The 57671-nt window shown below is 60.4% G+C and carries 45 protein-coding genes and 1 pseudogene (2 of these 46 running past the window's edge); 25 read left to right on the top strand and 21 right to left on the bottom strand.

What is annotated here, in order from left to right:
* Positions 1-200 carry the 3' end of an ABC transporter ATP-binding protein gene (locus tag AB4N84_RS17445; protein ID WP_074753087.1) on the top strand. 1660 nt of this gene lie to the left of the window's left edge, so the window shows 200 of its 1860 coding nt (coding positions 1661-1860); its start codon lies beyond the left edge, outside the window; it ends in the stop codon at positions 198-200.
* A gap of 173 nt (positions 201-373) precedes the next feature.
* On the opposite strand, the gene AB4N84_RS17440 is transcribed toward AB4N84_RS17445, so the two are convergent.
* A complete protein-coding gene (locus AB4N84_RS17440) occupies positions 374-1501 on the bottom strand; it encodes a GNAT family N-acetyltransferase (RefSeq protein WP_460042392.1) in 1128 nt (375 codons plus the stop codon).
* A 280-nt stretch (positions 1502-1781) separates the two neighbouring features.
* Here AB4N84_RS17440 and AB4N84_RS17435 point away from each other — a divergent pair, with 280 nt between their 5' ends.
* The gene (locus tag AB4N84_RS17435; RefSeq protein WP_074753089.1) at positions 1782-3101 is read left to right on the top strand and encodes a putative porin; all 1320 of its coding nucleotides are present in this window, start codon (positions 1782-1784) and stop codon (positions 3099-3101) included.
* Positions 3102-3401: 300 nt separating this feature from the next.
* Here the strand turns inward: AB4N84_RS17435 and AB4N84_RS17430 are convergent, their stop codons facing one another.
* The 4 genes from AB4N84_RS17430 to fadD2 form a co-directional block, all read right to left on the bottom strand.
* Entirely contained in the window at positions 3402-4523 is a 1122-nt protein-coding gene (locus tag AB4N84_RS17430) for a beta-ketoacyl-ACP synthase III (RefSeq protein ID WP_460042391.1), read from the bottom strand.
* Between the two features lie 313 nt (positions 4524-4836).
* Positions 4837-8748 carry an ATP-dependent RNA helicase HrpA gene (gene hrpA / locus AB4N84_RS17425; RefSeq protein ID WP_460042389.1) on the bottom strand — a complete coding sequence of 1304 codons (3912 nt, stop codon included), beginning with the start codon at positions 8746-8748 and terminating at the stop codon, positions 4837-4839.
* A 251-nt stretch (positions 8749-8999) separates the two neighbouring features.
* A complete protein-coding gene (gene fadD1, locus AB4N84_RS17420; RefSeq protein WP_460042387.1) occupies positions 9000-10697 on the bottom strand; it encodes a long-chain-fatty-acid--CoA ligase FadD1 in 1698 nt (565 codons plus the stop codon).
* 413 nt (positions 10698-11110) lie between these two features.
* On the bottom strand, positions 11111-12799 hold the full coding sequence (gene fadD2, locus AB4N84_RS17415; protein ID WP_074753093.1) for a long-chain-fatty-acid--CoA ligase FadD2: 1689 nt from the start codon (positions 12797-12799) through the stop codon (positions 11111-11113).
* Between the two features lie 212 nt (positions 12800-13011).
* Between fadD2 and AB4N84_RS17410 the strand changes: the two genes are divergently transcribed.
* Both AB4N84_RS17410 and AB4N84_RS17405 read left to right on the top strand, forming a co-directional pair.
* Positions 13012-13956: an alpha/beta hydrolase gene (locus AB4N84_RS17410; RefSeq protein ID WP_460042386.1), complete on the top strand. Its 945-nt coding sequence runs from the start codon at positions 13012-13014 to the stop codon at positions 13954-13956.
* 58 nt (positions 13957-14014) lie between these two features.
* On the top strand, positions 14015-14485 hold the full coding sequence (locus AB4N84_RS17405; RefSeq protein ID WP_460042385.1) for a MaoC family dehydratase: 471 nt from the start codon (positions 14015-14017) through the stop codon (positions 14483-14485).
* 864 nt (positions 14486-15349) lie between these two features.
* Here the strand turns inward: AB4N84_RS17405 and ccoM are convergent.
* The 3 genes from ccoM to AB4N84_RS17390 form a co-directional block, all read right to left on the bottom strand.
* Positions 15350-15469 (bottom strand): cytochrome c oxidase subunit CcoM, encoded by a 120-nt coding sequence (ccoM, locus tag AB4N84_RS17400; RefSeq protein ID WP_279616213.1) that lies wholly within the window; start codon positions 15467-15469, stop codon positions 15350-15352.
* 133 nt (positions 15470-15602) lie between these two features.
* Entirely contained in the window at positions 15603-15764 is a 162-nt protein-coding gene (locus tag AB4N84_RS17395) for a hypothetical protein (RefSeq protein WP_165869860.1), read from the bottom strand.
* A 66-nt stretch (positions 15765-15830) separates the two neighbouring features.
* Complete coding sequence (locus tag AB4N84_RS17390) at positions 15831-16205, bottom strand: aspartate-semialdehyde dehydrogenase (protein ID WP_460042383.1); 375 nt, start codon at positions 16203-16205, stop codon at positions 15831-15833.
* Positions 16206-16411: 206 nt separating this feature from the next.
* Here AB4N84_RS17390 and rapA point away from each other — a divergent pair, with 206 nt between their 5' ends.
* A complete protein-coding gene (rapA, locus tag AB4N84_RS17385) occupies positions 16412-19258 on the top strand; it encodes an RNA polymerase-associated protein RapA (RefSeq protein WP_460042382.1) in 2847 nt (948 codons plus the stop codon).
* Positions 19259-19451: 193 nt separating this feature from the next.
* Here the strand turns inward: rapA and AB4N84_RS17380 are convergent, their stop codons facing one another.
* Complete coding sequence (locus AB4N84_RS17380) at positions 19452-20807, bottom strand: spinster family MFS transporter (protein ID WP_460042381.1); 1356 nt, start codon at positions 20805-20807, stop codon at positions 19452-19454.
* A 282-nt stretch (positions 20808-21089) separates the two neighbouring features.
* On the opposite strand from AB4N84_RS17380, the pseudogene AB4N84_RS17375 reads away from it, so the two are divergent.
* The 3 genes and pseudogenes from AB4N84_RS17375 (at position 21090) to AB4N84_RS17365 (ending at position 26320) form a co-directional block, all read left to right on the top strand.
* Positions 21090-21478, top strand: a pseudogene (locus tag AB4N84_RS17375) (YkgJ family cysteine cluster protein).
* A 147-nt stretch (positions 21479-21625) separates the two neighbouring features.
* Positions 21626-23929: a putative bifunctional diguanylate cyclase/phosphodiesterase gene (locus tag AB4N84_RS17370; protein ID WP_460042380.1), complete on the top strand. Its 2304-nt coding sequence runs from the start codon at positions 21626-21628 to the stop codon at positions 23927-23929.
* Positions 23930-24133: 204 nt separating this feature from the next.
* Positions 24134-26320 carry a hypothetical protein gene (locus AB4N84_RS17365; protein WP_074753101.1) on the top strand — a complete coding sequence of 729 codons (2187 nt, stop codon included), beginning with the start codon at positions 24134-24136 and terminating at the stop codon, positions 26318-26320.
* A gap of 507 nt (positions 26321-26827) precedes the next feature.
* Here the strand turns inward: AB4N84_RS17365 and AB4N84_RS17360 are convergent.
* Entirely contained in the window at positions 26828-27127 is a 300-nt protein-coding gene (locus AB4N84_RS17360) for a DUF2288 domain-containing protein (RefSeq protein ID WP_074753102.1), read from the bottom strand.
* A 328-nt stretch (positions 27128-27455) separates the two neighbouring features.
* On the opposite strand from AB4N84_RS17360, the gene AB4N84_RS17355 reads away from it, so the two are divergent.
* The 5 genes from AB4N84_RS17355 to AB4N84_RS17335 all read left to right on the top strand — a co-directional run bounded on the left by AB4N84_RS17355 (position 27456) and on the right by AB4N84_RS17335 (position 32455).
* On the top strand, positions 27456-28583 hold the full coding sequence (locus AB4N84_RS17355; protein WP_460042379.1) for a branched-chain amino acid ABC transporter substrate-binding protein: 1128 nt from the start codon (positions 27456-27458) through the stop codon (positions 28581-28583).
* 217 nt (positions 28584-28800) lie between these two features.
* Entirely contained in the window at positions 28801-29727 is a 927-nt protein-coding gene (livH, locus tag AB4N84_RS17350) for a high-affinity branched-chain amino acid ABC transporter permease LivH (protein ID WP_074753104.1), read from the top strand.
* Positions 29724-30986: a high-affinity branched-chain amino acid ABC transporter permease LivM gene (locus AB4N84_RS17345; protein ID WP_460042377.1), complete on the top strand. Its 1263-nt coding sequence runs from the start codon at positions 29724-29726 to the stop codon at positions 30984-30986. The genes livH and AB4N84_RS17345 overlap by 4 nt, the downstream gene beginning before the upstream one ends.
* Positions 30986-31753, top strand: a complete 768-nt coding sequence (gene livG / locus AB4N84_RS17340) for a high-affinity branched-chain amino acid ABC transporter ATP-binding protein LivG (RefSeq protein ID WP_074753106.1) — start codon at positions 30986-30988, stop codon at positions 31751-31753. The genes AB4N84_RS17345 and livG overlap by 1 nt, the downstream gene beginning before the upstream one ends.
* On the top strand, positions 31754-32455 hold the full coding sequence (locus AB4N84_RS17335; RefSeq protein WP_062387842.1) for an ABC transporter ATP-binding protein: 702 nt from the start codon (positions 31754-31756) through the stop codon (positions 32453-32455).
* A 1004-nt stretch (positions 32456-33459) separates the two neighbouring features.
* On the opposite strand, the gene AB4N84_RS17330 is transcribed toward AB4N84_RS17335, so the two are convergent.
* Positions 33460-34368, bottom strand: coding sequence for a LysR family transcriptional regulator (locus AB4N84_RS17330; protein WP_460042376.1), 909 nt, complete (start codon positions 34366-34368; stop codon positions 33460-33462).
* A gap of 105 nt (positions 34369-34473) precedes the next feature.
* Here AB4N84_RS17330 and AB4N84_RS17325 point away from each other — a divergent pair, with 105 nt between their 5' ends.
* From AB4N84_RS17325 to nhaA, 4 genes are all read left to right on the top strand, one after another.
* Entirely contained in the window at positions 34474-35073 is a 600-nt protein-coding gene (locus AB4N84_RS17325; protein ID WP_460042374.1) for a short chain dehydrogenase, read from the top strand.
* Between the two features lie 63 nt (positions 35074-35136).
* The gene (locus AB4N84_RS17320) at positions 35137-35817 is read left to right on the top strand and encodes a COG3650 family protein (protein WP_074753109.1); all 681 of its coding nucleotides are present in this window, start codon (positions 35137-35139) and stop codon (positions 35815-35817) included.
* A gap of 243 nt (positions 35818-36060) precedes the next feature.
* The gene (locus tag AB4N84_RS17315; protein ID WP_074753110.1) at positions 36061-37674 is read left to right on the top strand and encodes an NAD(P)/FAD-dependent oxidoreductase; all 1614 of its coding nucleotides are present in this window, start codon (positions 36061-36063) and stop codon (positions 37672-37674) included.
* Positions 37675-37986: 312 nt separating this feature from the next.
* Positions 37987-39174: a Na+/H+ antiporter NhaA gene (gene nhaA / locus AB4N84_RS17310; protein ID WP_460042372.1), complete on the top strand. Its 1188-nt coding sequence runs from the start codon at positions 37987-37989 to the stop codon at positions 39172-39174.
* A 102-nt stretch (positions 39175-39276) separates the two neighbouring features.
* On the opposite strand, the gene AB4N84_RS17305 is transcribed toward nhaA, so the two are convergent.
* The 6 genes from AB4N84_RS17305 to dinG all read right to left on the bottom strand — a co-directional run bounded on the left by AB4N84_RS17305 (position 39277) and on the right by dinG (position 47567).
* Entirely contained in the window at positions 39277-39741 is a 465-nt protein-coding gene (locus AB4N84_RS17305; protein ID WP_074753112.1) for an outer membrane lipoprotein, read from the bottom strand.
* Positions 39742-39920: 179 nt separating this feature from the next.
* Positions 39921-40568, bottom strand: a complete 648-nt coding sequence (gene pdxH / locus AB4N84_RS17300; protein WP_074753113.1) for a pyridoxamine 5'-phosphate oxidase — start codon at positions 40566-40568, stop codon at positions 39921-39923.
* A 48-nt stretch (positions 40569-40616) separates the two neighbouring features.
* Positions 40617-41711, bottom strand: a complete 1095-nt coding sequence (locus tag AB4N84_RS17295) for an OmpA family protein (RefSeq protein ID WP_460042371.1) — start codon at positions 41709-41711, stop codon at positions 40617-40619.
* A 151-nt stretch (positions 41712-41862) separates the two neighbouring features.
* Complete coding sequence (locus AB4N84_RS17290) at positions 41863-43011, bottom strand: serine hydrolase domain-containing protein (RefSeq protein WP_460042369.1); 1149 nt, start codon at positions 43009-43011, stop codon at positions 41863-41865.
* 117 nt (positions 43012-43128) lie between these two features.
* Positions 43129-45315, bottom strand: a complete 2187-nt coding sequence (locus tag AB4N84_RS17285) for a beta-agarase (protein ID WP_460042368.1) — start codon at positions 45313-45315, stop codon at positions 43129-43131.
* Positions 45316-45422: 107 nt separating this feature from the next.
* Entirely contained in the window at positions 45423-47567 is a 2145-nt protein-coding gene (dinG, locus tag AB4N84_RS17280; protein ID WP_460042367.1) for an ATP-dependent DNA helicase DinG, read from the bottom strand.
* Positions 47568-47695: 128 nt separating this feature from the next.
* Between dinG and AB4N84_RS17275 the strand changes: the two genes are divergently transcribed.
* A complete protein-coding gene (locus tag AB4N84_RS17275; RefSeq protein WP_460042366.1) occupies positions 47696-48160 on the top strand; it encodes a DUF2269 family protein in 465 nt (154 codons plus the stop codon).
* A gap of 108 nt (positions 48161-48268) precedes the next feature.
* Here the strand turns inward: AB4N84_RS17275 and AB4N84_RS17270 are convergent, their stop codons facing one another.
* The 3 genes from AB4N84_RS17270 to AB4N84_RS17260 form a co-directional block, all read right to left on the bottom strand.
* On the bottom strand, positions 48269-49042 hold the full coding sequence (locus tag AB4N84_RS17270) for a collagen-like protein (protein ID WP_460042365.1): 774 nt from the start codon (positions 49040-49042) through the stop codon (positions 48269-48271).
* Positions 49035-49310: a DUF1145 domain-containing protein gene (locus AB4N84_RS17265; protein ID WP_074753120.1), complete on the bottom strand. Its 276-nt coding sequence runs from the start codon at positions 49308-49310 to the stop codon at positions 49035-49037. The genes AB4N84_RS17270 and AB4N84_RS17265 overlap by 8 nt, the downstream gene beginning before the upstream one ends.
* Before the next feature lie 231 nt (positions 49311-49541).
* Positions 49542-50243, bottom strand: a complete 702-nt coding sequence (locus AB4N84_RS17260) for an OmpA family protein (protein WP_460042364.1) — start codon at positions 50241-50243, stop codon at positions 49542-49544.
* A 244-nt stretch (positions 50244-50487) separates the two neighbouring features.
* On the opposite strand from AB4N84_RS17260, the gene AB4N84_RS17255 reads away from it, so the two are divergent.
* Positions 50488-50985 (top strand): DUF6231 family protein, encoded by a 498-nt coding sequence (locus tag AB4N84_RS17255; RefSeq protein WP_074753122.1) that lies wholly within the window; start codon positions 50488-50490, stop codon positions 50983-50985.
* Positions 50986-50995: 10 nt separating this feature from the next.
* Entirely contained in the window at positions 50996-51469 is a 474-nt protein-coding gene (locus AB4N84_RS17250) for a YchJ family protein (protein ID WP_460042363.1), read from the top strand.
* 26 nt (positions 51470-51495) lie between these two features.
* On the opposite strand, the gene AB4N84_RS17245 is transcribed toward AB4N84_RS17250, so the two are convergent.
* A complete protein-coding gene (locus tag AB4N84_RS17245; RefSeq protein WP_460042361.1) occupies positions 51496-52095 on the bottom strand; it encodes a hypothetical protein in 600 nt (199 codons plus the stop codon).
* 135 nt (positions 52096-52230) lie between these two features.
* Here AB4N84_RS17245 and AB4N84_RS17240 point away from each other — a divergent pair, with 135 nt between their 5' ends.
* From AB4N84_RS17240 to AB4N84_RS17220, 5 genes are all read left to right on the top strand, one after another.
* Positions 52231-52716, top strand: coding sequence for an LEA/WHy family protein (locus AB4N84_RS17240; RefSeq protein ID WP_074753182.1), 486 nt, complete (start codon positions 52231-52233; stop codon positions 52714-52716).
* Positions 52717-52720: 4 nt separating this feature from the next.
* Positions 52721-52927, top strand: coding sequence for an SEC-C metal-binding domain-containing protein (locus AB4N84_RS17235; protein WP_074753125.1), 207 nt, complete (start codon positions 52721-52723; stop codon positions 52925-52927).
* Between the two features lie 234 nt (positions 52928-53161).
* On the top strand, positions 53162-55645 hold the full coding sequence (locus AB4N84_RS17230; protein WP_460042359.1) for a penicillin acylase family protein: 2484 nt from the start codon (positions 53162-53164) through the stop codon (positions 55643-55645).
* A 318-nt stretch (positions 55646-55963) separates the two neighbouring features.
* Positions 55964-56998, top strand: a complete 1035-nt coding sequence (locus AB4N84_RS17225; protein WP_460042357.1) for a ligase-associated DNA damage response exonuclease — start codon at positions 55964-55966, stop codon at positions 56996-56998.
* A protein-coding gene (locus tag AB4N84_RS17220; protein WP_460042356.1) for an ATP-dependent DNA ligase crosses the window boundary here: on the top strand, positions 56995-57671 show its start. 1042 nt of this gene lie beyond the right edge of the window; the window shows 677 of its 1719 coding nt (coding positions 1-677); the start codon lies at positions 56995-56997; its stop codon lies off the right edge, out of view. Before AB4N84_RS17225 ends, AB4N84_RS17220 begins: the two co-directional genes overlap by 4 nt.

The raw sequence follows: 57671 nt of genomic DNA, 5'->3' as shown, positions 1-57671 counted from the left end.
CGGTGATCGCCATTGCTCACCGACTCTCGACCATTGCGCGAATGGACCGGCTGATCGTGCTAGAGGACGGCCGTATCGCCGAGAGCGGCACCCACGCCGAACTGCTCGCGCACAAAGGGCTGTATGCGCGGCTATGGGCGCATCAGACCGGCGGGTTTGTCGGGGTGGAAGATTTCCCTGTGGCACCGCAGTCGTTGTAGACCTGTGATGGCTGGCCAGACATCTCCGGCCAGCCGACAGCCCTGTAGCAGCCGGTTGGGCGCGGGCGGCGTTCCGAAGAATGAGCTGGGTCAGTCATTATCAATGTGTATGACCCACCACATTCGCCAGCAAGCCGGCTCCTACAACCGGTAGGTGCCGCTTCCGGTTATTCTCACTCGACCTGCCGATACGGCAGCGCCGCGCGCGCTTCCTCGGCGTACGCCAGAATCCCCGCCCGCTCCTGATTCAGGAAGTCCGCCACGGCCTCGCGCAGGCCGGGATGGGCCAGGTAGTGCCAGGAATGGGTGATCACCGGCTCGAACCCACGAATCAATTTGTGCTCGCCCTGCGCGCCGGCGTCGAAGCGTTTGAAGCCGTTGGCGATGGCGTAGTCCATGCCTTGATAGAAACAGGTCTCGAAGTGCAATCGGTCGAACTCGGCCAGGCAGCCCCAGTAGCGCCCGTAGAAACTGTCGCCACCGATCAGGCTGAAGGCCATCGCCACTGGCCGAGCGCCTTGTCTGGCGAGCACCACACGGATCGCTTCAGGCATGCGCTCGGCGACCAGGCTGAAGAACGCCCGCGTCAGGTACGGCGCCTGCCCGCGAATCTCGTAGGTGTTCGAATAGCAGGCATACACGAAATCCCACTGAGCCTGACTCAGCTCGTGCCCTTGCAGCCATTCGAATTCAAACCCCTGCCCCGCCACTTGCTCGCGTTCTTTGCGCATCTGTTTGCGCTTACGCGAACTCAACGCATCAAGGAAATCCTGAAAATCCCGGTAGCCTCGATTCTGCCAGTGATACTGACAACCGATGCGCTGCAACCAGCCCGGTTGCTCGGCCAGCAGCGTATCGGCCACGGGGTCGGTGAAGTTGACGTGGACGCTGGAGAGCGTTTCAGCCTCCGCATAACCGGGCAGACAGGCCAGTAACTCGCGGCCATCCTCCGGTGTCCTCGCCAGCAATCGCGGTCCACTGACGGGGCTGAATGGAACGGCGATCAACAGCTTCGGATAGTAGGCGATCCCCGCGCGGCGACAGGCATCGGCCCAGCCATGATCGAACACGTACTCACCGTAGGAATGCCACTTGCGATAGGCCGGCAATGCCGCCATCAGCCGGTCGTTTTCGTAATGCAGCAAATGCTCGGCACGCCAGCCGGAACGCGGTCCCAGACTGCCGCTGTCTTCCATCGCACTGAGGAAGCCATGACGCAGAAAGGGCGAGTCTCCAGGAATGAGCGCGTCCCACTCTTCGGGCTTCAGGTCCGACAGTGCATCCAAACGGTGTAACGACATCGCCTCCTCCCATCCCCTCGCCAACGTTTGCGCAGTATCACCTATCGGACACGTTCGCACATGAAATTTGCGCTGACAGCGCTCTAGTCCGCGGGTTCCAGATTTTTTTCACATGTCATCGACATGCCATCACATAGCCATCCCCCTGTCATAAACGGCCGTAATACTGGCGCCTGTTTTTAGAGCCCCCGGTTCTAAAAACCAGACTTCTTTTCCGTCCGCCTTCGGTCGGTTGTTCCCTGGATGGCTTTGTCATCCCTTCTCATCTACGGAGATTGATATGCGTCTTGCTTCCACTAAAACTGCGGCAGCCCTGTGTGGCGGTCTGTTGCTGGCCATGAGCGTTCCGGCCAGCGCCGCAGTCGACGCGAAACTGCTCGACATGCTCAAGGCCAACGGCTCGATCTCGCCAGCCCAGTACGCCGAACTGCAATCGGAGCTCGCCAAGGATCAGCAGGCTCAGCAACAAGCCCAGAAGGCGACAGCCGACCAGATCGCCGCCGCGACCACCGCCAAGTCTTCCGAACTGTCGGCCTTCGAACAGAAAGTCGCATGGGCCGCCAAGACCCAATTCAAAGGCGACGTTCGTGTTCGCCAGGAAACGGTCAAGATCGACGACCAGAACAACAGCCAGGACAAGAACCGTCAACGTATCCGTGTACGTCTGGGCGCTTACACCGACATCAACCCTCAGGTCAGCACCGGCATCCGCATCGCCACCGGTGGCGACAACAAGGCCAACTCCACCAACGTCGACCAGAACGACTACTTCACCAAGAAAGACCTGTGGCTGGATCAGGGTTACATCGACTACCACCCGACCGCCATTCAGAACCTGCACGTTATCGGCGGCAAGATGGCCCAGCCGTGGGTCAGCGAAGGCGACGTGATCTGGGACAACGACATCAACCCGGAAGGTCTGGCCGCCACTTACAGCGTGCCGGTCACCAAAGGTTTCGAGTTGTTCGGCAGCGCCGGTACCTACACCCTCAAGGACAACATCAGCGGCGACGGTACGCAGTTCAAGAACGACCTGCGCCTGAATGCTGCCCAGTTGGGTACGCGTATCGCGATCACCGACAACGTGAAGGCGACCGTCGGCGGTTCGGTGTACCAGTACCAGAACTCCAACGACTGTAACCCGGCAGCTGCAAGCACCAGCACCACGTTCTGCGGCTTGAGCATCAACGGCAACAACACCACCGACTTCCGTCTGTACGAAGGCTTCGGCCAACTCGACCTGACCGGCATGGTCGTTCCGGTCAGCCTGTACGGTCAGTACGTGGTCAACAGCGCTACCGACAGCAATCAGGACACCGCCTGGCTGACCGGTGTGAAGACCAAGGTGTTTGGTTTCGGTCTGGACTACAACTACCGCGATACTCAGCGTAACGCCGTGGTTGGCGCGTTCACCGACTCCGACTTCGCCAACGGCACCACCGGTTCGCGCGGCCACAAGCTGAGCGTCTCGTACGATGTCGACAAGAACTTCACCCTCGGCGCGACGTACTTCCTGACCAAGGCAGACTTCGCCTTCGCCAACGCCCCGCGTGACGAAGACGCGAATACGCTGCAGCTGGACGTGGTTGCGAAGTTCTAAGAGCAGAAAGCTTCACGTTACAGCCTCAGACGGCAAGCTCCCGCCACCTGAGGCCGCTCCACACTTCAGCCCGGAGCTGCCCTGTCGGATCCCCATCATCCGTTCCGACAGGTCAGCTTCGGGCTGCTTTTATTTCCGGCCCACCCACAATGCTCATCTGCCGAACACAAATACTGCGGGAGCGAATTCATTCGCGATTGGCCGGCACATCCAACCCACTTTTGTCGAATCTACCGGCCTCTCGCGAATGAATTCGCTCCCACAGGTTGAGATCCTGGTCAGCTCATAAGCAGAGCGTGATCACTTCTTGCGCAGAATCACACTGCCGATCGAATACCCCGCACCGAACGAGCTCAGTACGCCCAGCGAGCCGCTTGGCAGATCGTCCTGGTAAGAGTGAAAGGCAATGACCGAACCGGCAGAGCTGGTGTTGGCATAGCTGTCGAGAATCACCGGGGCTTCTTCGACCGAGGCGTCGCGGCCCAGGAGCTTTTTCACGATCAAGTGGTTCATGCTCAGGTTGGCCTGATGCAGCCAGAAGCGCTTCACGTCGCTGACGTTCAGGCTGTTCTCTTCCAGATGCACACCCACCAGTTCCGCCACCATCGGGCAAACGTCGCGGAACACCTTGCGGCCTTCCTGCACGAACAGCTTGTCCGCCTTGCCCTCGCCTTCTTCCGCCGTGCGGTTGAGGAAACCGAAGTTGTTGCGGATGTTGTTTGAGAAGGTGGTCAGCAGCTTGGTGCTGACGATGTCGAACTGGTGCTCGGAGGTCGCCAGGTCGGCGCGTTCGACCACGACCGCCGTGGCGGCATCGCCGAAGATGAAGTGACTGTCGCGGTCACGGAAATTCAGGTGCGCCGTGCAGATTTCCGGGCTGATCACCAACAGAGCGCGAGCCTGACCCAGCTTGACGCTGTTGCAGGCGGTCTGAATGCCGAAGGTGGCCGAGGAACAGGCGACGTTCATGTCGAAACCGAAACCCTGAACACCGAGCGCCGACTGAATCTCGATAGAGATCGCAGGGTACGCACGTTGCAGGTTGGAACAGGCGACGATTACGCCGTCGATGTCGGCGGCGGTTTTACCCGCGCGCTGCAAAGCTTGTTCGGCGGCCGCGACGCCCATCTGGCAGAGGATTGACCACTCGTCGTTGGAGCGCTCAGGCAAACGTGGCTTCATGCGTTGCGGGTCGAGGATGCCGTCCTTGTCCATGACGAAGCGGCTCTTGATGCCGCTGGCTTTCTCGATGAAGGCGGCGCTGGACTCGGTCAGTGCCTGAACCTCGCCTGCTTCGATGGCGGCAGCGTTGTCGGCATTGAATTGAGCGACATAGGCGTTGAAAGAATGCACCAGCTCATCGTTGGAAATGCTGTTGGCCGGGGTGTAGAGCCCTGTGCCACTGATCACGACGTCGTACACGGTCGTTCCTCTCTTATTGACGGCAGCAGGCAAAGGGCCTGCGTAAGCACGGTGCTGGCTGTTTTTCTGGAACGACAGTACCAATGCAACGATAAATTTCCCGTAGACGGGCGTGGACCTTGTGAGCGCTTCGAGCTTTAAAGCCGCGAAGTTTGCCATATCGGCCGGGATTTGGCGCTATCGGGCAGTGCGAACGGGCTATTGATTGAGTAGGAGCCGGCTTGCTGGCGAATGCGGAACGTCCGTCACAACACCGTCGACTGACATTGCGCATTCGCCAGCAAGCCGGCTCCTACAAAAATCGCGCCGCTGATCAGCCCTCGACCTGACTCCACTGCTTGCTCAGGCGCTTGTCGGAAATCGGCACCTTGGTCCCCAGTTGCTGGGCGAACAGCGACACGCGGTATTCCTCCAGCCACCAGCGGTAGACCACCAGTTCGTCATCGCGCTTGCCTTCCTGCGCGTGCTTGTCGGCGCGGGTCTGGTATTGCGCCCAGAGGTTGCCCAGTTCAATGCTCCAGACCCGGTCTTTCTGCACTTGGCTGCCCAGCTTCTCAAGCCGCAACTCGATGGCCTTCAGGTAGCGCGGCAACTCCTTGAGCCACTGCGCCGGGGTCTCGCGCACGAATCCGGGGTACACCAGCGTGCTCAACTGCCCTTTGATGTCATTCAGGGCGACGGCCTGGGCCAGATCGATCTTGCCCTTGAAGCGCTTTTGCAGGCCGTGCCAGAGCTTGAGGATCTCCAGCGTCAGTTTCGCCAGACGCTCGGCGTGCTCGGTCAGACTGCCCCGCTTGCGCTCGGCCAGCGACAGGAGGCCTGCGCCATCACGCGGCAAGCTGGCTTCGCCTTCCAGAATGCAGGTGTCCAGGCTCGCCAGCAGGATGTCCTCGATCAACGCATCGACCCGACCCATGTCGCGGTACAGCAACGCCAATTCCGTCTGACCCGGCAATTTGCTGCGCAGGAACTTCGCGGGTTCTGCCAGTTGTTGCAGCAACAGACGCTGCAAGGCACGGCGATGTTGATACTCGGCTTCGGTCTGCGTCGAGAAGCGCCCTTCCTTGACCGTGCCGCCCTCTTCCACCAGCGCCGGATACACCGTCATCGAGAGGCCGGCGATCTTCTGTTGCGTCTTTTCCGCGACCGCCGCAAAACCCTTGGCTTCTACCGGTTGCTGGCTCTTTTCGGTTTGCGGCACAGCCAGTGCGGCCTGTCCGGCTTCGGCAAAGCGCGCCGTCAGCTCATCCAGATCGCGGCCTTCGCCGAGGAACTTGCCGTTGGCGTCGACCACCTCAAGGTTCATCTTCAGGTGATTTTCCACCTGTTGCGCCGCCTCGGCCCATGCCTCGTCGGTGACGCGCGCGCCGGTCATGCGCAGCAACTCGCGACCCAACGCCTGAGGCAACGAACCGTCAGCGAACACCATGCGCTGCAAGGCCGCCTTGACGAAGTCCGGCACCGGCACGAAGTTCTTGCGCAAGGCTTTAGGCAGGTTACGCACCAGGGCCACGCATTTGGTTTCCAGCAGGCCCGGCACCAGCCACTCCAGACGCTCGGCCGGCAATGACAGCAACAATGGCGCAGGCACGCGCAGGGTCACCCCGTCACGCGGGTGATTGGGTTCGAAGTGATAGGTCAACGGCAAGGTCAGTTCGCCTAACCGCAACGTGTCCGGGTATTGATTGGCCGTGACCTCGCTGGCTTCACGGGCAAGGACATCTTCCTCGCGCATGATCAGCAACTGCGGGTTCTTCTGGCTCTCCATCCGGTACCAGGCGTCGAACGTCGCGGTCTGATGAATCTCGGCCGGCAGGCGCTCGTCGTAGAAACGGAACAGGGTTTCTTCGTCCGCCAGAATGTCGCGACGCCGGGCCTTGGCTTCCAGTTCGTCGAGCTCTTCCAGCAACCTGGCGTTGGCGCTCAGGCATTTGGCGCGCGACTGAATCTCGCCACGCACCAGGCCTTCACGGATGAAGAATTCCCTCGACACCACTGGGTCGATCGGGCCGAAATGCACCGGGCGGCGCCCGACCACGATCAGCCCGAACAGGGTGATCTGTTCGAAGGCCACGACCTGACCACGCTTCTTCTCCCAATGCGGTTCGAAGTGGTTCTTCTTGACCAGATGCCCGGCCAGCGGCTCGATCCAGTCGGGTTCGATCTTCGCCACCATGCGCGCATACAGCTTGGTGGTTTCAACCAGCTCAGCGGCCATGATCCACTGCGGGCGCTTTCTGCCCAGCCCGGAAGACGGATGCACCCAAAAACGCCGCTGACGTGCGCCGAGGTAGTCGCCCTCTTCGGTTTTCTGTCCGATCTGACTGAGCAGACCGGAGAGCACCGCCTTGTGGAATTTCGGGAAGTCGGCCGGCTCTTTGTTGACCGTCAACTGCAGGTCACGACAGATCAGGCTCAATTGACGATGCGAGTCGCGCCACTCGCGCAGACGCAGGTAGTTGAGGAAGTTGCGACGGCACCAGTTGCGTAACGGACTGGCCGTCAGCGCCTGGCGCTGCTCCTCGAAACCGCGCCACAGATTGACCAGCCCGGCGAAGTCCGAGTCCTGATCTTTCCATTGCGCGTGCGCCTGATCGGCGGCCTGCTGACGCTCCGGCGGACGCTCGCGCGGGTCTTGAATCGACATGGCGCTGGCGACGATCAGCACTTCCTGCAGGCTGCCCTGTTTGGCCGCTTCCAGCAGCATGCGGCCCATGCGCGGGTCCACCGGCAAGCGCGCCAACTGGCGACCCAGCGGGGTCAGCTGGTTCTCGCGGTTGACCGCCGAGAGTTCCTGCAACAGGTTGAACCCGTCGCTGATCGCCTTGCCGTCCGGCGGTTCGATAAACGGGAAGTCGGTGATCTCGCCCAGACGCAGGTGCAGCATCTGCAGAATCACCGCCGCCAGGTTGGTGCGCAGGATTTCCGGATCGGTGAACTCAGGGCGCGAGAGGAAATCCTCTTCGCTGTACAGCCGCACACATAAACCCGGCTCGACCCGCCCGCATCGGCCTTTACGCTGGTTGGCACTGGCCTGAGAGACGGCTTCGATCGGCAGACGCTGAACCTTGGCCCGATAGCTGTAGCGGCTGATGCGCGCAGTGCCGGTGTCGATCACATAGCGGATGCCCGGCACGGTCAGCGAGGTTTCAGCGACGTTGGTCGCCAGCACCACCCGACGGCCCGGATGCGACTGGAAAATCCGCTGCTGTTCAGCCGGCGACAGCCGTGCGTACAACGGCAGGATTTCAGTGTGTTTGAGCTGAGCCTTGCGCAGCATTTCGGCGGCGTCACGGATCTCGCGCTCACCCGGCAGGAACACCAGCACGTCGCCGGGCGACTTGCGTTCGCTACGTTCAAACGCTGCCAACTCATCGAGGGTCGCGAGAATGGCCTGATCGACGGTCAGGTCGTCTTCGACGCTGTTGCCCTCTTCGTCCTGCTCGGACGTCAGTGGGCGATACCAAGTGTCCACCGGAAAGGTCCGGCCCGAGACTTCAATCACGGGCGCCTTGTCGAAGTGCTCGGAGAAGCGCTCCAGGTCGATGGTCGCCGAAGTGATGATGACTTTCAGATCAGGGCGGCGCGGCAGCAGGGTTTTCAGGTAACCCAGCAGGAAGTCGATGTTCAGGCTGCGTTCGTGGGCTTCGTCGACGATGATCGTGTCGTAACGCTCAAGAAAACGGTCATGCTGAGTCTCGGCCAGCAGGATGCCGTCGGTCATCAGCTTGATCAGGGTGTTGCTGTCGCTCTGGTCCTCGAAACGGACCTGATAGCCCACCAGCGCTCCGAGCGGCGTGCCGATCTCTTCGGCGACCCGGCTGGCGACACTGCGCGCAGCGATTCGGCGCGGCTGGGTGTGGCCGATCAGACCGTGCTGGCCACGACCGATTTCCAGGCAGATTTTCGGTAGCTGGGTGGTTTTACCCGAACCCGTCTCACCGGCGATGATCAGCACCTGATGCTTGAGCAACGCCTCCTTGATCTCATCGCGCTTGGCGGCAATCGGCAGGTTTTCGTCGTAGCGAATGGTCGGCACGCTTTGCTTGCGGCTCACGGCTTGCGCGCACGACGTCTGGACACGCTCAACCCATTGCGCAAGCTTCGCCTCGTCGGGCTTCTTGCGCAGTTCGTGCAACTGGCGACGCAGGCGATGACGATCACTGATCATCGCGTGGTCGAGGCTTTTATACAGTTGGTCGATGGCGGTCGATTCGTCGGTCATCAGGGCGCGAAGTCTTTTCTATCTGAATGCAGGGCGCGGATTGTCGCAGATTTATCCACGATCATGCACAACCCTGTGGGAGCGAGCTTGCTCGCGAAGGCTGTATGTCTGGCGCAGAAGGTGTGTCGGATGTAACAGCCTCTGCGTGAGCAAGCTCACTCCCACAGATCTCGTGTGATCAGCGAAGTCTGCGCCCTTCCTTAAAACAACAAACCCCGCACGCGGGCGGGGTCTGTGGTCTTGCCGCTGACTTACGCGGGCTTCTTCAGCGCCAGCTTCTTCAGCTCTTCGTCACGCAACTCGCGTCGCAGGATCTTGCCGACGTTGGTGGTCGGCAGCGCGTCGCGGAACTCCACGCTGCGCGGGACTTTGTAGGCGGTGACGTTGGCGCGCATGTGCTCCATGACCTGCTCCTTGGCCAGCGTCGCACCCGGCTTCACGACCACGAAGATCTTGATCGCCTCGCCTGACTTCTCGTCCGGCACGCCAATGGCGGCGCACTGCAACACACCCGGCAGGGTCGCCAGCACGTCTTCCAGCTCGTTCGGATAGACGTTGAAGCCCGACACCAGAATCATGTCTTTCTTGCGATCCACAATGCGCATGTAGCCGTCTGGCTGGATCACCGCGATATCACCGGTCTTCAACCAGCCTTCGGCATCGAGCATTTCATCGGTGGCTTCCTGACGCTGCCAGTAACCCTTCATCACCTGAGGGCCTTTGACGCACAGCTCGCCGACTTCACCGAGCGGCAACTCTTCGCCCGCGTCGTTGATGGTCTTGCACAGCGTCGAGGGCACGGGAATGCCGATGGTGCCCATCTGGATTTTCTGGATCGGGTTGACCGTCGCCACCGGGCTGGTTTCGGTCATGCCGTACCCTTCGCAGATGGAGCAACCGGTCACGTCTTTCCAGCGTTCGGCGGCGGCTTGCTGCAGCGCCATGCCGCCCGACAGGGTGACTTTGAGCGAGGAGAAATCCAGGTTGCGGAAGTCGGCGTTGTTGCACAGCGCCACGAACAGCGTGTTCAGACCGACGAAGCCGCTGAACTTCCACTTCGACAACTCCTTGACCATCGCCGACAGGTCGCGCGGGTTGCTGATCAGGATGTTGTGGTTGCCGATCAACATCATCGACATGCAGTGAAAGGTGAAGGCGTAGATGTGATACAGCGGCAGCGGTGTGATCAGGATCTCCGTGCCCTCATTGAGGTTGGAACCCATCAGCGCCTTGCACTGCAGCATGTTGGCGATCAGGTTACGGTGGGTCAGCATGGCACCCTTGGCCACGCCTGTCGTGCCGCCGGTGTATTGCAGGACCGCGACGTCGCTGCCTTTCGGCGAGGCATCGTTGACCGGCTTGCCGTGCCCCATCGCCAGCACGTCGTTGAACTTGACGGCTTTGGGCAGATGAAACGGCGGCACCATCTTTTTCACGTACTTGATGACGCTGTTGACCAGCAGGCGCTTGAGCGGCGGCAGCAGGTCGGCGACTTCGGTGACGATGACGTGCTTGACGCCAGTCTTGGGCACGACCTTCTCGGCCAGGTGCGCCATGTTCGCCAGGCAGACCAGCGCCTTGGCACCGGAGTCGTTGAATTGATGTTCCATTTCCCGCGCGGTGTACAGCGGGTTGGTGTTGACCACGATCAGGCCCGCGCGAATGGCGCCAAACACGGCGATCGGGTACTGCAGCACGTTGGGCAACTGCACGGCGATGCGGTCGCCCGGTTGCAGGTCGGTGTGCTGCTGAAGGTAGGCGGCAAACGCACCGGACAGCTCATACATCTCACCGTACGTGAGTGTCTTGCCCAGATTGCTGAACGCAGGTTTGTTGGCGAAACGCTCGCAGGACTGTTTCAATACCGCCTGAACGTTTGGATACTCGTCCGGATCGATATCGGCAGCAATGCCAGACGGATATTTATCCTTCCAGAAGTTTTCGATCATGGAAGCCGACTCCTCAGCGACAGCGTTTCTACACACCGCTTAATGCGATGATTTCTTGTGTTTGGAATGATGTAGCCACAGCTTTTTGCGTATCGACAGGACAAAAAGCGGGCCGAGCGTAGCAGCTTTGCCAGAGGCCGCCTAGAGCCAATAGCGGCCCGAACAGTCACAAAAATGACTCTTGAACAGTTAAACGTCACGTTTAGAGCAATGAACCTAAATGTCGGAAAATGCCCAACAATTGTAGGCGCGCGCTTGCCCGCGAAGGCGTCAGCACATCCGACACGATTATTGACCCACACACCGCATTCGCGGGCAAGCGCGCTCCCGCACAGGTTTCATGTATCCCATAAAAAACGGCGTGTTTCTCAACACGCCGTTTCTGTTTATAGCCCCGTCACGTTATAGCCCCTTCACGCGGTGTCGCGCAGCTCTCTTCGCAGGATCTTGCCCACGGGCGTCATGGGCAACGACTCACGCAGCACGATCTGCTTGGGGATCTTGTAGCCGGTGAAGTTCTCTTTGCAATACGCCTTGAGTTCTTCGCAGGTCAGGCTCGGATCTCGGGGCACCACGAACAGTTTCACCGCTTCACCCGAGCGCTCGTCCGGCACGCCGATCACTGCGCAGTTGGCGACTTTCGGATGACGCGAGACGACGTCCTCGATCTCGTTGGGGTAAACGTTGAAGCCCGAGACGATGATGAGGTCTTTCTTGCGGTCAACGATGCGAATGAAACCGTCCGGATCAATGACCGCAATGTCCCCGGTCTTGAGCCAGCCTTCGCTGTCCAGGACTTCAGCGGTGGCATCGGGCTTGTGCCAATAGCCGAGCATGATCTGCGGCCCCTTCAGGCACAGCTCACCGCGCTCGCCCACGGGCAACTCAACGCCTTCATCGTCGATGACCTTGGCCGTGGTCCCCGGCACCGGCATACCGACCGTGCCCAGTTTCGACAGGTTGCCGTACGGGTTGGCCGTGGCGACCGGCGAGGTTTCGGTGAGGCCGTAGCCTTCCACAATCGGGCATCCCGTGAGCTGCAACCAGCGTTCGGCCGTGGCTTTCACCAAGGCAGTGCCGCCGGAGTTGGTCAAGCGCAGGCTGGAGAAATCCAGCGTCTTGAAGTCCGGATGATCCATCAATGCAACGAACAACGTGTTGAGGCCGAGCATCGCGGAGAATTTCCACTTTTTCAGCTCTTTGATGAAGCCGCCGATGTCACGGGGATTGGTGATCAACAGGTTGTGGTTGCCGCTGACCATCATGCACATGCAATTACAGGTAAACGCATAGATGTGATACATCGGCAGCGGCGCGACCATGATCTCGCTGCCTTGCCTGAAGATCGGCAAACCGTCCGGACCGTGCTGGAGCATGCAGGCGTAGACCTGTTGCATGTTGGCGACCAGGTTGCCGTGGGTCAGCATCGCGCCTTTTGGCGAACCGGTGGTGCCGCCGGTGTATTGCAGAACGGCGATGTCTTCCAGGTCCAGCTGAACGCGTTGCAGGTGATCGCCCCGCCCCAGTTTGAGCACGCTCTTGAAGGCCACGGCCTGCGGCAGGTCGTACTCGGGCACCATCTTCTTGACCTTCTCGACGACCGTGTTGATCAGCCAGCCTTTGGCGGCGGACTGCATGTCGCCCATCTTCACTTCGATGAGGTACTGAATGTCGGTGTCTGGCAGCACTTCCTGAACGTTCTTGCCGAAGACGTTCAGGTACACCAGCGCGCGGGCGCCGGAATCCTTGAACTGATGGCGCATTTCACGGGCGGTGTACAGCGGGTTGGTGTTGACCACGATCAACCCTGCGCGCATCGCACCGAATACCGCGATGGGGTACTGGATCAGGTTGGGCATCTGAACGGCGATGCGGTCGCCGGGCTTGAGTTCGGTCTGCTGCTGCAGGTAACCGGCGAACGCCGCCGAGTGTCGCTCCAGCTCTGCGTAGGTCAGGGTCACGCCCATGTTGCTGTAGGCCGGACGGTCCGCATACTTCTTGCAACTGCGCTCGAACACCTCCACCACGGATTTGTAAGCGTGCAGGTCCACCTCAGAGAGGACGCCTGCCGGGCGTTTGTCGTTCCAGAAATCAGGTTGCATGTTCTTTTTATCCTCTTACCTGAGAGTGCTGGCCCCGCGATGAAGCAGGTGCTTGCCGGACGTTAGCAGCTGCCACCAGGAAGGCAAATCGTCATCAATGACGTGAATCTTGCGGGTGATCAGGCTGCCATCTGACAAGCGCTATACACTGCAATCAGGCGACCGACAGAGCGCTATTTCAAGACAAATCTTTACAGGGCCAGGGAAACGCCATGAAACACGATGCTTTTTGGCTGGACGCCAGTGATCACACTCGCCTGTACGTCAACGCATGGGTGCCGCTGACCAGCCCGCGGGCCGTGGTGATGCTGTCTCATGGCATGGCTGAGCACAGTGGCCGCTATGCCCGACTGGGCGCGGCACTGACCGACGCCGGCTTTGCCTTGTACGCCCATGACCAGCGCGGTCATGGCCGTACCGCTGCCAACGGCGTGCTCGGTCACTACGCCGACCGGGATGGCTGGAACACCGTGGTGGGCGATCTGGCCAGCCTCAGCGCCTCGATCGGCCAGCGTCATCCGGACGTCCCCGTCTTTTTACTGGGACACAGCATGGGCAGCTACATTGCTCAGGCGTACCTGTTGCACCACAGCGCCAGCGTTCAGGGTGCGGTGCTCAGCGGCTCGAATTTTCAGCCCGTGTCGCTCTACCGCAGCGCCGCCGTGATCGCCCGCCTGGAACGCTGGCGGCAAGGCGCTAGAGGGCGCAGCGCGATCATCGAGTTCCTGTCGTTCGGCTCGTTCAATAAAGCCTTCAAACCTGTGCGCACGCCGTTCGACTGGCTCAGTCGCGATCAGGAAGAAGTCGATAAATACGTCAACGACCCGCTCTGCGGCTTTCGCTGCACCAATCAGTTCTGGCTGGACATGCTCGGCGGGCTGCAACAGATCAGCAAGAAATCCAACCTGGCGCAGATCGATAAAAGCCTGCCGCTCCTGATCATCGGCGGCGAATGTGATCCGGTGAGCGAAGGCAAACGTCTCAAGGATCTGGCAGGTGCGCTGACGGACACCGATCACGCGCTCGTGACGCTGAAGCTATACCCGCAGGCACGGCATGAAATCCTCAACGAAACCAACCGCGAGGAAGTCACTCATGATTTACTCGCCTGGCTCGAGCAGGCGCTGAGCGAACCACGACCGCGCCGAACCGAATGACCTGTCGGGATTTCAGCTCTTTTATTCACTTTTCATTTTCATGTCACAGGACAGCAACATGACCGAAGTCACCAACACGCCGTACGAAGCCCTTGAAGTCGGCCAGACCGCCAGCTACAGCAAGACGGTCGAAGAACGCCATATCCAGCTGTTTGCCGAGATGTCCGGCGACCGTAACCCGGTGCATCTGGATGCGGAGTTCGCGGCCAAGAGCATGTTCAAGGATCGGATCGCTCACGGTATGTTCAGTGGCGCGCTGATCAGTGCCGCCGTGGCGTGTGAACTGCCTGGGCCGGGGACGATTTATCTGGGTCAGCAGATGAGCTTTCAGAAGCCGGTGAAGATTGGCGATACATTGACGGTGCGTTTGGAGATTCTGGAAAAACTGCCGAAGTTTCGGGTGCGGATCGCGACACGGGTTTTTAACCAGAACGATGAGCTGGTGGTGGATGGCGAGGCCGAGATTCTGGCGCCGCGTAAGGTGCTGACGGTGAGTCTGGCTGAGTTGCCGACGATTACGGTTGGCTGATTTTTTGTTGCGCTGATCGTGTTCTGCCTAACGGCAGAAGCGTTCCGCCTTCGGCGGGTTACTTGATAACCCCAAGCAACCAAGGGTCAGGCTCCCGGTTGGGCCCGACTTCGTCGGGTTCCTTCTCTCCGGCGACGCTCCGTGGGCGCGCCGCCTGCGTTCACCCTGCACCCAAGTCGCGTTTGGTGGTGCCTGAACCGTCGCGTACAAGGGCAACGCGGGCTGGAGCTAACGCTCCTCGCTTTCTTGGTTCGTGCATCCATTTCCCGCATTCCACTCTCCACTGTAGGAGCGCGCTTGCCCGCGATCTACCGCGCAGCGGTAGCAAAACCAGGCGACTCAATCATGCCTGACACACCGCATGCACAGGGTTTGCTGCCGGTTCCCGGCAGATCGCGGGCAAGCGCGCTCCTACGCCTTCGGCAGAATCAAAAGCACAGCGGATATCCATGACTTGTGTTGCGACTGCCTTTGCTTTTGATTTTCCTGCCTCGTCAGTCCAGACACCACAAATCGCGACTTGGGTGCAGGCCAAACGCAGACGACGCGGAGTGGGTCGAGCGGCATGGATGCCGCGAGAGCGCCGTCAGGACATGGATGTCCGTTCGGCGCGGGCCCACGGAGCGTCGTCGGAGTGCGGGAACCCGACGACGTCGGGCAAAGCCAGGAGCAAAGCGTTTTTGGTTACTTTTGTCGCTTTTTACAAAAGTGACCCGCTGTAAGAGCGGAACCACAAGTAGCCGTTACCGCAGCAACGGATATACACCCGCTGCAAGTCTCCCATCCCCACAAAAAAACACGCACAAAAAAATGGGCAACCGAAGTTGCCCAAAATGCCTTGCGTGCTCTTTTTATAAGAAAGACTCAGCCCTTTCCGCCTTTGTGGCTCGAGTCTCTCCAGATGAACAATCCCAAGCCTGCAAAAAAGCTCAGCATCAACATCACCGTCATCACACCGGCTATCACCGCATGATCGAGAAACATAAGCGCCCCTCCTGCCGTAACCCTGTTCGATGGGTGCAGATTAACCAGAGGCGAAAAAGAGAGTGTTGACCCAGGTCAATGCCGCTGCGCATGACCGCGCAGCGGATCGACGGGAACAATTAAGAAGGGAGGTCTAGCGTTTTTTCGGCTTGTTCTTCGGCTTTTTCTTACCCTTGCCCAGCGGCATCGCCTGCTCGAAGGCCTGACGCACTTCGTTGAGCCGCTTGTCATTGAGGTCGTGAACACGCTTGGCGCGCTCGACACTCAGGTCTACCAGTTTTTCGTCATCGCTCATGGCGTGCTGCTCTCGAATACCCAATGGCGACAATAATGCGTAATCCCGGCGGCGCTGACCAGCACCTCAGACTTTCAAATCCACCCACAAGCCCTGGCGCGGCTCGTCGTCGATGATCGGCACGACCGGGACGGTGTTATCGGCGTTCAGATAATCCCCGGGCATGGCCGGGCCCGCGTGCTGAGGCTCGTTCGGAGTGTCTTCAGCCAGATCGGGATGACGATCGGCGGTGCGGCGGTCACGCCGACGCCTTTGCTGTCGGCGCTGTTCTTCGCGCAGCAGCAACTGGGCCTGCTCGGGATCGCGCTCGCCCATGTTGATTGTGCTTTCGCTGGAGCTCGGCTGCACGGGCGTAACGGGCGGAATGTCCGGGGTGGGCTTGACCGGGTCCTGCTGCGCAGTCACGGGGGCTGCACTCAAGGGAAACAGCGGTGGCAGCATGGTAATGGTCTCCTGTTATCAAGCTGTCGGCTGCCGTTTCGTCGACTTGAGCCGTTGGAAGAGGAAGTTTGGACTATGTTTTTCGCAACAAGTGCTAGCCCACAGCCACAAACCCAATAAATACGGGCGTTTTTACATTGTGGCTTTGGCCTGGGCGGCTTGTTCCGTTACCATAGTCGGCTTTTTCAAGGCGGGAGTCAGGCAGCATGGCGCAGCAGTATCAACCGGGGCAACGCTGGATTAGCGACAGCGAAGCCGAGCTGGGTTTAGGCACCGTTCTGGCACAGGACGGCCGCTTGTTGACCGTGCTCTATCCGGCCACTGGCGACACCCGCCAGTATGCGTTGCGCAATGCCCCGCTCACGCGGGTCCGCTTCTCGCCGGGTGACACCATCACCCACTTCGAGAACTGGAAAATGACCGTGCGCGAAGTCGACGACGTCGACGGCCTGCTGGTCTACCACGGCCTCAACGCGCAGAACCAGCCGGTGACCCTGCCGGAAACCCAACTCTCGAACTTCATTCAGTTCCGTCTGGCCAGCGACCGTCTGTTCGCCGGTCAGATCGACCCGCTGGCCTGGTTCTCGCTGCGCTACCACACGCTGGAGCACACCAGCCGTCAGCTGCAATCCTCGCTGTGGGGCTTGGGCGGTGTGCGTGCCCAACCGATCGCGCACCAGTTGCACATCGCCCGTGAAGTGGCCGACCGTATCGCGCCGCGTGTTTTGCTGGCCGACGAAGTGGGCTTGGGCAAGACCATCGAAGCCGGTCTGGTGATTCACCGCCAACTGTTGTCAGGCCGCGCCAGCCGCGTGCTGATCCTGGTTCCCGAAAACCTGCAGCACCAGTGGCTGGTGGAAATGCGCCGCCGTTTCAACCTGCAGGTGGCGCTGTTCGACGCCGAGCGCTTCATCGAAAGCGATGCCAGCAACCCGTTCGAAGACACCCAGCTTGCCCTGGTCTCGCTGGAGTGGCTGGTCGATGACGAGAAGGCGCAAGACGCGCTGTTCGCCGCCGGCTGGGACCTGCTGGTCGTCGACGAAGCCCACCACCTGGTGTGGCACGAAGAAAAGGCCAGCCCGGAATACTCGCTGGTCGAGCAACTGGCCGAAGTGATTCCAGGCGTGCTGCTGCTCACCGCAACGCCTGAGCAACTGGGACAGGACAGCCACTTCGCCCGTCTGCGCCTGCTCGACCCGAACCGTTTCCACGACCTGCACGCGTTCCGCGCCGAGAGCGAAAACTATCGCCCGGTCGCCGAAGCCGTTCAGGAACTGCTCGATCAAGGCCGCCTCTCGCCGAAAGCGCACAAGACCATTCACGGTTTCCTGGGTGCCGAAGGCGAAGCACTGCTGGGCGCCGTGGCCGATGGCGACACCGAAGCCAGCGCGCGCCTGATTCGCGAACTGCTGGACCGCCATGGCACCGGTCGCGTGCTGTTCCGCAACACCCGTGCCGCCGTGCAGGGTTTCCCGGAGCGCAAGCTGCACCCTTACCCACTGCCGTGCCCGGCCGAATACCTCGAACTGCCGATGGGCGAGCACGCCGACTTGTACCCGGAAGTCAGCTTCCAGGCCCAGGGCGAAACCAGCGAGGAAGAACGCTGGTGGCGTTTCGACCCGCGCGTCGACTGGCTGATCGACACCCTGAAGATGCTCAAGCGCGTCAAAGTGCTGGTGATCTGCGCCCACGCCGAAACGGCCATGGACCTGGAAGACGCACTGCGCGTTCGCTCCGGCATCCCGGCCACCGTGTTCCACGAAGGCATGAACATCCTGGAACGTGACCGCGCCGCCGCTTACTTCGCCGACGAAGAGTTCGGCGCACAGGTATTGATCTGTTCGGAAATCGGCAGCGAAGGCCGCAACTTCCAGTTCTCCCATCACCTGGTGTTGTTCGACCTGCCTGCGCACCCGGACCTGCTGGAACAGCGTATCGGCCGTCTGGACCGTATCGGCCAGAAACACATCATCGAACTGCACGTGCCCTATCTGGAAACAAGCCCGCAAGAGCGCCTGTTCCAGTGGTATCACGAAGCGCTCAACGCGTTCCTCAACACCTGCCCGACCGGCAACGCGCTGCAACATCAGTTCGGCCCGCGCCTGTTGCCGCTGCTCGAAGGCGGCGATGATGACGACTGGACAGCACTGGTCAGCGAAGCGCGTGCCGAGCGCGAGCGTCTGGAAAGCGAGCTGCACACCGGCCGCGACCGCCTGCTGGAACTCAACTCAGGCGGCGCCGGTGAAGGCGAAGCGCTGGTCGAGGCCATCCTTGAGCAGGACGATCAGTTCACCCTGCCGATCTACATGGAAACCCTGTTCGACGCCTTCGGCATCGACAGCGAAGACCATTCGGAAAACGCCCTGATCCTCAAGCCGAGCGAGAAGATGCTCGACGCCAGCTTCCCGCTGGGTGACGACGAAGGCGTGACCATTACCTACGACCGCAACCAGGCGCTGTCCCGCGAAGACATGCAGTTCATCACCTGGGAACACCCGATGGTGCAAGGCGGCATGGACCTGGTGCTGTCCGGCTCGATGGGCAACACCGCCGTCGCGCTGATCAAGAACAAGGCGCTGAAACCCGGCACCGTGCTGCTTGAGCTGCTGTACGTCAGTGAAGTGGTCGCCCCGCGTTCGCTGCAACTGGGTCGTTACCTGCCACCGGCCGCCCTGCGCTGCCTGCTGGACGGCAACGGCAACGACCTGTCGGGCCGTGTCTCGTTCACCACCCTGAACGATCAGCTGGAAAGCGTTCCGCGTGCCAGCGCCAACAAGTTCATCCAGGCCCAGCGTGACGTGCTCAACCCGCAAATCACCGCCGCCGAAAGCAAGATCGCCCCGAAACACGCCGAACGCGTGGCAGAGGCACAGCGTCGGCTGGCCGCTGACACCGACGAAGAGCTGGCCCGTCTGACCGCCCTGCAAGCGGTCAACCCGACCGTTCGTGATAGCGAACTGACCGCGCTGCGCGAGTTGCGTGAGCAAGGTCTGGCGATGCTGGACAAAGCGGCGCTGCGGCTGGAAGCGATTCGGGTGTTGGTCGCGGGTTAAACCGCTCGCCGCAGATGATGCGGCGAATACCAATATGTAGGAGCGTGGCTTGTCCCGCGATCTGCTGCGAAGCAGCAGTAAAAACCGGACACCTTGGCAGTATCAAGTAAACCGCACTCACAGGTTTTGCGACCGGTTCCCGGTCGATCGCGGGACAAGCCACGCTCCTACAGGTCCGTAGAAAACCGGAAAATCACGCCACCGACGGCTTCACCCCCTGCCCCACCGGCTCATCGGCCACCATCCCTTCGCGCATCCGCTGCGCATCGCGACTGAAACACTTCGACGCCCGCACCAGAAACACCAGCGCGAAAAACAACGCGACCGGGATCAGGTACATCGCGTCATGCAGGCCAACCGCCTTGAATGCCTCGGTCATCTGCTCCACCTGCGCCGCGTTCATCGCCGTATGCGCAAAGTGATCGGACAGCAAGCCCACCACCACCGGCCCCAGACCGCCACCCAACAGGTAAAGCCCGGCAAAGAACAGCGCCATCGCGGTGGCTCGCAGCCTGGGCTGCACGACGTCCTGAATCGCGGTGTAAACGCAGGTATAGAAGTTGTAGGAAAACAACCAGCCAACGCTGAACACGCCCACAAACACGGCGATCTCGATACGCCCGGCGTGCAGGGCATAGCCGGTGCACAGGCTCGCGACGGCCATGCTCAACGCTGCGAACATGAGCCGGCCGTTGGCAAATCGCTGATGCAGCTTGTCAGCGATCCAGCCGCCCACGGTCAAACCCACGAGCCCGGTCACACCGACGATAATCCCCGTGGCCATCGCGGCGTCCTGTAGCGGCAGCAGGAAGTAACGCTGGAGCATCGGCACCATGAAGGAGTTACACGCGTAGGTTGAAAAATTGAAGGCAAGACCCGCCAGCACCAGCCAGCGGAACGTGGGAATCGACAACACACGACGGATTGGCCGGTCGATTTTCTCCTGCGACACCGCCACGCTTTCCGCCGCCCCGCGGGCGGGCTCACGGATAAAGAACATGAACACCGCCAGCAGCAAACCCGGTACGGCGGCAATGAAGAACGGCGCGCGCCAACTGTCGAACGCCTTGACCATCGCCCCGATGGTAAAGAACGCCAACAACAGGCCCAACGGCAAGCCGAGCATGAAAATCCCCATCGCCCGCGCCCGCTTGTGCGCAGGGAACAGATCGCCGATCAGCGAGTTTGCCGCAGGCGCGTAGCTTGCTTCTCCAATCCCCACGCCCATGCGCACCAACAGGAACGCCCAAAAGTTACCGACCAGGCCATTCACTGCTGTCAGGCCGCTCCATACCGCCAGTCCCCAGCCCATCAGCTTGCGGCGTGAACCGTTGTCCGCCATGCGCGCCAGGGGCAAACCCGCGATGGCGTAGACCAGGGTAAACGCCGTACCGATGATGCCGAGCTGGAAGTCGCTCAGCAGCCATTCCTTGCGGATGGGCTCGATGATGATCGCGGGAATGGTGCGATCGAAGAAGTTGAACAGATTGGCCAGAAACAGCAGGAACAGAATGCGCCACGCGTTCGCTGCCTGAGTCGAATGATCCATGTGTCGATCTCTTTATTGTTTTTGTTGGGCCAGACACCATCAAGCCGGGAAATGGAAATCTAGTCAGGGATGTCCAACCTGTCTTTGATCATTCGCAAGGCTGATATGGGCCCATCGCACGGGCGTTTCCCTACGATCAGGCGTCCCCCTGATGCCTGCGGATTTCAAGCGTCATACATATCCAGAAATATTTTTCCGGCCTACTTCCCAGCCGCCATGGAAAGCCTAGAATAGCCCGCCGATCCATCCCCCTTCCCGACTCATTCCCCTCGGTTAATGTCCATGTCCGAAGCCAGTCCGTGCCTGAATTGTGGTGCCTGCTGTTCACACTTTCGTGTGTCTTTTTTTGGGGTGAATGCGCGTCGGCCGGTGGAACCGTCCCCGATGAGCTGGTAAGCAGCATCAGCCCCAGCCGCGTAGCGATGTTGGGAACCGACTGCAAATCCGTGCGGTGCACCGCCCTTGTGGGTGACGTTGGAACAGGCACCCGTTGCTCGATCTACGAACAGCGCTCCAGCACCTGCAGAGAGTTCGAAGCCTCGTGGACCGACGGCCTGCACAACCCGGACTGCGACGCTGCCCGGGCGGCGTTCGGGCTGGCGGCCATCGTCCAGCCAACCGTTTCCCCAGAAACATGGCCGCTACTTGCCGATGCTGCCTGCGTCGCTTAGAACATTTCGCTATTGACGTTATTTCAAAAAAATTGGTACGTCCGTCTCCAGAGGGCTGTTTTAAAACCTGCCGCCTCTATAATTCATCGCAAAGTGCCATCAGTTACCCAGACTGAGGTTACCCGCCGTTGACACATGGAGCGTGCTATGGATTGGCTGGGGCTGCATTTTTTACCCTCTGTACCGGCGGATGCCCGGATGCTGCTGGAATGCAGCCATAACCCTCTGCTCATCGTCCTCGCCTATCTGGTTGCCTGCTCGGCCAGTTTTGCGACCCTGGACATTGCCGAGCGGGTCGGACACGTTGACAACCGTCGGGCCAGGATTCGCTGGCGGGCGTTAGGCGCCCTGTGTCTGGCGGTCGGCATCTGGGCGATGCATTTCATCAGCATGCTGTCGTTTCAGACCCCGCTCGAAATGCACTACGACCTTCCGGTGACGATCGCCTCATTGGGGATCGCTCTGATCTCCGGCATGGTCGCGATGGAAGCGCTGAGCCACCCTCATTTACGCGCGGCTCAATACCTGTTCGCTTCGTTGTGCATCGGTCTGGGCATCACCGCCATGCACTACGTCGGTATGTCTGCGATGCGCTCGAGCGCCACGCATTATTACGAACCGGTCCGCTTCGCGGCGTCGATCATCATCGCTGTCGCCAGCAGCCTCGCCGCGCTGGTCCTGGCCATTCATCTGCGCCAGGGCAGCGGCATGTTTCACCAATTGCTCAAATACGGCGCAAGCCTGGTCCTCGGCGCGGGCATCGTCAGCACCCATTTCATGGGCATGTGGGCGCTGCACCTGATGGTGCCCGCCGACCTGCCATTGCAAGGCCCGTCGACCGACAACAGCCTGCACTTGAGCCTGACCATCGCCCTGATCGTCCTGCTGATCATCGCCGGCAGCGTCAGCGCGGCGCTGGCCGATAAAAAACTGCAAGCCAAGGAACGCGATCTGCGAAGGGTCAACGCCCTGCTCAGCCAGCTCGATCAGGCACGGGTCTCCTTGCAGCAGGTCGCGCACTACGACGCGCTGACCAACCTGATCAACCGTCGCGGCTTCAACCAGATCTTTGCCGAGCGTCTGATGGAGCAGAAGTTGACGGAGGGCATGCTGGCGGTGATGTTTCTCGACATCGACCACTTCAAGCGCATCAACGACAGCCTCGGCCACGATGCCGGCGACGAGCTCCTCAAGGTGATCGCCGAGCGGATCCGCAGCGCGACCCGCGCCCACGATGTGGTCGCCCGATTTGGCGGCGACGAGTTCTGCATCCTGATCGCGCTGCACAACACCGATGAAGCCCAGCATCTGGCGCAACGTGTGATGCAGAAGATGAAAGAACCCATCGCGTTGTCGGGGCGGCGGATGGTCATGACCACCAGCATCGGCATCAGCCTGTACCCGCAAGACGGCGACACCTCGGAAGAACTGCTCAAGCACGCCGACCTGGCGCTCTATCAGTCCAAGGGACATGGCCGCAACAGCATTCATTTCTTCAGCGCCAACCTCAAGACCAAAGCCAGCCTGGAATTGCATCTGGAAGAAGAACTGCGCGCCGCGTTGCGGGAGGAAAACGGCCTGCAGCTCTACTACCAACCCATCGTCGACCTGCGCACCGGTCATGTGGCCAAGTTCGAGGCGCTGGTGCGTTGGGAACATCCGATCCATGGCCTGCTGACACCGGACCGCTTTATCGGCATCGCGGAAAACAATGGCCTGATCGCCGAACTCGACAACTGGGTCCTGCGCCGAGCCTGTCGAGACTTGGGCCTACTGACCGAACCCGGGTTCGAGAAGCTGGTGATTGCGGTGAACTGCTCTGCCCTGAATCTGGCGCGCGACGAACTTGTGGATGAGGTGGCCAGTGCGCTACGGGAAGCCAACGTCGCGCCTCACCGGCTGGAAATGGAAATCACCGAAAACGCCCTGATGGGCAATATCAGCAACACTATCCTGCTGCTCCAGGACATTCGCGCGTTGGGTGTCGGGCTGTCCATCGACGACTTCGGCACGGGTTATTCCTCGCTGGCCTATCTCAAGCGCCTGCCGTTGGACACGGTCAAGATCGACCGCTCATTCATCATCGACATCCCGAAATCCCCGCAGGACATGGAAATCGTTCAGGCGATCATCCTCATGGCCCACACCTTACACCTCAAGGTCGTCACCGAAGGCGTCGAAACGCCCGCGCAGCTGGAATTCCTCAGTCAGTACGGCTGCGATTACGTGCAGGGTTATCTGTTCAGTAAACCAGCGCCCCTGAGCAACCTGAGGCCGCTGGTACAGCAGCTCAACCTGAGTCGACCCGCCGGCCTGTGGCCCTCGACGACCCTACTCGATGCCGCGAACATGGCCGTCCACGGACCGGTCAATCCGTTGGGCCTGACCGACAGCAGTGATCCACACACGCACCGGTTCACCAAAGCCTCGCGTGCTGAACCCGCCGGGTAATTGTGATCTGTCCCACAACCCCGCGACATTGAGCCTTCGCGCACTCAAGAAAGACCGTTCATCGCCGATCATCCGAGGGATTCCCTTAGGCAGCGCTAGGGTTCGGCCCTATCGCTCGCCGTCGATACCCCGCTGTACAGTCGGGTTTTCTTTTTGGTGGTGGCGCGATGACATTCCTGCGCCCTCCTTCAGGCATGGCGTGCGATGAACAATAAAACCGAGGCAGCAGGCGCTGTATCCGAACTTCTGCAGACCGTACTTACCGAGCACAGCGTTGTGCCCCAAGGGCACTACCGTCCTGAGCCTGTCCCTGCACAGTCGTACCTTTACTTCACGGAAACCGATACCGACCGCATCCTCGATAACCTCGACGGACTGCGCGACATGGTGTTCCCGCCATCGATGCATTTTGAAGAGGCGGAAAACCGCAGTGATCAGCAGTTTCCCTCGGTTTGCCTGATTGGCCTGGGACGGTGCGGTTCCAACATCGCTCTGGATGTCGCCGAACTGGTCTACAACGCGCGCACGTTCTACCTGAACCAACTGAACAATGACGATCGCCTGCGGGACGACAAGGGCTATAGCCCGGCTCGCTGGATTCGCAACAACCTGCGTCTGGTGCAGAACAAATCGAGCAAACCGGTGTTTCTGGTCGAACCGCTGGTGATGCTCGGCGACCTGGACAAGGACATCGCGGGGCGGATCCGCTTCTCACGCAAAGGTGAAAAAAGCGGTTTCATCAAGGACTACAGCAAGATGAAGATCATGGACCTGTCTGAGGTCCATGCAGGCGGCGCCGGTAACGCGCCGATCCTGGGTCAGTACCTGGCCAAGATCATCCTCAACAAAGACACCGAGCACTTCTCCAGCGCTGACTGGAAACTGATTCACTCGTACCTGATCGACTCCTGCGGCATCAAAGCCAACCAGTCGCGCCTGTATTTCTACATCTTCAGCGCCGGCGGCGGTACGGGCTCGGGCATGGCTTCGGAATTCGGCCTGGCCCAGCAGTTCTCGTACATGAACAAGACCTTCGACACCAAGCCCGCCAGCGAAAACGACGGCAAGCGCGGCCGCTCATTCGTGTTCGAACCGATCTTCACCAGCGGCATCTGCGTGCTGCCGAACATTTCCGATCACCGCAGTGAAATGTCCGAAGCCCTGCACATCAACGCCGGTCGCTTGCTGTGCAAGTACCTCGCGGAAGAATGGGACTTCTCATACAACTTCGAGAATGAAGACAGCAGCGAGGCCAGCGTCATGGGCCGTATTCGCCCATGGAACGCGATGATGCTGATCTCCAACGACATCATGCGCTACGCCGAAGAAAGCGATGACGGCACCATCGAGAACATCGACGTCAACGCCATGGAGCGTCACGCCAACCAGTACATCTCACAACAGATCTTCAACATTCTGACGGCGCAGGCGGTGACCACCGACTACGACCAGAACTATTTCCGTCGGGCCGGCATCGACATCGGCGAAACCATTCGCCTGGACGCCAACGATCTGTTCATGAGCCTTGCCGGCCCGGTCGCCATTGCCTACGCCGAATCGGTGGTGCCGGAAACGCCAGTAGCGGGTTCCGACAAGCTCAAGCTGTTCGAAAAAGAGCAGCCACGCCTGGACATCGACGACCTGTTCTTCCGCTCCATCGACCTGCCGCACTTCAACAAGATGACCCAGGCCATCGAAGGCATCAGCTTGCTGCCGATCGAATCGCGACGCTATCGCGCGGCACTGGAGCAATACAAGTCGTCGGGGTACGACGCCGCTGCGCTGCACGACCTGCACTTCTTCAAGAATTGCTCGTCCGTGGTGTCGATCGTCTCGCTGCCCAAGGACTACAAGCTGTCGTACATGGACCTGAACCGGCTCAAGACGCACCTCAACAGCCTGTTCCCCAACACCACGCTCAAGCGTTACGCCTTGGTTATCGGCGCGTCGGCCAACCTGTCGCTGACAACCCTGATCGCGAAAAGCCCGTGCCTGTCGGATGACTTCCTGACCTTGATCGTGGCGTTCATCAAGCGCTGCTTCGCCAAGCAGCCGTATCGCTTCGATGACACGCTTGATAATTCGATTCTGGATTTCATCATGAGCGAGGAATTCGACGAGGGCCGGATCGACGATCTGCTCAACGAATACGAGAACCCGGCGAAGATCCTGGACACCAACTGGTACGCGATCAAGCCGATGTATGAGAAGAAATACCGGGAGTTGATCGATGACAAATCACGGTTCATCTCGATCAACGACATTCGTATTTCGCGGGAGAGCGTGAAGAAAGCGGTGAAGTACCTGAGAGAGATTTACCGTCACCGGATTGGCAAGACGCGCGTGATTTCGCTGAATCAGCACACGGGGAAGACGGGGTATATGGCTTGAGATCGCTGGGTCTCGGATTGGGATCGCTACATTGATGCCCTTCGGGCGCATTCGCGGGCAAGCGCGCTCCTACATTTGTTGCAACGTGCCACGGCCTGACAGACCGCGTCGGTAGCTTCTGATTGACCGTTCCCACGCTCCGCGTCGACTTGGACGCCGAGCGTCCTGGCAGGCATTCCCACGCAGGGCGTTGGAACGATCACGAACATCAGGCTTACGCAGTCCTTGTAAGAGCGCGCTTGCTCTGGGCCGCACTCGGACGATCTACCGCGCAGCGGTAGCAAAACCAGGCAACTCGATTATCCCGTCACCGCGTATGCACAGGTCTAGCTGCCGGTTCCCGCCAGATCGTCCGGATGCGGCCCAGACACAAGCCACGCTCCTAAAGGTGAGAGTGGCGTAAGGGAGATATCAATGGGACTTTCCGCTACCCCACCCCACGCGCTCAGTTACCTACCTACCCACTTTGCCATCATTCCTCGCACCAAATCAGCGCACCAAAAACCCTCACGCCCTTTCCTGGATCAACACCCAAGGCGCAACTACGACTGCCCACAACGGCGGGTCGCGCTCCAGCAAGTCCAGAGCCGTTGATTCAGAGACCTTCCCGACCTCCCCCGTGCCCAGCCAGGCCGCGACTTTCGCCTCGGCATTCTCGGCAAATGCCTCGGCCACCGCGATCAAATCCTGCGAAGGCTCGACCCACAACAGGGCACCCTTGGCAAAGAAAGGTTGCAATTCTTTCCACGTGATCGAAGCCGTTTCGCCAAGCAGTTTGGCATAGAGGGTGCTAGGTTCTTGCGTCATGGGTTTCACCGTTTGGAAAATCGGCGTAATGATACCGCCGCCTTACCGACCGACAAACCCGGATTCAAGTGATTGATTGCAGAGAACTTCGCTCAGGCCGATAGATTGAACGACCCGGTTCGTCGATAGACCGGCTTGATTGTGTATCTTTCTTTCGATTAAGCGACATCAACAGGTTTTGCCCCCTGCAGCCAGCTTTTCAAGCGCTCGACCGGCGCTCTAAACTGTTCCGGTACAGTTGCTGGGGGTGTGGCCTGGGTAAATCAATCCGGTCCTGCAGCTTCTGGCCGTCAGGATTATAAAAACTACAACGCAAGAGTGGAGCATCATGACTAAGGGTATTAATCAGATTTCCAAGCTGTTTGCCGCACTGGTTCTGGCGGGGGTTGCCAGCCATTCGTTCGCAGCTGACACCATCAAGATCGGGATCGCCGGTCCTAAGACCGGTGCTGTTGCCCAATACGGCGACATGCAGTTCAGCGGTGCCAAAATGGCAATCGCTGACATCAACGCCAAAGGCGGCGTTGATGGCAAGAAACTCGAAGCCGTTGAATACGACGACGCCTGTGACCCTAAACAAGCGGTCGCGATCGCCAACAAGGTGGTCAACGACGGCGTGAAATTCGTGGTCGGTCACCTGTGCTCCAGCTCCACTCAGCCAGCGTCCGACATCTACGAAGACGAAGGCATCATCATGATCACTCCGGCTGCCACCAGCCCGGAAATCACCAACCGTGGCTATAAAATGGTGTTCCGCACCATCGGCCTGGACAGCGCTCAAGGCCCGGCCGCTGCCAACTACATCGCCAAGCAGGTCAAGCCGAAGATCGTTGCGGTCATCCACGACAAACAGCAGTACGGTGAAGGCATCGCCACTGCCGTTAAACAGACCCTGGAAAAAGACGGCGTGAAAGTCGCCCTGTTCGAAGGCATCAACGCCGGCGACAAGGACTTCTCCTCGCTGATCGCCAAGATGAAACAGGCTAACGTCGATTTCGTGTACTACGGCGGCTACCACCCAGAGCTGGGTCTGATCCTGCGTCAAGCACAGGAAAAAGGCCTGAAAGCCGGCTTCATGGGTCCGGAAGGCGTGGGTAACGCTTCGATCTCGCAGATCGCTCAGGACGCGTCCGAAGGCCTGCTGGTGACCCTGCCGAAATCTTTCGACCAGGACCCGGCCAACAAGGCGCTGGTAGAGGAATTCAAAGCGAAGAAAGAAGATCCGAGCGGTCCTTTCGTGTTCCCGGCCTACGCCGCTGTTGAAGTCATCGCCGAAGGTATCAAGACCGCCAAGTCCGAAGACACCGCCAAAGTGGCAGCCGCCATTCACGCCGGTACCTTCAAGACCCCTACCGGCGATCTGTCTTTCGACGCCAAGGGTGACTTGAAAGACTTCAAATTCGTCGTTTACACCTGGCACAAAGATGGCACCAAGACTGAAGCCCCTGTGAAGTAATCACACGCCCAGTATTGCCCCAAAGCCCACTGCAACCGCAGTGGGCTTTGTTTTACGAGGGGGGATGGATTTCACAAGAGTCCAGACACCTGAACATCTTGAAACCGCACCAGTGAATCACTGGGCTCGTGCCGAACGCGGACGTAGATCACGACGCGCGAGCGGGAAAAAGACTTCACCAGTGAAACACCAGGCAGGTTTTTAGGAGCACTCCGCAATGTCGATAGACCTCTATCACTTTCTTCAACAGCTGGTTAATGGCATGACCATTGGCAGCACTTACGCCTTGATTGCCATCGGCTACACCATGGTCTACGGCATCATCGGCATGATCAACTTCGCCCACGGCGAGGTGTACATGATCGGTTCGTACGTGGCGTTCATCGCCCTGGCGGGCCTGACCATGCTTGGTATGGACAACCTGCCCCTGCTGATCACGGCTGCGTTCGTCGCCAGTATCGTGGTGACCAGCGCCTATGGTTACGCCATCGAACGGGTCGCCTACCGTCCGCTGCGCGGCAGCAACCGTCTGATCCCCCTGATTTCCGCAATCGGTATGTCGATCTTCCTGCAGAACACCGTGCTGTTGTCGCAGGACTCCAAGGACAAATCGATCCCCAACCTGATCCCTGGCAACTTCGTCTTCGGCCCCGGCAGCACGCACGAAGTGGTGATCTCGTACATGCAGATCCTGATCTTCATCGTTACCCTGGTGGCGATGCTCGGTCTGACCTGGTTCATCTCCCGCTCCCGCCTGGGTCGCGCCTGCCGCGCCTGTGCCGAGGACATCAAGATGGCCAACCTGCTCGGTATCAATACCAACAACATCATCGCCCTGACCTTCGTCATCGGTGCGGCGCTGGCGGCGGTCGCTGCCGTACTGCTGAGCATGCAGTACGGCGTGATCAACCCCAACGCCGGGTTCCTCGTCGGCATCAAGGCCTTCACCGCAGCGGTACTGGGCGGTATCGGCAGTATCCCGGGCGCGATGCTCGGCGGTCTGGTGCTGGGTGTGGCTGAAGCGTTTGGTGCCGACATTTTCGGCGACCAGTACAAGGATGTGGTGGCGTTCGGTCTTCTCGTATTGGTGTTGTTGTTCCGGCCAACCGGCCTGCTGGGCCGTCCGGAGGTTGAAAAAGTATGACCAGGAATCTCAAATCGGCCCTCTTCAGCGCAGTGCTGGTGCTGGCCGTCGCTTACCCGATCCTCGGGCTCAAACTGGACATCGTCGGGGTCAACCTGGCGGTTGTCGGTGCAAGCACCACCACGGTGCTGGTGATTTTCGCCGCCGCGCTGCTGATGTTCCTGCGCGTGCTGTTCAATGAGCAGATCAGCGCCATGTGGCGTTCACGCCCGCAGAAGCAGCTGGTGTCGGACAAGGCCAGCAACTTCCTGACCCTGCCATCGACGCAGCGTTGGTTCCTCGGCGCGATCGTTGTCGCCGCCCTGGTCTGGCCGTTCTTCGGCTCCCGCGGCGCGGTGGACATCGCCACGCTGATCCTGATCTACGTGATGCTCGGCCTGGGCCTGAACATCGTGGTCGGTCTGGCGGGCCTGCTGGACCTGGGTTACGTCGGCTTCTATGCCGTCGGCGCCTACACCTACGCCCTGTTGCAGCACTACTTCGGCTTTGGTTTCTGGATCTGCCTGCCGCTGGCCGGTTTGGCGTCTGCGACCTTTGGCTTCCTGCTGGGCTTCCCGGTGTTGCGTCTGCGCGGCGACTATCTGGCCATCGTGACGCTGGGTTTCGGCGAAATCATTCGTCTGTTCCTGCGTAACCTGACCGACATCACCGGCGGCCCGAACGGCATCAGCAACATCGAAAAACCGACGCTGTTCGGCCTGAGCTTCGAGCGCAAGGCCGCCGAAGGGATGCAGACCTTCCACGAGTATTTCGGCCTGGAATACAACTCCATCAACAAGGTGATCTTCCTTTACCTGATCGCCCTGCTGCTGGCGCTGTTGGCGCTTTTCGTGATCAACCGCCTGCTGCGCATGCCGATCGGTCGCGCGTGGGAAGCCCTGCGCGAAGACGAAATTGCCTGCCGTGCACTGGGCTTGAACCCTACGGTGATCAAGCTCTCCGCGTTTACCCTCGGTGCGGCGTTCGCCGGTTTCGCTGGCAGCTTCTTTGCCGCACGCCAAGGCCTGATCACCCCGGAATCGTTCACGTTCCTTGAGTCGGCGATCATCCTCGCCATCGTGGTACTGGGCGGCATGGGCTCGCAGCTGGGCGTGATTCTCGCCGCCGTGGTGATGATCCTGTTGCCTGAACTGCTCCGCGAATTCAGCGAATACCGGATGTTGGGCTTCGGCGCCTTGATGGTGCTGATGATGATCTGGCGTCCTCAGGGCTTCCTGCCAATGCAGCGTCCCGTCATGAAACTCAAAGGGGAACGCTGATGAGCCGTCCACTTCTGCAAGCCTCGGGCTTGAGCATGCGCTTCGGCGGCCTGTTGGCGGTCAACGGCGTGGGTCTGACCGTGAACGAGAAACAGGTGGTGTCGATGATCGGCCCTAACGGCGCCGGCAAGACCACCGTGTTCAACTGCCTCACGGGTTTCTACAAGCCGACGGCGGGGACCATCCTGCTCGACGGCGAACCGATTCAAGGCCTGGCCGGTCACGAGATCGCTCGCAAGGGCGTGGTGCGGACGTTCCAGAACGTGCGTCTATTCAAGGAAATGACCGCCGTCGAGAACCTGCTGGTCGCCCAGCACCGTCACCTCAATACCAACTTCCTGTCCGGTCTGTTCAAGACCCCGTCGTATCGCAAGAGCGAACGCGAGGCGATGGAATACGCCGAGCACTGGCTCGAAGCGGTTGACCTCAAAGCCTTCGCCAACCGCCCTGCCGGTACGCTGGCCTACGGTCAGCAGCGTCGCCTGGAAATCGCCCGCTGCATGATGACCCGTCCACGCATCCTGATGCTCGACGAACCGGCTGCCGGTCTGAACCCCAAGGAAACCGAAGACCTCAAGGCACTGATTGGCGTATTGCGTAATGAGCACAACGCCACCGTGCTGCTGATCGAGCACGACATGAAACTGGTCATGAGCATTTCCGACCACATCGTGGTGATCAACCAGGGCACGCCTCTGGCCGACGGCACGCCCGAGCAGATCCGTGACAATCCTGAAGTGATCAAAGCCTACCTGGGGGAAGCGTAAATGCTGCAGTTCGACAACGTTTCCACCTTCTACGGCAAGATCCAGGCGCTGCACGGCGTCAGCATCGATGTGCAACAGGGTGAGATCGTGACCCTGATCGGCGCCAACGGTGCCGGCAAGTCCACCCTGCTGATGACCCTCTGCGGTTCGCCGCGCGCGCACAGCGGCAGCATCCGTTACATGGGTGAAGAACTGGTGGGCCTGGAGTCGTCGGTGATCATGCGCAAAAGCATCGCGGTGGTGCCGGAAGGCCGTCGCGTGTTCGCCCGCCTGACCGTGGAGGAGAACCTGGCCATGGGAGGGTTCTTCACCGATAAAGGCGATTATCAGGAACAGATGGACAAGGTCCTGGCCTTGTTCCCGCGCCTGAAAGAGCGCTTCAACCAGCGCGGCGGCACCATGTCCGGCGGCGAACAGCAAATGCTCGCCATCGGTCGCGCACTGATGAGCAAGCCCAAGCTGCTGTTGCTCGACGAGCCGTCGCTGGGTCTGGCGCCGATCATCATTCAGCAGATTTTCGAGATTGTCGAACAGCTGCGTCGTGATGGTGTGACGGTGTTTTTGGTTGAGCAGAATGCCAACCAGGCGCTGAAAATTGCTGACCGTGCGTATGTTCTGGAGAACGGCCGGGTGGTGATGCAGGGTTCGGGGGCTGAGTTGCTGGTTGATCCAAAAGTGCGGGATGCGTATTTGGGGGGGTGATTCCCCTGCTCTCTGGCGTTTTGGAAGATCGTGGAAAGGCCCCTTTTTTGGGGCCTTTTTTATTGGGGGTTGGGATTGGGATTGGGGGTATATCCATTTCTGCGGTAACGGCGGCTTAGGGTTCCGCTCTTACAGCGGGTCACTTTTGAAAAGGCACCAAAAGTAACCAAAAGTGCCCTGCTCCTGGTTGGGTCCGACTTCGTCGGATTCCCGCACTCCGACGACGCTCCGTGGGCCCGCCGCCATCCGCCATCCATGGCGGGGGGCGGCTCTCGCGGCATCCATGCCGCTCGGCCCACTCCGCGTCGTCTGCGTTTGGCCTGCACCCAAGTCGCGTTTGGCGGTGTCTGGACTGGCGAGGCAGGAAGATCAAAAGCAAAGGGATTTTGATCGATCCCACGCGGAGCGTACGAAGCAAGCGTTGCGAATAACCGGTCTGCTTTTGATTCTGGCCGGAGGCCGTAGGAGCGCGCTTGCCCGCGATCTGCCGCGCAGCGGTAGCGAAACCAAGCGACTCGGTTGTACCTGATACACCGCATGCACCGGGTTTGCTGCCGGTTCCCGGCAGATCGCGGGCAAGCGCGCTCCTACGCCTTCGGCAGAATCAAAAGCACAGCGGATATCCATGACACTTGTTTTGCGGCTGCCTTTGCTTTTGATTTTCCTGCCTCGTCAGTCCAGACACCACAAAACGCGACTTGGGTGCAGGCCAAACGTAGACGACGCGGAGTGGGTCGAGCGGCATGGATGCCGCGAGAGCGCCGCCAGGACATGGATGTCCGTTCGGCGCGGGCCCACGGAGCGTCGTCGGAGTGCGGGAATCCGACGAAGTCGGACCCAACCAGGAGCAAAGCGTTTTTGGTTACTTTTGGCTGGGCCGGCATTCCGGGCGCTTTTGCCAAAAGTGACCCGCTGTAAGAGCGGAACCCTAAGCAGCGTTACCGCAGCAACGGATATACACCCAGAACCAAACCCCTATCCCCATAAAAACCTCGTTCGGACATTCAAAGCCTCTCCAACGCCGCCGTACTCCGCTCAAACCACTGCGTCAGGTAATCAGCCATCACCTGAATCCTTCTCGGCAGATGCCCTTCGAACGGATGCACCAGATACAACGACGAAACCGGCGTCTGATAATCCCGGAGCAACCACACCAACCGCCCCTGATCCAGTTCGTTATGCACCATATAGGACGGCAACCGCGCAATCCCCGCGCCTACCAGCGCAGCCCTCTTCAGCAGACCGTAGTGATTGCTGGCAAACGTGCCCCGCACATTCACCCTCGTCACTTCGTGATTCTGGTGGTAGCCCCACGTTTCACGACCGGCGTAGTGACTGTTCAACAGACAGCGATGCACTCGCAGCTCATCCGGCGTCTGCGGCGCGCCGTGCTGGGCGATGTAGTCGGGGCTGGCGCAGGTCAGCTCCTGCAACGACAACAGCGGCTTCGCCACCAGCCGCTCATCAATTCCCACACTGGAGCGGATACCCAGATCGAACCCGTCGCGGCGCATGTCGCGGAACTGGTTGTTCAGGTCCAGTTCCACCTGCACATCGGGATAGGTTGTCGAAAACTCTGTCAGCAGCCCCTCGAAAAACGTCTCGCCCAATGACACTGGTACCGTCAGGCGCACCGTGCCCACCAGGCTCTCGCTGAGGTACGCCATGGCGTCTCGCACCCGATCCCGTTGGGCCAGCAGCGCACGGGCTTCAGGCAGCAGAATCGCCCCGGCCGAGGTCAGGGTCAGGCTGCGTGTGGTGCGGTGCAGCAGCGTCACGCCGTAACTTTTTTCCAGCTTGCTGATGCGTTTGGACAGTTGGCTGGTACTGGTGTCCAGCCATTGCGCGGCCAGGGTGAAGCTGTTGGCTTCCACCAGCATGGCAAACGCCGCGAGGTCGTCCATTTCACTCATGATTGTTTCCTTTCTGACAAACCGGGATTGCCGTTTGGCCCATTTATCTGTGGGAAAAGGCGGTAGAGACTGAACGCCTGATCCACTGACGAGAAGGACTGCAACGTGAAGATTCTATTGATTGGCGCTGGCGGAACCATCGGCTCAGCGATCGAGAAGGAATTGGCGCCACGCCATGACATCGTTCGCATTGGCCGTAACAGCGGTGACGAGCATGTCGATATTAGTGACAGCGCATCAATCCGCAAACTGTTCGAACGGACAGGTCCTTTCGACGCATTGATCTGCGCGGCAGGCAACGTCACGTTCGCCCCTTTGGGCGATATGACCGAGGAATCCTTTGGCCTGGGCCTGCGTGACAAACTGATGGGGCAGGTCAACCTGCTGCTGATCGGTCGCGAGTTCGCCAATGACGGCGCCTCGTTCACCTTCACCACCGGCATTACCAGCCACGACCCGATCCGGACCGGCGCCTCCGCCAGCCTGGTCAATGGCGCCATCGACGCCTTTGTGTGTGCTGCCGCCATCGAGATGCCGCGCGGGATGCGGGTCAACTCGGTGAGCCCGAACGTACTGGTCGAAGCGATGGGCAGCTACGCGCCTTACTTCCGCGGCTTTAAACCCGTGTCGGGCGCCGATGTGGCGCTGGCCTATGCGAAAAGCGTCGAGGGGCTGCAAACCGGACAGACCTATCACGTCGGTTAATCGCCTCTTGTGATGAGCGAGCAGCCTGAGTAACGTGGCGGCACTTGTTTGGAGACCCGCCACATGTTCGCTGCTCGTTCCGTCCTGATGTTCGCCTTGCTGCCGGTGTTCGCCGGCTGCCAACTGCTCCCTTCGCCCTCCTCCGACAGCACAGTCTCCACGGCCGGGATGCTGCGCATGCAGGGCACGCTCAGCGGCGACGGCGGCAAGCTGTTCTTTCAGCCGTGCAGCGAGCAACGCCGCTACGCGGTGACCGACAAAGGCAACACCGGCATCCTGCAGGAAGCCGCTTCGGTGGTGGACAAAAGCGGCAAGGCGTTCGCCGATGTGCGCGGCAACTTCGTCGCCAGCAAGGCGCAAGGCAGCGACGGTCAGGCTGACGTCTATCAGCTGTACCGCGTCGAGCGTCCGGGCAATGCCTGTGAAGACCCCAATTTCAAGCGCCTGACCATTCATGCCAGCGGCAACGGTCCGAAATGGAACCTCAATGCCAGCGGCAAAGGCATGGTGCTGGAACGTGAAGGCCAAGACGAATTTGCGGTGCCTTATATGGAGGAGCAGATGCCCGAAGGCCGTTTCAACCTGATCACCGACGCCAATGATCAGCATGTCGAGCTGTACGTTGCCCCGCAGCGTTGCGTCGATACGGTAAACGGTTCTGTGCAGCATCTGACGGCCGAACTGCGCGTCAACGGCAAGGTACAGCGCGGGTGTGCGTATTTCGGGGCGATGCGCAACGATTAATAGTCCACGTATCTTGAAGGAGCGCGCTTGCCCGCGATCAGAGTATGTCTGCACGCGAATCGTCGAGGGCATAGCGTGATCGCGGGCAAGCAAGCGCCGACGTTCGGACTTGCGCACGCCTGAACGGGCGATGTGTTGCTTACGTCGTCGCTCCGGTCAACGCTCACCTTGCAATCTGGCTTATAATCGCCGGTTCTTGTAGCGCTGCCGGGCCGACCCTGCGGCCCGAAACCGGACTTTTCAATGTTACGAATCACCGAACTCAAACTGCCGCTCGACCATGCGGATGACGCGCTGCGCCCTGCGCTCGTACAACGCCTGGGCATCGACAGCGACGAGCTGCTGGATTTCACCCTGTTCAAGCGCAGCTACGATGCGCGCAAGAAATCCACCGAACTGCAGTTCATCTACACCATCGATTTTCAGGTTCGCGACGAAGCGGCCCTGCTCAAGCGCCTGAGCCACGACAAGCACGTCACGGCCGCGCCCGACGTCAGCTACAAAGTTGTCGGTCATGCGCCAGCGGACCTCAACGAACGCCCGCTGGTGGTCGGTTTCGGCCCTTGCGGCATCTTCGCCGGGCTGTTGCTGGCCCAGATGGGTTTCAAGCCGATCATTCTTGAGCGTGGCAAAGAGGTCCGTCAGCGGACCAAGGACACCTGGGGCCTGTGGCGTAAAAACATCCTCAACCCCGAGTCCAACGTGCAGTTCGGCGAAGGCGGCGCAGGCACCTTCTCCGACGGCAAGCTCTACAGCCAGATCAAGGACCCGCAATTTCACGGTCGCAAGGTGCTGCACGAGTTCGTCAAGGCCGGTGCGCCGGAAGAAATTCTCTACGTCAGCAAACCGCACATCGGGACGTTTCGCCTGACCGGCGTCGTGGAAAACATGCGTCAGCAGATCGAAGCGCTGGGTGGCGAAGTGCGTTTCGAGCAGCGCGTGACTGATGTGCTGATCGAGGATGGTCAGTTGCAGGGCGTGGTGCTCGACAGCGGCGAGCGTATTGATTCGCGGCACGTGATCCTCGCGCTGGGCCACAGTGCCCGCGACACGTTCCGCATGCTCCACGGACGTGGTGTGTACATGGAAGCCAAGCCGTTTTCGGTGGGTTTCCGCATCGAGCACCCGCAAGGTCTGATCGACCGCGCGCGCCTGGGCAAATACGCCGGCCACCCGAAACTCGGGGCAGCGGATTACAAACTGGTGCACCACGCCAAAAACGGTCGCTCGGTGTACAGCTTCTGCATGTGCCCAGGCGGCACCGTGGTTGCCGCCACCAGCGAACCGAACCGCGTCGTCACCAACGGCATGAGCCAATATTCGCGTAACGAGCGCAATGCCAACTCGGGCATCGTGGTCGGTATCACGCCTGACGAAGACTATCCGGGCAGCCCGCTGGCGGGTATCGAACTGCAGGAACGTCTGGAGTCCCACGCCTACATCATGGGCGGCGAGAGCTACGAGGCGCCCGCGCAACTGGTGGGTGATTTCATTGCTGGCAAGGCATCGACCGAACTGGGCAGCGTCGAGCCGTCCTACAAGCCCGGCGTAAAACTCACCGACCTGGCCGACGCCCTGCCCGCCTTCGCCATCGAAGCCATTCGTGAAGCGTTGCCGGCGTTCGACAAGCAGATCAAAGGTTTCTCGCAGCACGACGCCGTCCTGACAGGTATCGAGACCCGCACCTCTTCGCCGCTGCGCATCACCCGTGGCGCGGACATGCAGAGCCTCAACGTCAAAGGACTGTTCCCGGCCGGTGAAGGCGCCGGTTATGCAGGCGGCATCCTGTCGGCGGGTGTCGACGGGATTCGAATTGCCGAGGCACTGGCGAAAAGCATGTTGGGAATCACCGGCTAACCGACGAAATCGATGATTCCCGTGGGAGCGAATTCATTCGCGATACGGTACGACGGCCGGTGACTGACTGCTGGCTGAACTGACGTCTCGAGAATGAACCTGCTCCCACCGTTGTTTCTGATGCTCGCGAAGAAAATTCCTACAGCCTGCGCAGAATAAGCCCTGTAGCACTCTGTAACTAATTCATAGGATTCTTTGTACACAGTTACAGCTCGACTTTTTAATAACCAAATCGAATATAACTTTTGTTTTCAGAAATAAGCCGACGGGTTAGGGTGTCGCTCCTTTTGCGCATGTCCATGGAGAGTGACCTTGCCCGTACGCAATACATTCAAACGCTTTTTCCAGCTCGAGGCGGCTGGCGGTCTGTTGTTGATCGCTGCTGCCGCCCTTGCCCTGGTCATCAATAACTCACCCCTGTCCTGGCTGTACAACGGCCTGCTTGATGTGCCCGTGGTGGCACAAATTGGCGCCTTGAAAATTGCCAAACCGTTGCTGCTCTGGATCAATGACGGCCTGATGGCACTGTTCTTTCTGCTCATCGGCCTGGAGGTCAAGCGCGAAGTGCTTCAAGGGCATCTGTCCAGCCCTTCGCAGATCGTCCTGCCCGGCGCTGCCGCGATCGGTGGAATGGTGATCCCTGCCCTGTGTTTCTGGGCGTTGAACAAAGACAACCCCGCCGCCATGAGCGGCTGGGCCATTCCGATGGCGACAGACATCGCGTTCGCGTTGGGCGTGCTCGCCTTGCTCGGCAAACGTGTCCCGGTGTCGCTCAAGCTGTTCTTGATGACGCTGGCAATCATTGACGACCTCGGCGCGATCATCGTGATTGCCCTGTTCTATTCGGGTGAGCTGTCTAATCTGTCGCTGGCCATCGCGGCCGCTTCGCTCATCGCACTGATCAGCATGAACCGGCTGGGCGTGGTGAAGCTGGCGCCTTACCTGCTCGTGGGTCTGGTGCTGTGGGTGTGTGTGCTCAAGAGCGGCGTGCATGCCACGCTGGCGGGCGTCATCCTCGCCTTCTGCATTCCACTGAAAACCCCAAAGGATGTGCCCGCGCCACTGCAGCAGTTGGAGCATGCGCTGCATCCGTGGGTGGCCTACGCGATCCTGCCCCTGTTTGCGTTCGCCAACGCAGGCGTTTCACTGGCGGGTGTTAGCCTTGAAAGCTTCACTCATCCCGTGCCGATGGGCATCGCGCTGGGGCTGTTGATGGGCAAGATGCTGGGCGTTTTCGGGCTCACATGGCTGGCGGTCAAGGCAGGATTGGCCGCGCTGCCCGCAGGCGCCAACTGGGGTCAGGTGCTGGGCGTCTCGATATTGTGCGGAATCGGCTTCACCATGAGCCTGTTCGTTGGCTCCCTGGCGTTCGTCCCGGGACAGAGCGAATTTGCCGGGATGGACCGCATGGGCATTTTGACCGGTTCGATACTGGCCGCTCTGATCGGTTACGCGATCACGGCGGTCTCCAGTCCCCGCTCTACCCACCCGCACATCTGAACGAATTGCAGCGGTAAGCAGAAACAAAAACGCCCCGACACATCGGGGCGTTTTTGTGTAAGCAGGTATTACATGAACCTGCTTCGGGCCAAACGGCGTCGCTTAGTGGGACACGCGGCTGGTGCCGTTGACGGTCATGATGCGCACACGCTCGCCCACGCGGAAGATCTCGTTTTCCTGAACTTCCTGTACGTAGGCACGCATGGTGCCGTCGTCTTCACGCACGGTGATCTCGACACCCTGCGCGCGGGTCAAACCGCCTTCGGCCGCCGAGCCTAGCAATCCGCCAGCGACTGCACCGATGACTGCGGTGACGATGCTGCCACGGCCGCCACCAATGGCGCTACCACCGACACCACCGACGATCGCACCGGCGCCCGCACCGATCGGGGTTTTGGTGCCTTCAATCTTCACCGGGCGCAGCGATTCGATCGTACCCAGGCGCACGGTCTGCACTTGGCGAGCTTCATCGCGCGAGTACGAGTCGCCGGTCAGGCTCGAGGTACAGCCGCCCAAGGTCAGCGCCATGGCGGTGAACGAAGCAGCCAACAGAACAGACTTACGCATAACATTTGCCTCCAGGGGAACAGGTAGCCATTAGACTCCGCGACGCCAATCGATGTCACGGTCCTGCACCGATAATTTACGTTTATTCAGGCGCTATACAGAAAGTCGCCGGCGTCTACGAGTATGGACGACGACCCACTGGATAGATTCAAAGAATTGTTGTGTGTGCCGCCGAAGCGCTATGGCGCGAGACGCTCTCGCGTCCACTGCCCATCGACCAGACGGTAATTCAAGCGATCATGCAGACGGCTTGGACGACCCTGCCAGAACTCGATGCGATCGGGGACCAGACGATAGCCGCCCCAATGCTCGGGGCAGTCAGGTTGGGTGTCGCTGAAGCGTGCTTCGGTGGCCTTGAGCAGCCCTTCAAGTGCCTCACGATCCGCGATGACTTGGCTCTGCGGCGATGCCCAGGCACCGAGGCGGCTGCCCAATGGCCGGACCTGGAAATAGGCGTCGGACTCTTCGTGAGAGACCTTCATGACCCGCCCTTCGATGCGCACCTGACGCTCGAGCGTCGGCCAGAAGAAGGTCATGGCGGCAAAGGGGCGTGCAGCCAGCTGCTGCCCTTTGGCACTGTCGTAGTTGGTGAAGAAGGTGAAACCCTGGGTGTCGAGGCCCTTGAGCAGAAGGACCCGGCAGTGTGGGCGACCGTCACCATCGACAGTCGCCAGCGTCATCGCGTTGGCTTCAACCGGCGCCTGCTCGGTCTTCACCGCCTCGCCAAACCATTGGTGGAACAACGCAAAAGGTTCTTCCGGCGCCTGCGACTCGGTCAAACCTTCGCGGGCGTAGTTGCGACGCATATCAGCCAGACGCTGGCTCATCACTGCCTTCCTTTATCGAAATCCGTGAGCGGGATAGCGATATTACCCTCAGTTGCTGCTGGCTTGCGCGCTGGCTGCAGGTTTCTTGGCGGCGGCTTTGGCGGGCGCTGCCTTGGCCTTGGTGGGCGCTGCTTTTTTCGCCGGGGCCTTCTTGGCCGTGGACGCCTTGGCCGGTGCGGCTTTCTTGGCAGGTGCTGCGGATTTGGCCGGCGCTGCCTTGGTGGCCGGGGCCGGTGCGACTACCGGTGCAGCTTGCTTCACGGCGACCATGGTCGGAGCAGGCGCCGGCGTCATGTTGTACTTGGCCATCAGCGCCACCATCGTGTCCTGTGGCGTCATGATGATTTCCACACGGCGGTTCAAGGCTCGACCGGCCGCGCTGTCATCCGCCGCACGTGGCATGACGTTACCCAGGCCGCGCAGGTTCAGGCGATTACGTTCCAGGCCGCTCAGGCGGAAGATGGCGGCGACGGACTGCGCGCGCTGCTGGCTGATCTTCAGGTTCGCATCGCTGGCGACGTCGCTGTGGCCCAACACCAGCACCGCGGACTTCTGATCGCCTTCCACGAGCTTGGCCATGCGGGTAATAGGCCCGAGATTGACGGGCAGCAGCATTTCCGGACGATCCGGGTTGAAGGTGCTGTCAACCGGGGCCGTTACAACCAGTACGTCTTCACGGCGCTCGAGTTCGAACTTGCTGTCCTTGATGGCTTCACGCACGCGTGGCTCGTATTGGTCGAGCCAGGCCTGGGTGACCTTCGGGTCGACCTTTGGCACGGCGGGAGCGGCATCTTTTTTGGCTTCGCTGCCGCCGAACGGCCACCACCACTTGTTGCCATCATCGGCTTTTGCCACGGCAGGCTTGGCGGCAGGCTGGGTCGCCGCGAGTTCGGGTTTCTTCTCGGTCGCGCCGTGGTCAGAACCGAATGGCCAGTACCAGTGAGTGCCGCTCTCGGCTTCTGTTTTCGCGACTTCTGCGGCAGCAGGGCTGGCGGCAGGTTTTACCGGGGCAGCAGCGTCAGTACTTTTTCCGGAGCCGAATGACCACCAGTGGTCATTGCTGGCTGACGAGTCCTGGGGAGTCTGTGCGCAACCGGTAACGGCAATACACAGTGCAAATGCGAGGCTTTTGTTGGCAGACATGGGTGACCCACACAAATAATTGATCAGAAAATGAACGAAGCAGCGCCCATATAACACGCATAAACGCTGAGTTGGAAAAAGAAACCGCCCTACGGTTCCGTTATGGGCGGTTTAACTGACAGTCGGTAGAACAAGCACTTAACGGCGATAGTTATTGCAAACACTCACCAAGCACCCGGACCAGACGTTGCGCGCGCGGATCCATCAACACATACGGGCCCAACGTGTTGGTCACGAAGCCGAAAGCCACGTCACGTTCAGGATCGGCGAAGCCCACCGATCCCCCGGCACCCGGATGGCCGAACGACTTTGCGCCAAGGCCAAACGTCGCATTGGGCACGGTGGGCTGATCGAGCATGCAACCCAGACCAAAGCGCGTCTGGGTCAACAATGTCTTGTCCTGACCGATGCTGTGCTCGCGGGTCAGTTCGTTGATCAGATCGGCTTCCAGCAGGCTGCCATCGAGCAATCCGCTGTAGAAACCCGCCAGGCTGCGGGCGTTGCCGTGGCCGTTGGCGGCAGGCTGTTGCATGCGTCGCCACTCAGGCTTGTTGGTGCTGGTCATGATCGACGGCGGGTTGGTAAACGCCCGCGCGGTCATGGACGTGGGTTCACGCATCGTGGTCTGGACCAGACGCTGGGCAGCTTCATCGCCCATATTGCCCTTGCCCCGCGCGATATGGGCCACGCGATGGAATTCCTCATCCGCCAGACCGACATGGAAATCCAGTCCCAGCGGCCTGGCAATACGGGCGGCGATTGACTCACCCGGCCCGCGGCCGTCGGCGCGGCGAATCATTTCACCCACCAGCCAGCCGTAGGTAATCGCAGCGTAGCCATGGCCCTGACCGGGCTTCCACCAAGGCTCTTCCGCGGCCAGCGCGTCGGTCATCGCTTCCCAGTTGTACAAGGCCTCAGCGGGCAACATGTCATGAATCGCAGGCAGGCCCGCCTGATGGCAGAGCAACTGACGCAGAGTGATCGTCTGTTTACCAGCGGCGGCGAACTCGGGCCATAGCCGTGAAACCGGTTCGTCCAGGTGCAACTTGCCTTCGCCCACCAGCTGCAACGCGGTGACCGCCGTAAAGGTCTTGGTGCAAGAGAACAGGTTGGCAATGGTATCGCTGTGCCAGACCTCGGCGCCGTCCTTGTCGGCCGTACCCGCCCACAGGTCGAGCACGGTTTGCCCGCCGACCTGCACGCACAAGGCCGCGCCCCGCTCCTGAGGATCGTCGAACAGCGCGGCAAACGCTTCGCGTACAGCTTCAAATTGAAGCTCGAAATGACCTTGAATCTGCACGGTTTCGCTCTCCGGTCGGGGGCTGCACAAAATGGCGTGCATTGTTCCAGCGATTTGAGGGTTTGGGAACAGCCACGCGCCATCAGGCGCGCAGCGAATCCTGTAGGAAAGGCGCCATTACTGAGCCCTGCCGATCACCTCGCTCACCTGCCCATTGGCTTTACGCACAGCTTCCACGAAGCCTTGGTACGGAACGTCCGTAATCCCGACCAGGCCCAAGTGGCCGTTTTCCCCGTCCAGCATGCGGCCGGTCGCAGGTTGGTCCAGGTACTGAAACCAGTGCACACCGACGATGGAAGGCTCCGCCAATGCGCTCTTCAGGAAGTTCGAATAAGCGGGGCCACGATACTCCTCGCGAGCCACCTCCATGGCGCCGCCCCAGAAAGGTCCGCGATCACGCGAGCCGAAGTGGAACTCACTGACCAGCATGGGCTTGTCGAGCACGCGCAATTTGGCGAAGTCCACCCCGTCCTGCGGCTTCGGCGTGTAGAGGTTGAAACTCAGCACGTCGCAGAACTTGGCGCAGGCCTCGATGGCCTCGGGCGTGCTGACGCCGAAACGTCCACCGAGCAGCAGATGGTTGGGCGCATGCCACTTGAGCGCGTCGGAAATGGTTTTGAAATAGGTCTCGGCAAACACCCGCTGAAAGTATTTGAAGTCATTTTCGATTTCCGGGTGCTCTGGGCTCGGCAATGGCGGCTCAAAGCCGGGGTCTTCCATCAGCTCCCACGCGGGCAAGTCTATCCCCCACGCTTTGGATAAACCCTCCTGATTGCGGTACTTGTCGCGCAATTGCTTGAGGAACGCGCGCTTGGCAGGCACATCCGTCGTGAGCTTCAACGTGCCGTACGCCAGCGCATAACGATCGTGAGGGTCGTCCCCCGGCGCGGCCCACGCCAGCTCGTTATCGGCGAAATAGCCAATCAGGTAGGGATCGTCGCGGTGATCGCGCGCAGCAATGGCAACGGCACGTTCAGTGGCCATCGCGAAACGGGGATCGAACGGATCAGGCATCCCGCCCCACCAGTCGTGACCGGTACTGATGCTGACGTAATCACCGACGATGGACAGCGGCAAGGTGTAAGGCACATGGTTTTGCGAGCTCACGTCCGGATTCTCGAGCGCGGGCTCGCTCCAGTTGCCAATGGTGTTGAAGCCCCACGCCTGGAGGCGCTGCAACGTGTGGTCAGCCCAGTGTCGGGTATCAAACACGCCGTAGGTGCGCTGCAGGTTGGCGCCGTAAAAATCGAACGTGCGGCCCTGGTCAAAGTGCCGATCCTTGCTCGCGCCAGTGTCGCGATGATCATTCCCCTTGCCGTAGAACGTCGCCAACGGCTCGTCGTCTCCCGGCAGGCTGCTGAACATCGTCTCGCGGCCCTCGACGTAGGTCTGACTGTCGTCCGCCGTGACAGCATTGACGCCCAGAGAGTAGAACGGATGCCCTTCGGGCGTTACCAGATACCACCGTTCGTTGCGTTTCTCGGTGCGGAAAAAGCCCTTTGCCTCGAAGGTCGGCCCTTTGAGCAGGCCGCCATATTTGTCCTGGGCCGGACGCTCTTTCAACCACGCCTTGAGCTGCGTTTGTTCCTTGCCGGCCAGGGCCTTGAGTTGATCGTCGTTGTTGATCTTTTCCGGCCATTTGCCCCGCGTGTACTGACCGTAACCATCGAGCAGGTGGGTGTAGGCGGCTTTTTGAACCCCATCGCCTTCCTGTACGCCGAACTTTTCGATCAGGACACTTTGCGCCACGTCGGGCCGAGACATCGACACCGTAACGGAACTGACCTGCGCAGGGTTCAGCTCACCCTCGGTATTGGCCAGCAACACGCGCTGACCTTCATAGGTCCACGGCATGGGCGGTCCGACCCGCATACCCTGGCTCAGCGGCGAACTGGCTTGCAGCGGAACGATGAGGGTTTGCGCGGGCCCTGCCGGGAGGTCGATCCGACTGTTGAGAGTCTTGCCGTCACTGCTCTGGATTTGCACATACAGCGTCAGTGCCCAGTCCATGGCGCTCTGTACCCGCAAGGTCATGGCGCTGTCTGCACTCCAGTCCCAAACGCCGCTTTGTGGTGTCAGCCGCAGGCTGGGTTTTTCGACCGGATTGAAGATGACCCGCCGCAGTACCTCGCCCTCGGCGGTCTGCTCGGCGTTGGCTTGCGGCAACGTAGCGTCCTGTGTCGTGACTTGCACCACATCGGCAGGACGAACGAAATTGAACAGCGTCTGCTGGCCGTCGGGCGCGGCATACACGGGTCCCGCGCACGCGACGGCGAGGACGGCAGACAGTGAACGGCGAATCATCTGATCGGGTGCTCCTTGATCATCGGAAACTCCATCGCGGCGTCAGCGCTGACGATGGAGCAGGCCGAGATAAGACCCGATCAACCGCGTTTCATCCCCGACACACGTCAGGAAATTTCGCGGCGAAAAGGCGGCAGCGCGTTGAGGATCGCCTTGCCGTAGCGCTGGGTGACCACGCGACGGTCGAGCAGCGTGATGATGCCGCGGTCCTGTTCGGTCCGCAGCAGGCGACCACAGGCCTGAATGAGCCGCAAGGAAGCGTCGGGCACGGCGATTTCCATGAACGGGTTGCCACCTCGGGCTTCGATCCACTCGGCCAGTGCCGCTTCTACCGGGTCGTCAGGCACCGCGAACGGGATCTTGGCAATCACCACGTGCTCGCAATAAGCGCCGGGCAAGTCGACCCCTTCAGCGAAGCTGGCCAGACCGAACAACACGCTCTCATCGCCGCCGTCGACCCGAGCCTTGTGCTTGTTGAGGGTTTCCTGTTTCGACAGGTTGCCCTGGATGAACACACGCTTGCGCCAGTCGCGCTCCAGACCGTCGAAGACTTCCTGCATCTGTTTGCGCGAAGAAAACAGCACCAGCGTGCCTTTCGACCCTTCGACCAGACCGGGCAACTCACGAATGATCGCGGCGGTGTGCTCAGCGGCATTGCGCGGATCGGCCTTCAAATCCGGTACGCGCAATACCCCGGCATCGGCGTGATGGAACGGGCTTGGCACCACCGCCGTGACGGCGTCCTTGGGCAGGCCGGCACGCATGCGGAAACGGTCGAATTTGCCCAGCGCCGTCAGCGTTGCCGACGTGACCAGCGCGCCATAGGCCACGTTCCACAGGTTGCGACGCAACATCTCCGCCGCCAGGATCGGACTGGCGTTGACTTCGATGTCGAACAGCGAGCCGCTTTCGGCGAGGGTCAGCCAGCGCGCCATGGGCGGGCTGTTTTCCGGGTCTTCGGCGGTGAACGCCGTCCACAGCTCCCAGTTACCGTGTGCACGGGCCAGCAAGCTGCCGAATAGCGGGTACCATTCTTCGGCCTGATGGCTGGCGATGCCGATGTTCACCTCGCCATCCATGCCTTCCTTGAGCAGTTCGGTCAGGCGCGTGAACAGATCGTCCAGACGGGCGAACCCCTTCTTCAGCTCGATGCCCATCTCGCGCATGTGCTCAGGCACCACACCGCCGACGAAACGATGGCGCGGGCGCTCCCGCCCTTCCATGTCTTCGCCCGCCTTGAAGTCGGCCAGTTGCTCGCACGCCGTGAACATGAATTGCTGGTGGGTCTTGATCTCCCGCGCCAGCTCCGGCACTTGCTCGATCAGCTTGCCCAGGTCGCCGGGCAGCGGATGCTGAGCCAGCAGTTTGGTGAGGTTCTTGGCCGTTTGCTCCAGCCAGTCCGCCGTTGAACGCAGACGGCTGAAATGCGCGAAGTGGCCGATGGCCTTGTCAGGAAGGTGGTGGCCTTCGTCGAACACATAGAGCGTATCGCGGGGATCCGGCAGGACGGCGCCGCCACCGAGCGCGAGGTCGGCCAGAACCATGTCATGGTTGGTGACGATAACGTCGACTTTTCCCATGCCTTCGCGGGCTTTGTAAAACGCGCACTGCTGAAAATTCGGACAATGCCGGTTGGTGCACTGGCTGTGATCGGTCGTCAATCGCGCCCAATCCTGGTCGGCCAGCTCCTGAGGCCAGCTGTCGCGGTCGCCGTCCCATTTGTTCCCGGCCAGCTTCTCGATCATGGTGGTGAACAGTTTCTGGCTGGCCTCGTCGACCTCGATCTTGAAGCCTTCTTCTTCGAAAAGCTGCGCCGTGGCGCTTTGCGCGTTGCCTTCCTGCAGCAGCATGTCGAGCTTGGACAGGCACATGTAGCGGCCACGCCCCTTGGCCAGCGAGAACGTAAAGCTCAGCCCGCTGTTGCGCATCAGGTCGGGCAGGTCCTTGTGGACGATCTGTTCCTGCAACGCAACCGTGGCGGTGGCGATCACCAGGCGTTTGCCGGCTGCCTTGGCCGTCGGGATCGCGGCGATGGCGTAGGCGACTGTCTTGCCGGTACCCGTGCCGGCCTCCACCGCGACCACTGCCGGGTCGCCCGAACGCCGGCCTTCCTCGTCGGTGTCCACGTCTCCCAGCACTTTGGCGACCTCGGCGATCATCAAACGCTGGCCGTAGCGAGGTTTGAGGCTCTTGGCTTCGAGGAAACGCGAATAGGCGCCCTGAATCTGGGATTTGAGTTCGGTGCTGATCATGGGCTGGGTCGTTGGCTCGGCGTCACGGTGCTGAATGAAAACATAAAAAAACCGCTGGATATATCTCCAGTCTTCGGAGGGCGGCTATCATACCGCGCTAATTCTTTCTGCGCAGAACGGAGTTTCCGATGTCGCTTGTAGCCTTTGTCTACACCTTGCACGTCCTGTCGGCTGTTGTCTGGGTCGGAGGAATGTTTTTCGCGTGGATGATTCTACGACCGGCGGTCATCGCGGCACTGGAAGGCCCCTCACGCCTGAAGCTGTGGCTGCAGGTCTTTCCGCGTTTTTTTGTGTGGGTCTGGTGCGCCGTGGTTCTGTTGCCCGTGACAGGCATCGGCATGATCCACCTCAATTTCAGCGGTTTTCAGACGGCGCCGCGCTATGTGCAGGTCATGATGGGCTTGTACGTGGTGATGGTGGCGCTGTTCCTGCGCATCTCGACGCTGAACCTGCCGGAACTGCGCAAAGCTGTCGCCGCCGAACAGTGGCCTGATGGCGTGGCCGCTCTGGGCAAGATCAGGCGTCTGGTGGGGATCAATCTGATTGTGGGGATTATGGTCGTGGCGATTGCTGCCATGAGACCGACATTCTGATGGGCAGGAGCGCGCTTGCCCGCGAAAGAGGCGTCTGACGATACAAGCAGATGGATCGTACTGACGTCATCGCGGGCAAGCGCGCGCCTACCGGGTCAAGCGGTGCGATTACAACTTGCGAACGTTCACAGATCCAGCAGGCCCGGTCGAACCTGGCTGGCCTTTCTCGCCGTTCTTGCCTGACTTGGCGCCGTCTGCGCGGTAGACGAGACAGCCTTTGGAAGTGCCGCCCTTGCCGCCTCGGCCGCCCTCACCGCCAGCACCGCCGGCGCCGCCCTGGACATTGACCTTCACGCGGTCGTCCGGGAACCCCTGAGGCAGCTCCAGACGAACCAGAGCACCGGGTGCGCCGTCCTTGCCGTTGCCGCCGTTATCACCGTCGAAACCCCGGCTCGCCGAGCCCCAGGTGCATCCCGGGTCCTGACCGTTGCCGCCATCCAGCCCCACATAACCGGGCGAGCCCGCACCACCGCGCGCGTCGATGAACAACTCATCGGCGTTCAACTGTTCCATGCGAAGGTTCAGATTACGCCCTGGCAACGGCGGCTTTTCAAACGTGCCCGGCGCACCGCGGGCGGTGATCTGCGCGCCACTGCCGAGGTCGCCTCGTTTGACCTGCAACTTGAACGGCTCGGCGCCCGGGACAATGGCGATGCGCGACTCATGGCCCATGACCAGTTGTCCCACTTGCACTTCCGTGAGCCCGGCGGGGATCAGCAATGTTCCGTAATCCGCCACCTCCAGACGATCCAGTTGCAGAACGCTGGTGTTGCTCGGCAGGCGCATCAGCGAATGCGGCTCCACCGAAATGCCCTGCGCCATCACCCAGGAACTGCTCAGGGCCGACAGCAGGCCCGCCGTCATCAGCAACGCATTACGCATGGTGAACCTCCGCCTGGCGGCGACCGAAAGATTGCAGGTGGAAAATACCGAAAATCAGGATCTGTAAACGATCGAACCAAGGGTGCGAACGCCCCCGCAGGCTGCCGTTGAAAAAAAACAGTTCCATGACGTGGGTCAGCAGCAACACACTGCCCGCCAGTTTGATCAACATCTCAAAAGGAATCGGCAAGACAAAGACCTGATTGGCCAGCACCACCGCCCAGAACCCCAACGTCAAGACTTTCCCCAAGCCCCAAAACAACTTCATGACACGCCCCTGGTATTTTTTTATTTCTGTGCCGCGAAAAGCTTTGCGCACAGTACGGCGACGAGCGCGACTATGCCAGAGGGTGGGGATAAAAGTCGTGGGTTTAGGGATTGCGCAGATACGCGTTACCGCCGACGAGGCGCGCTGTGCCTTGATCTGCCTTTGATGCCCGCCAAAAAAAACCCCGACACGATGGCCGGGGCTTTCTCACACATTGAACCGTGAACTCAATCAGCGATTAAGCTTGATCTCCACACGGCGGTTCAGAGCACGGCCTTCGGCAGTTTTGTTATCCGCCACGGGACGCGCTTCACCATCACCTTCCACCGACACAAACGCACTGCGAGCAATACCGGCGCTGACCAGGTAATCCGTCACCGAATGCGCACGTTTCTCCGACAGTTTCTGGTTGTAGGCATCACTGCCCACGCTGTCGGTGTGCCCACTCACATGCATCTGCACGTTAGGCGCTTCGGTTTTCAGTTTGGTCGCAACCATATCCAGTTGCTGCTTGTCGCTCGGAGTGAGCGTCGCCTTGTTGAACTCGAAGTGCACGTCACGGATGGTAATGACTTCTTCTTTTGGCAACACCACCGGAGCCACCGCAGGCTCTGGCGCTGGCGTCACGAGTGGGCAACCGGTCGCATCCACCGGGGTGCCTTTCGGTGTATCCGGGCACTTGTCGACGCTGTTCAGCACACCATCGCCATCATCATCGCCATCACCGTGAGCCCAGCAGTAAGCGCCCGCCATCACACCGACCGCACCGCCCAGACCCGCTGCGACCGAAGCGGTCTGGAACGCGCCTATCGCTGCACCGGTGAGAACCCCGCCCGCAGCACACAGTGGCCAGTCGGTCTTTTGCAAGCCGGCACAGCCCGTCAATACACTGGTAACCAAAATCAGAGGTAACGCTGTCCGAATCATGCTCATACAGTTCTTCTCCTTTGGTATCGGCTAAAACCGACTGAAATGGAGTAAAGACGCCGTTGGGGCCATTTGCCACCCGGAAACAGGGGGTTTTATGGCTTTTTCAGTGCACGGTCTGGCGTGTTCTTCTAGAAATAGCCTTTTGCCTTCACTCCGTACGCTTTGTCCAGGCAACCGTTAAAAAAGTTCAAGCACTAGGCCACGATCCTTCAGCAGGCTAACCTTGCGAGCTCAATGAGGGATTTCGATGACCGACAGTTTTTCCACCCGCACCCCGCAGCAGGCCCTCGCCGCCCTGCTCGACCGGTATGCGCCCAAACGTCTTCTGCTGATTGGCGCAGACAGTTTTCCTGCCCTGCAGGCGTTTCAGGAAGCGCACCCGGACACCCATCTAGCGCAGGCCGCGCCGGGCGCATTGCCGGCTGAACTCGCAGGACAGCGTTTTGATCTGGCGCTGGTGGTCGATTGCCTGGAGCACATGCCCAAGCGCGCGGGGCTGGAATTGCTGGGTGGCATTCGCAACCTCAATGCCAGCCGCATTGCCGTGCTGGCCGACATGAAGGCCTGCGGTTGGCAGACCACCGACTTCTATTCGCTGGCCCTGCAAGCCAGTGAACGTTTCGCCCGGGACGAACAGGTGCTGACCCTCTTCACTTACGACCTGCGCGAATACAAACAAGTACCGGACTGGCTGAACGCAAAGTTTTGGGCCAACCCGGAGAATTTTGGCAAGTACTGGTGGTGAGACACGCATCATGAGCAGTGCAATTTGTCCCTGTGGCAGCGGCAATCTTCTGGACGGTTGCTGCGCCCGTTTTCACGCGGGTCAGCCCGCGCCGAGCGCTGAAGCCTTGATGCGCTCACGTTACAGCGCGTATGTGCTGGGCCTGGTGGATTACCTGCTGGACACGACCCTTGCGGTGCAAAAAAGCAGCCTGGACCGAGCATCGATCAGTCAGTGGAGTGCACAGAGCACCTGGCTCGGTCTTGAGGTGGAAAGCGCCGAGCTGTTGGGCGGCAAGCCCGAGCACGCTTTTGTGACATTCACGGCGCGCTGGCACGACGCGACGGGCGAGCACAGTCATCGGGAGCGCTCGGCGTTCGTTCAGAACCAGGGCCGCTGGTATTTCATCGACCCGACCGTGCCGCTCAAGGCGGGGCGTAACGACGCGTGCCCTTGTGGCAGTGAGCAGAAGTTCAAGAAATGCTGTGCTGCCTACATGGCTTGAGCGTCAGATCAGCGCGCGCCGGACGATCACGCCAGCTTTAAATGCGAGATGTCCGGCAGCAGCACATGTTCGACTTCCGTCTTCTGCCCCATGTCGCTGCCCGCCGGCGCCAGGCTGAGGCCTGAAAGGTCCAGTCGAGGTGGAACGGGCGGTGCTTTCGGGTCCTGCACGTCTTTGCCCAGCGCTGAAAGCGTAAAATCCGGCGCCTGGACATCGACGAAGGCCGCCATATAGACGTCTCTGGGTTCGAGCCTGGATCTGTGCTCAGGCTTGGCGACGCTGCCCGGTCCCGGCACTAAAGAGGACGTTTTTCTCGTCCAGGTCGGTTCGTCAGGCGGCGGGGCAAGCTCGACTTCCTCGACCTCCATCTCGGCGGGCGCGGGAACGTCCATCTGGCCCGGCATCTCTACCACATCAGCCTTAGCGCCTGCGCGCTCCAGGGTGGAGCGGTATTTTTCTGCCGCAGCCTGATCCAGGTTGTTTTTCAGCACCAGACGCCGTCCGGAGAACAGCAGCGCGATGCGTTGTGCGTCCGCCTGAAACAGCTTGGCCAGGTTCGCCTGGACCCGGTCCAGTTGTGCGCCAGGTACCAATTGGCCGGAAAAAACAATTTCGTACATCTTCATGGGTCAATACTCCTTCGACACATGGCATGAGTATGGCGCAGGCTCTAGGGAACAGCGAGCGGCCCACAATCAGTCGGTGCCAGGCTAAGGCCAGCAACGTGCTTGCTAGACTGCAGACTGACAGGGAGTGAACGAATAGTGTTTCAGTTACGCGTCATCAAACTGCTTTGCCTCTGCGTGATATTTGGGCTATCCGGCTGCTCGAGCCTGATCACCGGTGGCGAGCAAGACCCGGAAGTCAAGCTGCTCAAGGTCGATGTGGTCAAGGCCAAGTTGCTGCGCCAGGACTTCAAGCTTCGCTTTCGCGTCGACAATCCCAATGACTCGAGCGTGCTGGTCAGAGGCCTGCGTTACAAGATTCTGCTCAACGACCTGCTGCTCACCGAGGGCGAGCACAGTGACTGGTTCATTGTCGAAGCGCACGGCCACAAAAACTTCTCGGTGCCGGTGCGCACCAACCTCTGGGAACACCTGAAAGACATTTCGAAGATGCTCAGAAAGTCCGATCAGCCTATTCATTACCGGCTGGAAGGCAAGCTCAAGACCGGATTTTTGTTTGGACACAGCGTGCGTATTCAGCGCAACGGCGAGATAATCCCTGGCGATTTAATTCCGGAGTAGCTCCATGAACCAGCAAGCCCACGTGCACGGCCCTGATTGCGACCACGATCATGACCACCACGAGCATCATCACGACCACGGCCACGTGCATGGCCCGCACTGCAACCACGAACCTCAAGAGCCGGTCCGTAACGCGCTCAAGGACGTAGGTCGCAACGACCCTTGCCCCTGCGGCAGCGAGAAGAAATTCAAGAAGTGCCACGGCGCGTAAGTACAGGCACGATTTAACCTGTGGGAGCGAATTCATTCGCGAAAGATTGGCACGGCAATGCATCGGCATCGTCTGTACCGGCCTCTCGCGAATGAATTCGCTCCCACAGTGTTTTGCGCGGTCACTCGAAGACCATGAAAAATCCTGAAATAAACTCCCTCCCCCGCTTGCGTGGCGCCTGCCTGCTCTCTAACGTAGCGCGTTTCCAACGCCTACCCCCGCAGGAGCTCCATCATGGCCTCGCCAGCCCTCTCACCCCTGAAGACGCGACTCAGTACTGCCGCCGCCATGATGGGCCTGTTGAGCCTCGCCGGCTGCCAGCTCGGCGGTGAAGACCGTGACAACCTGCCGCCAACCAGCGGGGTCTTCGCGATCAAGGGCCTGGCGCAGAACGTGTCGGTGCGCCGCAATAACCTGGGCATGCCGCTCATTGAAAGCAGCACCTTTCACGACGCACTCTTCACCCTGGGTTACGTCCACGCCAGCGATCGCATCTCGCAAATGGTGCAAATGCGCCTGTTGGCGCAGGGCCGCCTGTCGGAAATCGCAGGACCGGGAGCGCTGGATCTGGACCGCATGATGCGCGCCGCCCAGCTCAAGCAGAACGCGAGCGACCTGTACAACGCGTCATCGCCGCGCTTGAAGCGTTTCTTCGAGGTGTATGCACGGGGCGTCAACGCCTACCTGTTCCGCTATCGCGACAAGTTGCCCTCCGACCTCGCCGACGCGGGTTACAAGCCCGAATACTGGAAGCCCGAGGACTCGGCGCTGATTTTCAGTCTGCTCAACTTCAGCCTGTCGGTAAACTTGCAGGAAGAAATCTCCTCACTGGTGCTGGCGCAGAAAGTCGGGGCCGACAAGCTCGCCTGGCTGCTGCCGACCTACCCCGATGAAGCGCTGCCGTTCGCGGAGGCCGACAAGCTCAAGGGGTTGAACCTGGGCAGCCAGATGCCGGGGCTGAGTGATCTGGACAAGGCGGCGCTGCAACTCTCGGACCTCAACCTGTTGGGCGTTTCGGCCTCCAACAACTGGGTGATTTCACCGCAACGTGCTCGCGCGGGCAAAAGTCTGCTGGCCACCGACAGCCAACTGCCCGCCACCTTGCCGTCCATGTGGAATTTCGTGCAGATCCGCTCGCCGAAATACCAGGCGGCCGGGGCCACCGTCGCGGGTCTGCCACTGGTGCTGTCCGGCTTCAACGGCAAGCTGGCCTGGGGCATGGGCCCGGCGATGGGCGACAACCAGGACCTGTTCCTGGAAAAACTCAAGCGCGAAAACAATCGCCTGATGGTCATGGTCGACGGCAAATGGGTTGCGGCCGGAGCCCACGAAGAAACGTATTTTGTCAAAGGTCAGTCGCCGGTGCGCGAGCCTGCGTATGAAACCCGTCACGGGCCTTTGCTCAATGCCAGTTCGGCGCAACTCGCCAGCGGTCTGGGCGTTGCCCTGCAAATGCCAGACGCCAAGGACGACAAAACCCTGGATGCGTTGTTCGACCTGACCCGGGCACAGAACGTTGAGCGGGCCTTTGATAACACACGGGAAATCCGCGCGATTAACCTGAACATCGTGTTCGCCGACGCCTCGAACACCGGGTGGCAGGTCACCGGCCGTTACCCGAACCGCCGCGAAGGCCTGGGCCTGATTCCATCGCCGGGCTGGGAAAGCCGTTTCGATTGGGACGGTTACGCCGACGCCATGCTGCACCCGTATGATCAAGACCCGCAACAGGGCTGGATCGCCACTGCCAACCAGCGCACCGTACCGAAGGGTTACGGGATGCAGTTGTCCAATTCTTGGGACTACCCGGAACGCGCCGAGCGGATCGCCGAGTTGGCCAACACCGGCAAGCAGGACACGCGCAGCACGATCAGCATGCAATACGACCAGACCACGACGTTCGCGGCGAAGCTCAAAAAGATGTTCGAAGCGCCGGGCATGTCCAAACCGCTGAAGCAAGCGATCGATGCGCTCGCGCCTGCGGACAGGGACAAGGCGCGCGAGGCATTGAGTCGTCTGATGGCATTCGACGGCCGGTTGTCGCCGGTCTCGTCCGACGCCGCGATTTATGAGCTGTTCCTGCAGGAAAGCACCAAACAGATATTCCTCGATGAGCTGGGTCCGGAAAGCAGCCCGGCATGGAAAGCGCTGGTCCAGACCGCTGACCTGTCCTACTCGCCACAGGCTGATCACTTACTGGGGCGCGAGGACAGTCCGTATTGGGATGACGTCAAAACCCCGCAGAAAGAAGACAAGCCAGCGATTCTGGCGCGCAGTCTGGCCGCTGCGATCAGCGCGGGGGAAAGTCAGTTGGGCGCTGATCACAAGGCGTGGCAATGGGGCAAGCTGCATCAGTACACGTGGACATCGCAAAGCGCTCAGTTGACGGCAGCGATCGGCGGCAGCAAAGCCAGCGTGATCAAAGGCCCGATGGCCGATGGCGGTGATCACACGACGTTGAATGCATCGGGCTTCCATTGGGGCCAGGACTTCAACGCGGCGGTGATTCCCGCGATGCGCATGATCGTCGACTTCGCTCAACAGGAGCCGATGATGGCGCAGAACGCTGCGGGGCAATCGGGTAACCCGGCGAGCCCGCACTTTGCCGACGGGATCGAGCCTTGGGTGAAGGGGCAGTACATGTCGGTGCCGATGCAGCCGGAGAACTTTGAGAAGGTGTACGGGAAGCAGCGGTTGACGTTGACGCCCGGTAAATAGCGCTTTTGCGGTAGGGGTTGGGTGTCGGCGCTGGGCTTTGGGTCTAGCCCGTTATTTGTGTCGGCGCTTTATATGTGTTCTGGCTAACGCCAGACCTGTTCCGCCTTCGGCGGGTTACTTGAAAGCCGGAATGCCGTACCAACACCAAGTAACCTGCCGAAGACGTAACGCTTCTGCCATTAGGCAGAACCTGTAGCGCCGCTCCGATGCTCGGATGCCCGCACATCAACGCAGGCCAAAACCAGAAGCCAGCCAAAAACCCCGAACTTCCACCCGCCCAACCGCTCTACCTGACAAGCCCCTCAATCCGGTCACCCCATGGACCTCGTCATCGCCCGCCCCGAAGGCCTCTACTGCCCGCCCGGCGATTTTTATATCGACCCGTGGCGCCCGGTCGAACGATCGGTCATCACCCATGGCCATGGCGACCACGCGCGCACCGGCAATGAGCACTACCTCGCGGCCGCCCCCGGCGAAGGCATTCTGCGTGCCCGACTGGGCCAGGACATCAACCTGCAGACCCTCGAGTACGGCGAATCCATCACCCACCACGGCGTAAAGCTCAGCCTTCACCCCGCGGGTCACGTGCTCGGTTCGGCACAGGTTCGTCTGGAGTACCAGGGCGAAGTCTGGGTCGCGTCCGGCGACTACAAAGTCGAACCCGACGGCACCTGCGCGCCCTTTGAACCGGTGCGTTGCCATACCTTCATCACCGAATCCACCTTCGGCCTGCCGATCTACCGCTGGCAGCCGCAGTCGGAAATCTTCACCGGCATCAACGACTGGTGGCGCGCCAACGCGGCCGCCGGCAAGGCCAGCGTGTTGTTCGCCTACTCATTTGGCAAAGCACAACGCATCCTCCACGGCATCGACCCGAGCATCGGACCGATTCTGGTTCACGGTGCCGTCGAACCGCTCAATCGGGTCTACCGCGAAGCCGGGGTACGGATTCCCGAAACCCACTACGCAGGCGACTTCAAAAAGACCGACCCGGCCCTGCGTCAGGCGTTGATCGTCGCACCGCCCTCCGCGGGCGGCAGCACCTGGATGCGTCGTTTCGGCGATTTCAGCGACGCCTTCGCCAGCGGCTGGATGATGCTGCGCGGCACGCGCCGGCGCCGTGGAGTGGATCGCGGTTTTGCGCTGTCTGACCACGCCGACTGGCCGGGCCTGTTGTGGGCCATCGAAAACACCGGGGCCGAACGGGTGATGGTGACCCACGGTTCAGTCGCCGTTCTGGTGCGTTACCTGCGTGAAAAAGGTCTGGATGCGCAAGGCTTCACCACCGAATACGGCGACGAGGAAGACGACGCGCCTGCCAAGCCCGACACCGCTCAAGAGGCCTGCGCATGAAGGCCTTCGCCGAACTGTATGCCCTGCTGGATGCCACGACGTCCAGCAACGCCAAGCTTGCCGCCATGCAGCACTATTTCGCCCACGCGGCGCCGGAAGATGCGGCCTGGGCGGTGTATTTCCTGTCCGGCGGGCGCCCGAGGCAACTGGTGCCGACGCGCTTGCTCCGTGAGCAGGCGATGATGCTGTCCGGGCTGCCCGAGTGGCTGTTCGAAGAAAGTTACCAAGCGGTGGGCGACCTGGCAGAAACCCTGTCGCTGCTGCTCCCTCAAGCCGAACACAGTTCTGACGAAGGCCTGGCCAGCTGGATGGAAAACAACCTGCTGCCCTTGCGCGGCCTGCCGCCCGAAGAACTCCTCGAACGGCTGCCGACGTTTTGGGCACAGCTGGATCGCCAGAGTCTGATGGTGTGCCTGAAATTGATCACCGGCAGTTTCCGTGTCGGCGTATCGAAACTGCTGGTCACCCGCGCCCTGGCAGCCTTGGCGGACATCGACAGCAAGCGTGTGGCGCAGCGCCTGGTGGGCTACACCGATCTGTCCCATCGCCCTAGCGCCGAGGGCTACCTGAAGCTGATCGCCGAAGAGTCCGAGGACGAGCACGCGCAACGGGGCGGTCAGCCCTACCCGTTCTTTCTCGCCCACGCGCTGCAGCAGCCGGTCGATCAGTTCGA

This window comes from Pseudomonas sp. S2_H01, assembly GCF_054668305.1.
Note: the sequence above shows the minus strand (reverse complement) of the source record. Positions and strands in the feature narration are given on the sequence as shown.

Coding starts and splice junctions, on each gene's coding strand:
- AB4N84_RS17270 (WP_460042365.1), bottom strand. CDS start 49,042: ATGCGTAATGCGTTGCTGATGACGGCGGGCCTGCTGTCGGCCCTGAGC.
- AB4N84_RS17405 (WP_460042385.1), top strand. CDS start 14,015: ATGACCGAAGTCACCAACACGCCGTACGAAGCCCTTGAAGTCGGCCAG.
- AB4N84_RS17320 (WP_074753109.1), top strand. CDS start 35,137: ATGTTCGCTGCTCGTTCCGTCCTGATGTTCGCCTTGCTGCCGGTGTTC.
- livH (WP_074753104.1), top strand. CDS start 28,801: ATGTCGATAGACCTCTATCACTTTCTTCAACAGCTGGTTAATGGCATG.
- AB4N84_RS17225 (WP_460042357.1), top strand. CDS start 55,964: ATGGACCTCGTCATCGCCCGCCCCGAAGGCCTCTACTGCCCGCCCGGC.
- AB4N84_RS17365 (WP_074753101.1), top strand. CDS start 24,134: ATGAACAATAAAACCGAGGCAGCAGGCGCTGTATCCGAACTTCTGCAG.
- pdxH (WP_074753113.1), bottom strand. CDS start 40,568: ATGAGCCAGCGTCTGGCTGATATGCGTCGCAACTACGCCCGCGAAGGT.
- hrpA (WP_460042389.1), bottom strand. CDS start 8,748: ATGACCGACGAATCGACCGCCATCGACCAACTGTATAAAAGCCTCGAC.
- dinG (WP_460042367.1), bottom strand. CDS start 47,567: ATGATCAGCACCGAACTCAAATCCCAGATTCAGGGCGCCTATTCGCGT.
- livG (WP_074753106.1), top strand. CDS start 30,986: ATGAGCCGTCCACTTCTGCAAGCCTCGGGCTTGAGCATGCGCTTCGGC.
- AB4N84_RS17380 (WP_460042381.1), bottom strand. CDS start 20,807: ATGGATCATTCGACTCAGGCAGCGAACGCGTGGCGCATTCTGTTCCTG.
- rapA (WP_460042382.1), top strand. CDS start 16,412: ATGGCGCAGCAGTATCAACCGGGGCAACGCTGGATTAGCGACAGCGAA.
- AB4N84_RS17230 (WP_460042359.1), top strand. CDS start 53,162: ATGGCCTCGCCAGCCCTCTCACCCCTGAAGACGCGACTCAGTACTGCC.
- AB4N84_RS17360 (WP_074753102.1), bottom strand. CDS start 27,127: ATGACGCAAGAACCTAGCACCCTCTATGCCAAACTGCTTGGCGAAACG.
- AB4N84_RS17370 (WP_460042380.1), top strand. CDS start 21,626: ATGGATTGGCTGGGGCTGCATTTTTTACCCTCTGTACCGGCGGATGCC.
- AB4N84_RS17345 (WP_460042377.1), top strand. CDS start 29,724: ATGACCAGGAATCTCAAATCGGCCCTCTTCAGCGCAGTGCTGGTGCTG.
- AB4N84_RS17330 (WP_460042376.1), bottom strand. CDS start 34,368: ATGAGTGAAATGGACGACCTCGCGGCGTTTGCCATGCTGGTGGAAGCC.
- fadD2 (WP_074753093.1), bottom strand. CDS start 12,799: ATGCAACCTGATTTCTGGAACGACAAACGCCCGGCAGGCGTCCTCTCT.
- AB4N84_RS17285 (WP_460042368.1), bottom strand. CDS start 45,315: ATGATTCGCCGTTCACTGTCTGCCGTCCTCGCCGTCGCGTGCGCGGGA.
- AB4N84_RS17395 (WP_165869860.1), bottom strand. CDS start 15,764: ATGAGCGATGACGAAAAACTGGTAGACCTGAGTGTCGAGCGCGCCAAG.
- AB4N84_RS17295 (WP_460042371.1), bottom strand. CDS start 41,711: ATGTCTGCCAACAAAAGCCTCGCATTTGCACTGTGTATTGCCGTTACC.
- fadD1 (WP_460042387.1), bottom strand. CDS start 10,697: ATGATCGAAAACTTCTGGAAGGATAAATATCCGTCTGGCATTGCTGCC.
- AB4N84_RS17440 (WP_460042392.1), bottom strand. CDS start 1,501: ATGTCGTTACACCGTTTGGATGCACTGTCGGACCTGAAGCCCGAAGAG.
- AB4N84_RS17390 (WP_460042383.1), bottom strand. CDS start 16,205: ATGCTGCCACCGCTGTTTCCCTTGAGTGCAGCCCCCGTGACTGCGCAG.
- AB4N84_RS17435 (WP_074753089.1), top strand. CDS start 1,782: ATGCGTCTTGCTTCCACTAAAACTGCGGCAGCCCTGTGTGGCGGTCTG.
- AB4N84_RS17250 (WP_460042363.1), top strand. CDS start 50,996: ATGAGCAGTGCAATTTGTCCCTGTGGCAGCGGCAATCTTCTGGACGGT.
- AB4N84_RS17235 (WP_074753125.1), top strand. CDS start 52,721: ATGAACCAGCAAGCCCACGTGCACGGCCCTGATTGCGACCACGATCAT.
- ccoM (WP_279616213.1), bottom strand. CDS start 15,469: ATGTTTCTCGATCATGCGGTGATAGCCGGTGTGATGACGGTGATGTTG.
- AB4N84_RS17305 (WP_074753112.1), bottom strand. CDS start 39,741: ATGCGTAAGTCTGTTCTGTTGGCTGCTTCGTTCACCGCCATGGCGCTG.
- AB4N84_RS17355 (WP_460042379.1), top strand. CDS start 27,456: ATGACTAAGGGTATTAATCAGATTTCCAAGCTGTTTGCCGCACTGGTT.
- AB4N84_RS17275 (WP_460042366.1), top strand. CDS start 47,696: ATGTCGCTTGTAGCCTTTGTCTACACCTTGCACGTCCTGTCGGCTGTT.
- AB4N84_RS17410 (WP_460042386.1), top strand. CDS start 13,012: ATGAAACACGATGCTTTTTGGCTGGACGCCAGTGATCACACTCGCCTG.
- AB4N84_RS17315 (WP_074753110.1), top strand. CDS start 36,061: ATGTTACGAATCACCGAACTCAAACTGCCGCTCGACCATGCGGATGAC.
- AB4N84_RS17255 (WP_074753122.1), top strand. CDS start 50,488: ATGACCGACAGTTTTTCCACCCGCACCCCGCAGCAGGCCCTCGCCGCC.
- AB4N84_RS17260 (WP_460042364.1), bottom strand. CDS start 50,243: ATGAGCATGATTCGGACAGCGTTACCTCTGATTTTGGTTACCAGTGTA.
- AB4N84_RS17335 (WP_062387842.1), top strand. CDS start 31,754: ATGCTGCAGTTCGACAACGTTTCCACCTTCTACGGCAAGATCCAGGCG.
- AB4N84_RS17245 (WP_460042361.1), bottom strand. CDS start 52,095: ATGAAGATGTACGAAATTGTTTTTTCCGGCCAATTGGTACCTGGCGCA.
- AB4N84_RS17265 (WP_074753120.1), bottom strand. CDS start 49,310: ATGAAGTTGTTTTGGGGCTTGGGGAAAGTCTTGACGTTGGGGTTCTGG.